At 70.8% G+C, this 54,301-nt stretch carries 56 protein-coding genes and 1 tRNA gene (1 of these 57 cut by a window edge); 38 read left to right on the top strand and 19 right to left on the bottom strand.

The window, feature by feature from the left end; genetic code table 11:
• The 4 genes from NK718_RS08675 to rimP form a co-directional block, all read right to left on the bottom strand.
• A partial coding sequence (locus tag NK718_RS08675) for a translation initiation factor IF-2 associated domain-containing protein (protein ID WP_254740674.1) occupies nucleotides 1–315 on the bottom strand: 315 nt, incomplete at its 3' end.
• Between the two features lie 7 nt (nucleotides 316–322).
• Nucleotides 323–1,036 carry an RNA-binding protein gene (locus tag NK718_RS08680; protein ID WP_254740676.1) on the bottom strand — a complete coding sequence of 238 codons (714 nt, stop codon included), beginning with the start codon at nucleotides 1,034–1,036 and terminating at the stop codon, nucleotides 323–325.
• 31 nt (nucleotides 1,037–1,067) lie between these two features.
• Nucleotides 1,068–2,657, bottom strand: a complete 1,590-nt coding sequence (gene nusA / locus NK718_RS08685) for a transcription termination factor NusA (protein ID WP_254740678.1) — start codon at nucleotides 2,655–2,657, stop codon at nucleotides 1,068–1,070.
• Nucleotides 2,658–2,662: 5 nt separating this feature from the next.
• Nucleotides 2,663–3,388, bottom strand: coding sequence for a ribosome maturation factor RimP (rimP, locus tag NK718_RS08690; protein ID WP_254740680.1), 726 nt, complete (start codon nucleotides 3,386–3,388; stop codon nucleotides 2,663–2,665).
• Between the two features lie 289 nt (nucleotides 3,389–3,677).
• Between rimP and NK718_RS08695 the strand changes: the two genes are divergently transcribed.
• The 5 genes from NK718_RS08695 to cysK all read left to right on the top strand — a co-directional run bounded on the left by NK718_RS08695 (nucleotide 3,678) and on the right by cysK (nucleotide 8,094).
• Nucleotides 3,678–4,766, top strand: coding sequence for a DUF2336 domain-containing protein (locus NK718_RS08695; protein WP_254740682.1), 1,089 nt, complete (start codon nucleotides 3,678–3,680; stop codon nucleotides 4,764–4,766).
• Nucleotides 4,767–4,873: 107 nt separating this feature from the next.
• Nucleotides 4,874–6,097 (top strand): bifunctional phosphopantothenoylcysteine decarboxylase/phosphopantothenate--cysteine ligase CoaBC, encoded by a 1,224-nt coding sequence (gene coaBC, locus NK718_RS08700; RefSeq protein WP_254740685.1) that lies wholly within the window; start codon nucleotides 4,874–4,876, stop codon nucleotides 6,095–6,097.
• Nucleotides 6,088–6,540 carry a dUTP diphosphatase gene (dut, locus tag NK718_RS08705; RefSeq protein WP_254740689.1) on the top strand — a complete coding sequence of 151 codons (453 nt, stop codon included), beginning with the start codon at nucleotides 6,088–6,090 and terminating at the stop codon, nucleotides 6,538–6,540. Before coaBC ends, dut begins: the two co-directional genes overlap by 10 nt.
• Before the next feature lie 27 nt (nucleotides 6,541–6,567).
• The gene (locus NK718_RS08710) at nucleotides 6,568–7,017 is read left to right on the top strand and encodes an RrF2 family transcriptional regulator (RefSeq protein ID WP_254740693.1); all 450 of its coding nucleotides are present in this window, start codon (nucleotides 6,568–6,570) and stop codon (nucleotides 7,015–7,017) included.
• Nucleotides 7,018–7,113: 96 nt separating this feature from the next.
• Nucleotides 7,114–8,094, top strand: a complete 981-nt coding sequence (gene cysK / locus NK718_RS08715; protein WP_254740697.1) for a cysteine synthase A — start codon at nucleotides 7,114–7,116, stop codon at nucleotides 8,092–8,094.
• A gap of 36 nt (nucleotides 8,095–8,130) precedes the next feature.
• On the opposite strand, the gene NK718_RS08720 is transcribed toward cysK, so the two are convergent.
• Together NK718_RS08720 and NK718_RS08725 are read right to left on the bottom strand one after the other, a co-directional pair.
• On the bottom strand, nucleotides 8,131–8,523 hold the full coding sequence (locus NK718_RS08720) for a VOC family protein (RefSeq protein WP_254740701.1): 393 nt from the start codon (nucleotides 8,521–8,523) through the stop codon (nucleotides 8,131–8,133).
• Complete coding sequence (locus NK718_RS08725) at nucleotides 8,523–9,518, bottom strand: 2-hydroxyacid dehydrogenase (RefSeq protein WP_254740704.1); 996 nt, start codon at nucleotides 9,516–9,518, stop codon at nucleotides 8,523–8,525. Before NK718_RS08725 ends, NK718_RS08720 begins: the two co-directional genes overlap by 1 nt.
• A gap of 193 nt (nucleotides 9,519–9,711) precedes the next feature.
• On the opposite strand from NK718_RS08725, the gene NK718_RS08730 reads away from it, so the two are divergent.
• On the top strand, nucleotides 9,712–10,251 hold the full coding sequence (locus NK718_RS08730; RefSeq protein WP_254740706.1) for an SH3 domain-containing protein: 540 nt from the start codon (nucleotides 9,712–9,714) through the stop codon (nucleotides 10,249–10,251).
• A gap of 15 nt (nucleotides 10,252–10,266) precedes the next feature.
• Here the strand turns inward: NK718_RS08730 and irrA are convergent, their stop codons facing one another.
• The gene (gene irrA, locus NK718_RS08735; RefSeq protein ID WP_254741065.1) at nucleotides 10,267–10,725 is read right to left on the bottom strand and encodes an iron response transcriptional regulator IrrA; all 459 of its coding nucleotides are present in this window, start codon (nucleotides 10,723–10,725) and stop codon (nucleotides 10,267–10,269) included.
• A 280-nt stretch (nucleotides 10,726–11,005) separates the two neighbouring features.
• Between irrA and fabA the strand changes: the two genes are divergently transcribed.
• From fabA to fabI, 3 genes are all read left to right on the top strand, one after another.
• Complete coding sequence (fabA, locus tag NK718_RS08740; protein ID WP_254740707.1) at nucleotides 11,006–11,518, top strand: 3-hydroxyacyl-[acyl-carrier-protein] dehydratase FabA; 513 nt, start codon at nucleotides 11,006–11,008, stop codon at nucleotides 11,516–11,518.
• A 79-nt stretch (nucleotides 11,519–11,597) separates the two neighbouring features.
• Entirely contained in the window at nucleotides 11,598–12,821 is a 1,224-nt protein-coding gene (fabB, locus tag NK718_RS08745) for a beta-ketoacyl-ACP synthase I (protein WP_254740708.1), read from the top strand.
• A 102-nt stretch (nucleotides 12,822–12,923) separates the two neighbouring features.
• Complete coding sequence (gene fabI, locus NK718_RS08750; RefSeq protein ID WP_254740709.1) at nucleotides 12,924–13,772, top strand: enoyl-ACP reductase FabI; 849 nt, start codon at nucleotides 12,924–12,926, stop codon at nucleotides 13,770–13,772.
• A gap of 19 nt (nucleotides 13,773–13,791) precedes the next feature.
• Here fabI and NK718_RS08755 read toward each other — a convergent pair whose 3' ends face one another.
• Entirely contained in the window at nucleotides 13,792–14,895 is a 1,104-nt protein-coding gene (locus NK718_RS08755; RefSeq protein WP_254740710.1) for a site-2 protease family protein, read from the bottom strand.
• A 129-nt stretch (nucleotides 14,896–15,024) separates the two neighbouring features.
• Here NK718_RS08755 and NK718_RS21945 point away from each other — a divergent pair, with 129 nt between their 5' ends.
• A complete protein-coding gene (locus NK718_RS21945; protein ID WP_256515512.1) occupies nucleotides 15,025–15,147 on the top strand; it encodes a hypothetical protein in 123 nt (40 codons plus the stop codon).
• An 18-nt stretch (nucleotides 15,148–15,165) separates the two neighbouring features.
• Here NK718_RS21945 and NK718_RS08760 read toward each other — a convergent pair whose 3' ends face one another.
• From NK718_RS08760 to NK718_RS08775, 4 genes are all read right to left on the bottom strand, one after another.
• Complete coding sequence (locus NK718_RS08760; protein WP_254740711.1) at nucleotides 15,166–15,786, bottom strand: LptA/OstA family protein; 621 nt, start codon at nucleotides 15,784–15,786, stop codon at nucleotides 15,166–15,168.
• Entirely contained in the window at nucleotides 15,783–16,490 is a 708-nt protein-coding gene (gene lptC / locus NK718_RS08765; protein ID WP_254740712.1) for an LPS export ABC transporter periplasmic protein LptC, read from the bottom strand. The genes NK718_RS08760 and lptC overlap by 4 nt, the downstream gene beginning before the upstream one ends.
• A gap of 54 nt (nucleotides 16,491–16,544) precedes the next feature.
• Complete coding sequence (locus tag NK718_RS08770) at nucleotides 16,545–17,159, bottom strand: ribonuclease D (protein ID WP_254740713.1); 615 nt, start codon at nucleotides 17,157–17,159, stop codon at nucleotides 16,545–16,547.
• 95 nt (nucleotides 17,160–17,254) lie between these two features.
• A tRNA-Leu gene (locus NK718_RS08775) sits at nucleotides 17,255–17,339 on the bottom strand.
• 220 nt (nucleotides 17,340–17,559) lie between these two features.
• Here NK718_RS08775 and NK718_RS08780 point away from each other — a divergent pair.
• The 17 genes from NK718_RS08780 (at nucleotide 17,560) to trmB (ending at nucleotide 33,356) form a co-directional block, all read left to right on the top strand.
• A complete protein-coding gene (locus tag NK718_RS08780; protein WP_254740714.1) occupies nucleotides 17,560–17,904 on the top strand; it encodes a hypothetical protein in 345 nt (114 codons plus the stop codon).
• 61 nt (nucleotides 17,905–17,965) lie between these two features.
• The gene (murJ, locus tag NK718_RS08785; protein WP_254740715.1) at nucleotides 17,966–19,522 is read left to right on the top strand and encodes a murein biosynthesis integral membrane protein MurJ; all 1,557 of its coding nucleotides are present in this window, start codon (nucleotides 17,966–17,968) and stop codon (nucleotides 19,520–19,522) included.
• Between the two features lie 68 nt (nucleotides 19,523–19,590).
• The gene (gene trpS / locus NK718_RS08790; RefSeq protein WP_254740716.1) at nucleotides 19,591–20,625 is read left to right on the top strand and encodes a tryptophan--tRNA ligase; all 1,035 of its coding nucleotides are present in this window, start codon (nucleotides 19,591–19,593) and stop codon (nucleotides 20,623–20,625) included.
• 123 nt (nucleotides 20,626–20,748) lie between these two features.
• Entirely contained in the window at nucleotides 20,749–21,243 is a 495-nt protein-coding gene (locus NK718_RS08795; protein ID WP_254740717.1) for a universal stress protein, read from the top strand.
• A gap of 126 nt (nucleotides 21,244–21,369) precedes the next feature.
• On the top strand, nucleotides 21,370–21,933 hold the full coding sequence (locus tag NK718_RS08800; protein ID WP_254740718.1) for a NifU family protein: 564 nt from the start codon (nucleotides 21,370–21,372) through the stop codon (nucleotides 21,931–21,933).
• Between the two features lie 90 nt (nucleotides 21,934–22,023).
• A complete protein-coding gene (locus NK718_RS08805) occupies nucleotides 22,024–22,641 on the top strand; it encodes a malonic semialdehyde reductase (protein ID WP_254740719.1) in 618 nt (205 codons plus the stop codon).
• A 28-nt stretch (nucleotides 22,642–22,669) separates the two neighbouring features.
• Nucleotides 22,670–23,368 carry a tRNA (adenosine(37)-N6)-threonylcarbamoyltransferase complex dimerization subunit type 1 TsaB gene (gene tsaB, locus NK718_RS08810; protein ID WP_254740720.1) on the top strand — a complete coding sequence of 233 codons (699 nt, stop codon included), beginning with the start codon at nucleotides 22,670–22,672 and terminating at the stop codon, nucleotides 23,366–23,368.
• A 37-nt stretch (nucleotides 23,369–23,405) separates the two neighbouring features.
• A complete protein-coding gene (locus NK718_RS08815; RefSeq protein WP_254740721.1) occupies nucleotides 23,406–23,882 on the top strand; it encodes a GNAT family N-acetyltransferase in 477 nt (158 codons plus the stop codon).
• A gap of 16 nt (nucleotides 23,883–23,898) precedes the next feature.
• Nucleotides 23,899–24,699, top strand: a complete 801-nt coding sequence (gene olsA / locus NK718_RS08820) for a lyso-ornithine lipid O-acyltransferase (protein WP_254740722.1) — start codon at nucleotides 23,899–23,901, stop codon at nucleotides 24,697–24,699.
• Between the two features lie 123 nt (nucleotides 24,700–24,822).
• Nucleotides 24,823–26,220 (top strand): tRNA (N6-isopentenyl adenosine(37)-C2)-methylthiotransferase MiaB, encoded by a 1,398-nt coding sequence (miaB, locus tag NK718_RS08825; protein WP_254740724.1) that lies wholly within the window; start codon nucleotides 24,823–24,825, stop codon nucleotides 26,218–26,220.
• Nucleotides 26,221–26,266: 46 nt separating this feature from the next.
• Nucleotides 26,267–27,310, top strand: a complete 1,044-nt coding sequence (locus tag NK718_RS08830) for a PhoH family protein (protein ID WP_371877246.1) — start codon at nucleotides 26,267–26,269, stop codon at nucleotides 27,308–27,310.
• Between the two features lie 7 nt (nucleotides 27,311–27,317).
• Nucleotides 27,318–27,845, top strand: a complete 528-nt coding sequence (ybeY, locus tag NK718_RS08835) for an rRNA maturation RNase YbeY (protein ID WP_254740726.1) — start codon at nucleotides 27,318–27,320, stop codon at nucleotides 27,843–27,845.
• Between the two features lie 75 nt (nucleotides 27,846–27,920).
• On the top strand, nucleotides 27,921–29,075 hold the full coding sequence (locus tag NK718_RS08840) for a hemolysin family protein (RefSeq protein WP_254740728.1): 1,155 nt from the start codon (nucleotides 27,921–27,923) through the stop codon (nucleotides 29,073–29,075).
• Nucleotides 29,076–29,084: 9 nt separating this feature from the next.
• Complete coding sequence (lnt, locus tag NK718_RS08845; protein WP_254740730.1) at nucleotides 29,085–30,659, top strand: apolipoprotein N-acyltransferase; 1,575 nt, start codon at nucleotides 29,085–29,087, stop codon at nucleotides 30,657–30,659.
• A gap of 145 nt (nucleotides 30,660–30,804) precedes the next feature.
• A complete protein-coding gene (locus tag NK718_RS08850) occupies nucleotides 30,805–31,257 on the top strand; it encodes a helix-turn-helix domain-containing protein (protein WP_256515513.1) in 453 nt (150 codons plus the stop codon).
• A gap of 130 nt (nucleotides 31,258–31,387) precedes the next feature.
• Nucleotides 31,388–32,578: a methionine adenosyltransferase gene (gene metK, locus NK718_RS08855; RefSeq protein WP_254740734.1), complete on the top strand. Its 1,191-nt coding sequence runs from the start codon at nucleotides 31,388–31,390 to the stop codon at nucleotides 32,576–32,578.
• Between the two features lie 37 nt (nucleotides 32,579–32,615).
• Nucleotides 32,616–33,356 carry a tRNA (guanosine(46)-N7)-methyltransferase TrmB gene (trmB, locus tag NK718_RS08860; RefSeq protein WP_254740736.1) on the top strand — a complete coding sequence of 247 codons (741 nt, stop codon included), beginning with the start codon at nucleotides 32,616–32,618 and terminating at the stop codon, nucleotides 33,354–33,356.
• Nucleotides 33,357–33,371: 15 nt separating this feature from the next.
• Here the strand turns inward: trmB and ubiB are convergent, their stop codons facing one another.
• Nucleotides 33,372–34,946, bottom strand: a complete 1,575-nt coding sequence (gene ubiB / locus NK718_RS08865; RefSeq protein ID WP_254740738.1) for a 2-polyprenylphenol 6-hydroxylase — start codon at nucleotides 34,944–34,946, stop codon at nucleotides 33,372–33,374.
• A gap of 10 nt (nucleotides 34,947–34,956) precedes the next feature.
• Nucleotides 34,957–35,742 (bottom strand): bifunctional demethylmenaquinone methyltransferase/2-methoxy-6-polyprenyl-1,4-benzoquinol methylase UbiE, encoded by a 786-nt coding sequence (gene ubiE / locus NK718_RS08870; RefSeq protein WP_254740740.1) that lies wholly within the window; start codon nucleotides 35,740–35,742, stop codon nucleotides 34,957–34,959.
• 91 nt (nucleotides 35,743–35,833) lie between these two features.
• Here ubiE and mutM point away from each other — a divergent pair, with 91 nt between their 5' ends.
• From mutM to NK718_RS08905, 7 genes are all read left to right on the top strand, one after another.
• Nucleotides 35,834–36,718, top strand: a complete 885-nt coding sequence (gene mutM / locus NK718_RS08875; RefSeq protein WP_254740742.1) for a bifunctional DNA-formamidopyrimidine glycosylase/DNA-(apurinic or apyrimidinic site) lyase — start codon at nucleotides 35,834–35,836, stop codon at nucleotides 36,716–36,718.
• A gap of 81 nt (nucleotides 36,719–36,799) precedes the next feature.
• On the top strand, nucleotides 36,800–37,585 hold the full coding sequence (locus NK718_RS08880; protein ID WP_254740744.1) for an enoyl-CoA hydratase: 786 nt from the start codon (nucleotides 36,800–36,802) through the stop codon (nucleotides 37,583–37,585).
• 36 nt (nucleotides 37,586–37,621) lie between these two features.
• A complete protein-coding gene (locus NK718_RS08885) occupies nucleotides 37,622–38,419 on the top strand; it encodes a TSUP family transporter (RefSeq protein WP_254740746.1) in 798 nt (265 codons plus the stop codon).
• Nucleotides 38,420–38,561: 142 nt separating this feature from the next.
• Nucleotides 38,562–38,828 carry a 30S ribosomal protein S20 gene (rpsT, locus tag NK718_RS08890; protein ID WP_254740748.1) on the top strand — a complete coding sequence of 89 codons (267 nt, stop codon included), beginning with the start codon at nucleotides 38,562–38,564 and terminating at the stop codon, nucleotides 38,826–38,828.
• A gap of 981 nt (nucleotides 38,829–39,809) precedes the next feature.
• Nucleotides 39,810–41,270, top strand: a complete 1,461-nt coding sequence (gene dnaA / locus NK718_RS08895) for a chromosomal replication initiator protein DnaA (RefSeq protein ID WP_254740750.1) — start codon at nucleotides 39,810–39,812, stop codon at nucleotides 41,268–41,270.
• Between the two features lie 177 nt (nucleotides 41,271–41,447).
• Nucleotides 41,448–42,566 carry a DNA polymerase III subunit beta gene (gene dnaN, locus NK718_RS08900; protein WP_254740752.1) on the top strand — a complete coding sequence of 373 codons (1,119 nt, stop codon included), beginning with the start codon at nucleotides 41,448–41,450 and terminating at the stop codon, nucleotides 42,564–42,566.
• Between the two features lie 94 nt (nucleotides 42,567–42,660).
• On the top strand, nucleotides 42,661–44,751 hold the full coding sequence (locus tag NK718_RS08905; protein ID WP_254740754.1) for a M3 family metallopeptidase: 2,091 nt from the start codon (nucleotides 42,661–42,663) through the stop codon (nucleotides 44,749–44,751).
• Between the two features lie 3 nt (nucleotides 44,752–44,754).
• Here NK718_RS08905 and NK718_RS08910 read toward each other — a convergent pair whose 3' ends face one another.
• The 5 genes from NK718_RS08910 to NK718_RS08930 form a co-directional block, all read right to left on the bottom strand.
• The gene (locus tag NK718_RS08910; protein WP_254740756.1) at nucleotides 44,755–45,456 is read right to left on the bottom strand and encodes an ABC transporter ATP-binding protein; all 702 of its coding nucleotides are present in this window, start codon (nucleotides 45,454–45,456) and stop codon (nucleotides 44,755–44,757) included.
• A complete protein-coding gene (locus NK718_RS08915) occupies nucleotides 45,456–46,208 on the bottom strand; it encodes an ABC transporter ATP-binding protein (protein ID WP_254740758.1) in 753 nt (250 codons plus the stop codon). The genes NK718_RS08910 and NK718_RS08915 overlap by 1 nt, the downstream gene beginning before the upstream one ends.
• Complete coding sequence (locus NK718_RS08920; RefSeq protein WP_254740760.1) at nucleotides 46,201–47,220, bottom strand: branched-chain amino acid ABC transporter permease; 1,020 nt, start codon at nucleotides 47,218–47,220, stop codon at nucleotides 46,201–46,203. The genes NK718_RS08915 and NK718_RS08920 overlap by 8 nt, the downstream gene beginning before the upstream one ends.
• On the bottom strand, nucleotides 47,213–48,127 hold the full coding sequence (locus NK718_RS08925; RefSeq protein ID WP_254740762.1) for a branched-chain amino acid ABC transporter permease: 915 nt from the start codon (nucleotides 48,125–48,127) through the stop codon (nucleotides 47,213–47,215). The genes NK718_RS08920 and NK718_RS08925 overlap by 8 nt, the downstream gene beginning before the upstream one ends.
• 94 nt (nucleotides 48,128–48,221) lie before the next feature.
• Nucleotides 48,222–49,385, bottom strand: a complete 1,164-nt coding sequence (locus NK718_RS08930; protein WP_254740764.1) for an ABC transporter substrate-binding protein — start codon at nucleotides 49,383–49,385, stop codon at nucleotides 48,222–48,224.
• A 259-nt stretch (nucleotides 49,386–49,644) separates the two neighbouring features.
• Here NK718_RS08930 and NK718_RS08935 point away from each other — a divergent pair, with 259 nt between their 5' ends.
• The 4 genes from NK718_RS08935 to NK718_RS08950 all read left to right on the top strand — a co-directional run.
• Entirely contained in the window at nucleotides 49,645–51,474 is a 1,830-nt protein-coding gene (locus tag NK718_RS08935; RefSeq protein ID WP_254740766.1) for a PAS domain-containing sensor histidine kinase, read from the top strand.
• Nucleotides 51,474–51,905 carry a response regulator gene (locus NK718_RS08940; protein ID WP_254740768.1) on the top strand — a complete coding sequence of 144 codons (432 nt, stop codon included), beginning with the start codon at nucleotides 51,474–51,476 and terminating at the stop codon, nucleotides 51,903–51,905. The genes NK718_RS08935 and NK718_RS08940 overlap by 1 nt, the downstream gene beginning before the upstream one ends.
• Complete coding sequence (locus NK718_RS08945) at nucleotides 51,905–52,990, top strand: sensor histidine kinase (protein WP_371877252.1); 1,086 nt, start codon at nucleotides 51,905–51,907, stop codon at nucleotides 52,988–52,990. The genes NK718_RS08940 and NK718_RS08945 overlap by 1 nt, the downstream gene beginning before the upstream one ends.
• 82 nt (nucleotides 52,991–53,072) lie before the next feature.
• Nucleotides 53,073–54,301, top strand: the 5' portion of a protein-coding gene (locus NK718_RS08950; protein ID WP_254740770.1) for a glycerate kinase type-2 family protein. 37 nt of this gene lie beyond the right edge of the window; the window shows 1,229 of its 1,266 coding nt (coding positions 1–1,229); its start codon is at nucleotides 53,073–53,075; the stop codon falls past the right edge of the window.

Genomic DNA, 54,301 nt, shown 5'->3' on the forward strand with positions numbered 1-54,301 from the left:
GGCGGCGGCCGGAGCCGCGGCGACGGGAGCCGGGGTCGGTGCCGGGGCGGCGGCGGGCGCGGGAGCAGGCGCGGCCGGGCGGGCGGCGGGGGCCGCCGCCGGCGCGGGCGCGGGCTTTGGCGCGGCGGCGTGCGCGGCCTCGGACTTGTCGCCCGGGCCGATGACGCGCCGCTTCACCTTCTCGACGACGACCGCCTTGGAGCGCCCGTGCGAGAAGCTCTGGCGAACGACGCCCTGCTCCACGGGACGCTTCAGGCTCAGCGTCTTTCCGCTGACGCTGAGAGTCTTGTCGCCGCTGTTCTTCGTATCACTCATTCCGGTCTTATCCTGCGCCTTCCCGGGTCGTCGTCGTATCGGTCGTCATATCGGTCGTAACAGTGTCGGTCGATGCGGCGCCCGCGCCGGCCGCCTGTCGCGGCCCTTCTTCGCGGAAGCGTTCCAACGCGCGAAAGCGTGCGATGGTCGCACGGCTTGCAGGCCCGTTGAGAAGCGCTGCATGTATCACATGTGGCCGCCCCAATGCCAAACCCAAATCCGAGGAATCGAGAGCGGTCGTGACCGCCACCGATTCCGCCTTGTCGCCAAATCGCCGGCGCAGCGCCTGGGCCAGCTTTCGCACCCCGTCCGCCGCCGCGTCGGAGGCGTGAACCACCCCGGCCACGGGATCGCGCCCGCCGATGGCGGCCTCGACCTTCGAGAAGCCCGAGACCACCTGCCCCGCTTTGTTGGCGAGGCTGAAGGAGTCGCGCGCCCAGCGGCGCAGCAGCTCCTCGATGTCGTCGGCCAGCGTCGGCGACACCTTGACGCCCGCCCGCAGCCCGCGCGCGAACGCCTTGCGGCGCACCGCCTCCCGCACGGCCTCGCGCGTGGCGGTGACCCAGACGCCCCGGCCCGGCAGCTTGCGCCGCAGGTCGGGCACGAGCGTGTCGTCCGGGCCGACGACGAAGCGGATCAGCTCCTCGACGGGCCGCGACTGGCGCGTCGCCAGGCACAGCCGTTCCGGACCCTGTTCGCCATCCTGCTCGCGCTTGCCCACGTCCTCGCCACCCGCTCGCGTCGGACGGGGCTCAGACCCCGGCCTCCTCGCCTTCCGCCTCGGCCGGCTCCGCCGGCGCCTCGATCCAGCCCGCCTTGACGCGGGCGTCCATCACCATCGCCTCGGCCTCCTCGCGCGACAGCTCGATGCCGTCGAGGATGCCGGCGTTGCGGACCGTCTCGCCGCCCTTGCGCTCGCTCCAGCCGACCAGGTCGTCGGTGGCGCAGCCGGCGAGGTCCTCGACCGTCTTCACCTCGTTCTCGCCGAACTTCACCAGCATGGCGGAGGTGACGCCCTCGATCTCCTTGAGCTCGTCCTCGACGCCCAGCTCGCGCCGGCGGGCGTCGTTCTCGGCCTCGATGCGGTCGAGATAGGCGGTGGCGCGGTTCTGGATCTCGGCCGCCGTCTCCTCGTCGAAGCCCTCGATCGAGGTCAGCTCGGAGAGGTCGACATAGGCCAGCTCCTCCACGGTGCGGAAGCCTTCGGAGGCGAGCAGCTGGCCGACCACCTCGTCGACGTCGAGCGCCTCCATGAAGGTGGTGGTGCGGCTCAGGAACTCCTTCTGGCGGCGCTCCGACTCCTCGGCCTCGGTCAGGATGTCGATGTCCCAGCCGGTGAGCTGCGAGGCGAGGCGGACGTTCTGGCCGCGGCGGCCGATGGCCAGCGACAGCTGGTCGTCCGGCACCACGACCTCGATCCGCTCCGCGTCCTCGTCGAGCACGACCTTGGCGACTTCGGCCGGCTGCAGCGCGTTGACGATGAAGGTCGCGACGTCCGGCGACCACGGGATGATGTCGATCTTCTCGCCCTGCAGCTCGCCGACCACGGCCTGCACGCGCGAGCCGCGCATGCCGACGCAGGCGCCGACCGGGTCGATCGAGCTGTCGCGCGAGATCACCGCGATCTTGGCGCGCGAGCCGGGGTCGCGGGCCACCGCCTTCACCTCGATGATGCCGTCGTAGATCTCCGGCACTTCCTGGGCGAACAGCTTGGCCATGAACTGCGGGTGCGTGCGCGACAGGAAGATCTGCGGGCCGCGCTGCTCGCGCCGCACGTCGTAGACATAGGCGCGGATGCGGTCGCCGGGGCGGAACGCCTCGCGCGGGATCAGCTCGTCGCGGCGCACGATGCCCTCGCCGCGGCCGAGGTCGACGATGACGTTGCCGTACTCGGCGCGCTTGACGACGCCGTTGACGATCTCGCCGATGCGGTCCTTGAACTCCTCGTACTGCCGGTCGCGCTCGGCCTCGCGCACCTTCTGCACGATGACCTGCTTGGCCGACTGGGCGGCGATGCGGCCGAAGTCGAAGGGCGGCAGCGTGTCGGCGATGGTGTCGCCGACCTGGGCGGCCGGGTTGAAGCGCTGCGCGTCGACAAGCGCGATCTCGATGGCGGGGTTCTCGACCTGCTCGACCACGTGCAGGTAGCGCGACAGGCGCAGCTCGCCGGTGCGCGGATTGATCTCCGCGTGCACCTCGGTCTCGGTGCCGTAGCGCGAGCGCGCGGCCTTGGCGATGGCGTCCTCCATCGCGGCCAGCACGATCTGGCGATCGATCACCTTCTCCCGCGCGACCGCGTCGGCGATCTGCAAGAGCTCGAGCCTGTTGGCGCTCACGGCCATGGGGGTCACTCCTTCGCTGGCTTGTTCCGCGGCCTGTTCTTCGTCTTCGGCGACGTGAACAGCGAGGATCTGGATCTGGACTTGCGCTCGACCCCGCCGGGCTGGCGGCGCGGCCCCTCGGCCGGACCGGCGTCGGGGGCGTTGTCGTCGGGGTTGATGTCTTCGGCGGCGGAGAGCCCGTCCGCCTCCTCGTCCGCGGCCTCGCCGCGCAGGGCGGCCTTGCCGCGGCGCAGGGACTCGCGGATCAGCTCGTCGGTGAGCACGAGGCGGGCCTCGCCGATGTCGCGCAGCGGCAGCGCCACGACGCGCTCCTCGTCCGGCCGCGCGTCGCCGCGCTCGAGGCGCACCGCTTCGCCCTCGACGCCGAGGATGACGCCGCGGAAGCGCTTGCGGCCATAAGCTGGAACCGCCATCTCGACCTTGGCCTCGTGGCCGGCCCAGCGCGGGAAGTCCGAGGCGCGCACCAGCGGCCGGTCGATGCCCGGCGACGAGATCTCGAGGTGATAGGCGCGGTCGACCGGGTCGTCGACGTCGAGCGCCGGGGAGACGGCGCGGCTCACCGCCTCGCAGTCCTCCACCGTCATCGAGCCGTCCGGACGCTCGGCCATGATCTGCACGGTGCAGCCGTTCTGCGCCGTCACGCGCACGCGCACCAGCCGGTAGCCGAGGTCGCGCAGCACCGGTTCGACGATGGCGCCGACGCGGGCGGCGACGCCGCTGTCCGAGATCATTCTGGGTTCGTCGAGTTCCGACACCGGCTGCGGCCCGAGTTGCGCTCCGGGCGGGCGTATGAAGCAAAAAAGAGCGGGTCCCGGCGGGCCCCACTCTCCCAATGCGATACAGCACCGCTCTGAGATAATTGGAATGGCGGCCTTATACGGCCAGCCGCCCGCCATTGCAAGCGGAGTCGGTGGGCCCGAAACCGCGCGGCGGGGGCGATACGAGCGATTCCACGCAATTCAATGAAAGGTTTGGTGACAAAGTTGATGCAGCCTGCGCGCGTATTACGGAGTTCATTGCATGCAGGCCTTTCAATCCCTTGCGCGGGACGTTGAGACCGCCATCGCCTCGGGGGGCGGCGCGAAGCGGGCGGACACGCTGCGCCAGCTGACCACATTGTTCATCGAGCAGGCCCCGCAGCTCGGCGAGGACCACGTCGCCGTGTTCGACCAGGTGATCGCGCGCCTCGCCAGCGAGATCGAGTTCCGCGCCCGTGTGGAGCTGTCGGCGCGCCTCGCCGAGGTGCCGAACGCGCCCCGCCGCGTCATCGGCGAGCTGGCCCGCGACTCCGCCATCGAGGTCGCCCGGCCGGTGCTGGAGCGCTCGCCCCGGCTTGGCGAGGCCGAGCTGGTCGAGATCGCCGGCGCGGGCGGGCAGCTTCACCTGCTCGCCATCTCCGGGCGCGCCGACCTGACCCCCGCCGTCACCGACGTGCTGGTGACGCGTGGCGACGGCGCGGTGGTGCGCAAGGTGGCGGCCAACGATGCGGCGCGCTTCTCCGACCAGGGCTTCGGCACGCTGGTGCGCAGGGCCATCGAGGATCCCGCGCTGGAGGAGCTGCTCGGCCGTCGCACCGACCTGCCGCAACACTCCATGAAGGCGCTGGTGACGCTGGCCGCCGAGCGCGTCCGCCGCGACATGGGCGGGCGCGGCGTGGCCGAGGCGGACTTGCTGGAGGCCGCCGTCGCGGCGGGGGCCGAGTCCGCCGCGCGCGACAGCATCTGCTTCGTGCTGCCTTCCGACATCGAGGCCGCCCTGCCGGGCGTCTTCGCCGCGGCCTCGCGCTTCGGCGAGCGCGAGGTCGCGCAGATGCTGAAGGAGCGCCGGCTCGCCGAGGCGCTGGCCGGGATCGCCTACCTCGCGAGCCTGCCGGCCGAGACGATCAGCCAGGCATGGGCCGCCCCGCACTACGACCCGCTGCTGTTCCTGGCGCGCGGGCTGCGCTTCGGCTGGCCGACCTTCAAGCTGATGCTGGAGGCGCGCATCGGCACGGCCCCGCCCGGCGCGCTGCTGCGCGAGGCCTTCGCCAATTTCGAGGCGCTGACCGTGCCGACGGCGCAGCGCGCCATGCGCTTCGTGGTGGCGCGCGGGCGCATCGGCCCCACCTGATCCAGGATGCCGGGGGGTGTCGGCGCGGCGCGCGGAATGCTAGGACAGCGGTCGCGCCCACGCCCTCCACCGTGGCGATCCCCGTGGGGTTCGAGGAACCGGCCGGCATGTCGACGGGTCAACACCGCATTCTTCTCATCGTCGGCGGCGGCGTCGCCGCCTACAAGGCGCTGGAGCTGATCCGCGCCCTGCGCAAGCGCGGCCTCGCCGTGCGCTGCGTGCTCACCGCCGCCGCGCAACAGTTCGTGACGCCGCTCGCCGCCGCCAGCCTGTCTGGCGACAAGGTCTATACAGACCTGTTCTCGCTGACCGACGAGGCGGAGATGGGCCATATCGAGCTGTCGCGCGACGCCGACCTGCTCGTCGTCGCCCCCGCCACGGCGGACCTGATGGCCAAGATGGACGGCGGGCTCGCCAACGACCTCGCCTCGACGACGCTGCTCGCCACCGACAAGAGGGTGCTCGTCGCCCCCGCCATGAACGTGCGCATGTGGGACCACCCCGCCACGCGCCGCAACGTGGCGAGGCTCGCCGCCGACGGCGTCGCCTTCGTCGGACCCGACGAGGGCGAGATGGCGTGCGGCGAGTACGGGCCGGGCCGCATGGCCGAGCCCGAGGCCATCGCCGACGCCGTCGAGGCGCTGCTGACCCGGCGCGGCGAGCCGAGGCTGGCGGGACGGCGCGTGGTCGTCACCTCCGGCCCCACGCACGAGCCCATCGACCCGGTGCGCTACATCGCCAACCGCTCATCCGGCAAGCAGGGCCACGCCATCGCCCGTGCGCTGGCGGCGCTCGGGGCGGAGGTGACGCTGGTCTCCGGCCCCGTCGCGCTGCCCGACCCGGCCGGGGTGCGCACGGTCCATGTCGAGACCGCGCGCGAGATGCTGGCCGCCGTCGAGGCCGCCATGCCCAGCGACGCCGCCGTGTTCTGCGCCGCCGTGGCCGACTGGCGCACCGACGGCGCGGGCGCGGAGAAGATGAAGAAGGAGGCAGGCGGCGGCCCGCCGGCGCTGCGGCTCGTCGAGAATCCCGACATCCTCGCCACCGTGGCGCGCCGGGCCGAGGGGCGGCCAGCCCTCGTGGTCGGCTTCGCGGCGGAGACGACGAAGGTGCTGGAGCACGCGCGCGCCAAGCTGGCGCGCAAGGGCTGCGACTGGATCGTCGCCAACGACGTCAGCGCCGCGACCGGCGTGATGGGCGGCGACCGCAACACCGTCCACCTCGTCACCGGCGAGGGCGTCGAGTCCTGGCCGACCATGGACAAGGACGCGGTGGCGCGCGCCTTGGCCGAACGCATCGCCGACGCGCTGAAGGACCGGCAATGGGTGTGACCGTCGGCGTCCTGCGCCTGCCGCACGCGGACGGGCTGGAGCTGCCAAAATACGAGACCGAAGGGGCCGCGGGGCTGGACCTCATCGCGGCCATCGGTAAAAATGACAAAATCACGCTGGAAACCGGTAAATGGAGTTTGGTGCCCACCGGCCTCAAGCTCCAGCTGCCGGAAGGCTACGAGGCGCAGGTGCGCCCACGCTCCGGCCTGGCGCTGAGGCACGGCGTCACCGTGCTCAACGCGCCGGGCACCATCGACGCGGACTATCGCGGCGAGGTGAGCGTGCTGTTGGTGAACTGGGGGCCCGTCCCGTTCGAGATCGTCCGGGGCATGCGCATCGCGCAGATGGTTGTGGCGCCGGTGACGCGGGTGACGTTGGAGGAGCGCGGCGCGCTGGCGGAGTCGCGGCGCGGCGCGGGTGGCTACGGCTCGACCGGAGTGTGAGCCGACGCGGCGGAGGAAGGACGGTCCATGATCCTGTTGTCGAGGCGCAGCCTGCTGGCCATCGCCGCGGTGGTGGACATCGCACTCCACGCGCGTCCCGCGCCGGTGGCGGCGAAGAACCTCGCTTCCCGCCACAACCTGCCGCCCCGGCACCTCGAGACCATGCTTCAGGCGCTGGTTCGCGCCGGAATCCTGAAGGGCGTGCGCGGCCCGCGCGGCGGCTACGAAATCGCCCGCGAGCGCCGGCGCATCACCGCCGGCGATATCGTGCGCGCCGCGATGAGCTCGACCGGCGAGGACTCGATGCCGCCGATCCCGGAATCGGCGCTGGTCGACAGCGTGGTGGGACCGATGGTGGCGCATGCCGGCGCGGCCTTCCTGCGCGAGCTCGACGCCGTGACGGTCGACGATCTGTGCCGGCGCGCCGAGACGCAGTCCGTGTTCACCGTGCCGGCCGTGGCCGATTTCACAATTTAGTTCGTGCAAATAGGCAATTGCTCGACATCGGATGTGAAATGATCTAGCGTCCCCCGCGAAACGACGACGCATCGTCGAGAGATCGGGAGTCCTGCCATGTCTGCTTCGCCCTCGGGCCGCGAGCCCGCCCACAACCCCGGCCGGGGCCGCGTCTACAATTCGATCACCGAGACGATCGGCGACACGCCCCTGGTGCGCATCGACCGCATCGCCAGGGAGCGCGGCGCAAACGCGACGATCCTCGCCAAGCTCGAGTTCTTCAACCCCATCGCCAGCGTCAAGGACCGCATCGGCGTCAACATGGTCGACGCCATGGAGGCGGCCGGGGCGATCGCGCCGGGCGGCACGCTGATCGAGCCGACCTCGGGCAACACCGGCATCGCGCTCGCCTTCGTGGCGGCGGCGCGCGGCTATCGGCTGATCCTGGTTATGCCGGAGTCGATGTCGATCGAGCGCCGCAAGATGCTGGCCCTGCTCGGCGCGCAGCTCGAGCTGACGCCCGCCCCCCTCGGCATGAAGGGCGCCATCGCCCGCGCCGAGGAGCTGAAGGCCTCGATCCCCGGCTCGGTGATCCCGCAGCAGTTCCGCAACCCGGCCAACCCGGACATCCACCGCCGCACGACGGCCGAGGAGATCTGGAACGACACGCACGGCGAGGTCGACTATTTCGTCTCCGGCGTCGGCACCGGCGGCACCATCACGGGCGTCGGCCAGGTGCTGAAGCCGCGCCGGCCGGGGCTCAAGGTCGTCGCCGTGGAGCCGGAGGATTCGCCGGTGCTGTCGGGTGGCGCGCCCGGCCCGCACAAGATCCAGGGCATCGGCGCGGGCTTCGTGCCGGACGTGCTCGACCGCAAGGTGATCGACGAGGTCATCACGGTCGGCAACCAGACCGCCTTCGACACGGCCCGCGCGCTGGCGCGGCTGGAGGGCATCCCGGTCGGCATCTCGTCGGGCGCGGCGGTGGCGGCTGCGCTGGAGATCGGCGCGCGGCCCGAGGCGCGCGGCAAGACCATCGTGGTGATTATCCCGTCCTTCGCCGAGCGCTACCTTTCGACGGCCCTGTTCGAGGGGCTGTGACCGCCGCGCCGGCCGGGCCGAATCGGACCGCTTAAGTCAGCCCGCCCGGTGGCACACCGCCTCGACCCGGTTGCCGGCCGGGTCGAGCAGGAAGGCGGCGTAGTAGTCGGCGTGATAATGCGGCCGCGGGCCGGGCGCGCCGTCGTCGGTTCCGCCGGCCGCCAGCCCGGCCCGCCAGAAGGCGTCGACGGCGGCGCGGTCCGCCGCCTTGAAGGCCCAGTGCCGCGCCGGTTCGGGCGTCGCGCCCGCGGCCGCCAGCCGCACCGACAGATAGGTGAGCGCGGGCCGCCGCGCGTCGCAGCGCTCGCCGTAGCCCAGCCAGTCTTTGCTCTCGCCGACCTTGGCGATGCCGAGCGCCGCCATCGTCGCGTCGTAGAAGCGGCGGGCGGCCGCCATGTCGTCGACGGCGATGGAGACGTGGTCCAGCATCACAGCATGGAGGGCAGCACGCGGTCCGGCGGACGGTGGCCGTCCATGAAGGTCTTGATGTTGACGATGACCTTCTCGCCCATGTCGACGCGGCCCTCGATGGTGGCCGAGCCCATGTGCGGCAGCACGACGACGCGGTGCTGGCGCGCCAGCTTGAGCATGCGCGGCGAGATGGCGGGCTCGTGCTCGAACACGTCGAGGCCCGCGCCGGCGATCTCGCCGGCCTCGAGCATGCGCGTCAGCGCCGTCTCGTCGATGATCTCGCCGCGCGCCGTGTTGACGACGATCGCATCCGGCTTGAGCAGCTTGAGGCGGCGGGCGGAGAGCAGGTGATAGGTCGCCGGCGTGTGCGGGCAGTTGACGGACACGATGTCCATGCGCGCCAGCATCTGGTCGAGCGATTCCCAGTACGTCGCCTCAAGCGCCTCCTCGATGGGCGCGGCGACCCGGCGGCGGTTGTGGTAGTGCACCTGCAGCCCGAACGCCTTGGCGCGGCGCGCCAGCGCCTGGCCGATGCGGCCCATGCCGACGATGCCGAGCCGCTTGCCGGTGATGCGGTGGCCCAGCATCCAGGTCGGCGACCAGCCGTTCCACGTCTCGTCGAGGATGACGCGCGCGCCCTCGGCGATGCGCCGGCCCACGGCGAGGATCAGCGCCATCGTCATGTCGGCCGTGTCCTCGGTGAGGACCCCCGGCGTGTTGGTGACGGTGATGCCGCGCGACAGCGCGGTCTGCACGTCGATATTGTCGACGCCGTTGCCGAAATTCGCGATCAGGCGCAGCCGCTCGCCGGCCTGCGCCAGCACGGACGGATCGATCTTGTCGGTCACGGTGGGCACCAGCACGTCGGCCGTCTTCACGGCCTCGACCAGCTCGGCCTGCGACATCGGGTGGTCGTCGTGGTTGAGGCGGGCGTCGAAGAGCTCGCGCATCCGGGTCTCGACCACCTCGGGGAGGCGTCTCGTGACGACGACGAGCGGTTTCTTGTTCGACATGAAGGCGACGACCTCTCTCCCTGTCCGGCGCGCGGCGGCGGATCGCCGCCCGCCTTCACCGGTCGTTAACCCCAACGACTCCAGAACGGAGGACCGGAGGCCCGCTGCGTTCCGCTGAGATTCTGTAGCGAGGCGGTGCCGGAAACACAACGTCCGCCGACCCTACCTTCGGACGAGCCCTGGAGCCGACGACATGACCTCAGCGCCTGCCCGCTTCCTGGCCGCCCTCGTCGTCGCGGGGTTCGCCGCCGGGGCCGGGCCGTCGCGGGCGGCCGGTGCGGCGGACGCCGTCCAGTCGGGCAGCGCCTCGGGCCTGCCGGTGCCACGCTTCGTCAGCCTGAAATCGGACCGCGTCAATCTTCGCGAGGGGCCCTCGAAGGACCACCGGACGAGCTGGGTGTTTCAGCGGGCCGGCCTGCCGGTCGAGATCACCGCCGAATCGGAGACGTGGCGGCGCATTCGCGATTCGGAAGGGGCGGAAGGCTGGGTGCTGCACAGCCTGCTCTCGGGCCGGCGCACCGCGCTGGTCGCGCCGTGGTGGAAGCAGGGCCCGCTGCCGCTCTACGCCAAGCCGGACGCCAAGGCCGACGTCGTCGCGCAGCTGCAGCCGGGCGTGCTCGGCAACGTCAAGACGTGCTCGGGCACGTGGTGCCGCCTGTTCGGAGCGGGCTTCGACGGCTGGATGCAGCAGGACAAGCTGTGGGGCGTCTACCCCAACGAGAAGGTCGACTGAGGCCGGCTCGGACGGTCAGCCCGACTTGCGGCGCAGCCGCACGATCACGTCGACGCGGCTGATCTCCATGCCGGGCGGCGGCTCCGGCAGCGAGCTGACCTCGACGTGCTGGCCGTCGATGTCCTGCAGCACGTTCTCCCCCTCCACGAAGAAATGGTGGTGGTTGGACGTGTTGGTGTCGAAATAGGTCTTGGCGCCGTCCACCGCGACCTCGCGCAGCAGGCCCGCCTGGGTGAACTGGTGGAGCGTGTTGTAGATCGTCGCCAGCGACACCGGCACGCGGGCGCGAGACGCCTCCTCGTGCAGCAGCTCCGCCGTGACGTGCCGGTCGCCCTTGGCGAACAGCAGCCAGCCGAGCCCGACGCGCTGGCGGGTCGGCCGCAGGCCGACCTGACGCAGGCGGCGGCGCAGGTCATGGAACGGGCAGCCGCTCTGGTCAGGCCACCCGCCGGAGCGGGACACGCGGCCGGGCATCCCCTGGGCGGGCTTGGCGGGCGGAAGGGACATCGAGCGTTGAACCTGCGGGATCCGACTTTAAAAACGAGCGCCCGTAACATAGTGGGGCCGGCCGGCGCGGGCAACCCGGTGGAAATCCCGACCGGCCCGGCACCGCCCGGGGCCGTCGCGGCTGCCCCCGCTTCCGGTGCGTGGCGCGCTGTGTTAGGAACGCGCCGCGGATCGGGCGGCGGAACCCTTTCGGGGGTCAGGCCGTCCCACTTGGACGAAGCACGAAGGAACGGAGCCCCGCGGGGTCATGCAGCAGCGGTCGAGCTATGATTACGAGGACCTTCTCGCCTGCGGTCGCGGCGAGATGTTCGGCGCTGGCAACCCGCAGCTTCCCCTGCCTCCGATGCTGATGTTCGACCGCATCGTCGAAATCAGCGAGACGGGCGGGGCCAACGGCAAGGGCGTCATCCGCGCCGAGCTCGACGTGCGCCCCGATCTCTGGTTCTTCCCCTGCCACTTCAAGGGCGACCCGGTGATGCCAGGCTGCCTGGGGCTGGACGCGCTGTGGCAGCTCACAGGCTTCTACCTCGGCTGGCTCGGCCTGCAGGGCCGCGGACGGGCGCTCGGCGTCGGCGAGGTCAAGTTCGCCGACCAGGTGCTGCCGAGCGTTTCCAAGGTGGTGTACGGGGTCGACCTCAAGCGCGTCTTCAAGTCCAAGCTGATCCTCGGCATCGCCGACGGCTGGCTGGAGGCCGACGGGCGGCGCATCTACGAGGCGAAGGATCTTCGCGTCGGCCTGTTCAAAGCGGAAGCCGCCTGAGCCCCCGCAGCGCGCGCACACCCAAGAGGCATTCGAGCCGGCGCGCCGCGCCGGTCAGCAGCGGAAGGAGAGCGAAACCATGAGGCGCGTCGTCGTCACCGGCATGGGCATCGTCTCATCGATCGGAAACAACACGCAGGAAGTGCTCGCTTCGCTGCGCGAGGCGCGCTCCGGCATCGTGCGCGCCGACAAATACGCCGAGCTCGGGTTCCGCTGCCAGGTGCACGGCGCGCCGACGCTCGATCCGGCCGAGCTGGTCGACCGCCGCGCCATGCGCTTCCACGCCACCGGCACGGCGTGGAACCACGTCGCCATGGACCAGGCGATCCGCGACGCGGGGCTGGAGGAGCGCGACGTCTCGAACGACCGCACCGGCATCATCATGGGCTCGGGCGGCCCCTCGGCGCGCACCATCGTCGAGTCGGCCGACATCGCCCGCGAGAAGGGCCCGAAGCGCGTCGGCCCGTTCGCCGTGCCGAAGGCGATGTCCTCCACCGCCTCGGCCACGCTGGCCACGTGGTTCAAGATCCGCGGCGTCAACTATTCGATCTCGTCGGCCTGCGCGACGTCCAACCATTGCGTCGGCAACGCCTACGAGATGATCCGCTACGGCAAGCAGGACGTGATGTTCGCCGGCGGCTGCGAGGAACTGGACTGGACGCTGTCCGTGCTGTTCGACGCCATGGGCGCGATGTCGACGCGCTACAACGAGACCCCGGCCACCGCCTCGCGCGCCTATGACAAGAACCGCGACGGCTTCGTCATCGCCGGCGGCGCCGGCGTGCTGGTGCTCGAGGAGCTGGATCGCGCCAAGGCGCGCGGCGCGCGCATCTACGGCGAAATCGTCGGCTACGGCGCGACCTCGGACGGCTACGACATGGTCGCCCCCTCCGGCGAGGGCGCGATCCGCTGCATGCGCCAGGCGCTGGAAGGCGTCAACACGCCGATCGACTACATCAACCCGCACGCCACCTCGACCCCGGTCGGCGACCAGAAGGAGATCGAGGCGATCCGCGAGGTGTTCGGCGCCGGCGACAAGTGCCCGCCGATCTCGGCGACCAAGTCGCTGACCGGCCACTCGCTGGGCGCTACCGGCGTGCAGGAGGCGATCTACTCGCTGCTGATGATGAACAACGGCTTCATCTGCGAGAGCGCCAACATCGAGGAGCTGGACCCGGCCTTCGCCGACATGCCGATCGTGCGCCGGCGCATCGACGACGCCCGCATCGGCGCGGTTCTGTCCAACAGCTTCGGCTTCGGCGGCACCAACGCGACGCTGGTGATGAAGCGGCTGGACGCCTGAGCCGACGCCACCCGGCATCGGCCCGCGGCCGCGCCGTTTTACGACAGATAGAGCCCGCCGACCTGCCCCGAGGCGGGAGCGCGGCATCGAGGAGCACACGGGATGACCTCCCTCATGCAAGGCAAGCGCGGGCTCGTGATGGGCGTCGCCAACGATCATTCGATCGCCTGGGGCATCGCCCAGACGCTGGCCGCGCACGGCGCCGAGCTGGCGTTTACCTACCAGGGCGACTCGCTGCGCAAGCGCGTCGAGCCGCTGGCCGCCAGCGTCGGCTCGTCGTTCCTGCTGCCTTGCGACGTCGAGGACCTCGCCTCGGTCGATGCGGCGTTCGAGGCCATCCGGACGAGCTGGGGCCGGCTGGACTTCCTCGTCCACGCCATCGCCTTCTCCGACAAGAACGAGCTGAAGGGGCGCTACGCGGACACGACCCGGGAGAATTTCTCCCGGACCATGCTGATCTCGTGCTTCTCGTTCACCGAGGTAGCCAAGCGCGCCGCCGCGCTGATGACCGAGGGCGGCTCCATGGTGACGCTGACCTATGGCGGCTCGACCCGCGTGATGCCCAACTACAACGTGATGGGCGTGGCCAAGGCGGCGCTGGAAGCCTCGATGCGCTATCTGGCGGCCGACTACGGCCCCCAGAACATCCGCGTCAACGCCATCTCGGCGGGCCCGGTGCGCACGCTGGCCGGAGCGGGCATCGCCGACGCGCGGCTGATGTTCAACTACCAGAAGCGCCACGCGCCGCTGCGCCGCACGGTGTCGATCGAGGAGATCGGCGGCTCCGGGCTGTACCTGCTGTCGGACCTCTCCAGCGGCGTGACGGGCGAGATCCACTACGTCGATTCCGGCTACAACATCATCTCGATGCCGAGCCCGGACGCGCTGAAGACGGTCGACGCCGCCGAGACCGAGGCGGAGCGCGCCGCGGCGGGCGAGGCGGCCGAGTGAGCCCCGGCCGCCCTGGCCGTCACGCCGGGCGGCGGCGGAACCGGTAGTCGGGCCGCGCCGCGCGCACCATCATCATCTCCATGACGTTGGCGTTCGACAGCATGCCGGCGACGCGTCCGTCGGCGTCGACCACGCCGATCGCCGGCCGGCCGCTGCGCCGCAGCTTTTCGAGCGCGTCGTGGAGATTGTCCCCCAGGCGGGCCGATTCGCCTGGGTCCGCCATGACGTCCGCGACCGGCGTCGCCTCGCCGGTCTGGCCCAGCGCGGCGATGACGAGGCCGCGCGTCAGCAGGCCCACCGGCCGGCCCCAGCCGTCGACGACCGGAAACTCCTCCTGGCTGGTGCTGAGCAGGGCGTCGACCGCGTCGCGCACCGTCGCGCCGACCGGCAGCGAGGCGAAGCTGGTGACCATGGCGTCGGCCGCCGTGGCGTCGCGGGTCGCCTCGCGGAAGGAGACGCTCTCGTCCTCCGAGCCCGCCGCCATGTAGACGAAGATGCCGATGAACACGAGGATCGGGTTTCCGAGAAAGCCCACGAAGGCGAGGAACACGGCGAAGACCTGCCCGATGCGCGCCGCCAGGTGCGTCGCGCGCGCCGGCCCCATGCGCATGGCGAGCACGGCGCGCAGCACGCGCCCGCCGTCCATCGGAAAGGCCGGGATGAGGTTGAAGGCCGCCAGGAACAAATTGGCCCCGGCCAGCCGCGCCAGCAGATTGCCGCCTGGCTCCTCCAGCCGCGCGAGGTCGGCCTGGTCCAGCGTCGCGCCCAGCACGACGATCAGCACCGCCGCGATGACGAGATTCACCGCCGGGCCGGCGAGCGCGACGACGAGCTCCTGCGCCGGCTTCTCGGGCAGGCGCTCGAGGCTCGCCACGCCGCCGATGGGGTAGAGCGTCACCTCGGGCGTGCGGATGCCGTAACGGCGCGCCGCCAGGATATGGCCGAACTCGTGCAGCACGACGCAGAAGAACAGCAGCGAGATGAAGGCGACCGCGCCCCACGCGGCGGCGGGACCACCGGCGATCGCCTGCGCGACGCCGATCCACACCAGGAAGAGCAGGAACGTCATGTGGATCCGCACCGCGGTCCCGGCGATGGTCCCGACTGTGAACGACCACGGCATTCCCGGTTTCTCCCTGCGGGGCCGCGACACGCCGTCGCGGCCGCGCTTACAAAACGTGACTGGACTCGAAAGGCCCGGCAAGTCACACGGAGCGCTCCGTTTTTTCAGCGCGCCGATTGCCGGGTTCCGATGCTTCCGTTCTACGTTCTCACCGTCTCGATCTTCGCCTTCGTCGGCCTCGGGGTCGGCGCGACCCTCGGCGCCGGCGCGTCGCCGCGCGCCCGCGCGGACGGCTCGTCGCCCGCGGCCTGAGCCACCCCGCCGGTCCGGTCAGGTCTTGGGCTTCTGCGGCGGCGCCGCCGGCTTGGCCGGGGCCGGCTTGCCCTTCTTCTCTTCGTCGCCGGTGACGAACAGTCCGCGCACGCGCCCGCCGCGCGGGCTGCTCTCGATCTGCGCCACGCCGGAGTCGGTGTCGTAGACGAGCCGTTCGCCCTTGGTGACGTTCTCGCCCTGGCTCAGCGCCACGTTGCCGGTGAGGATGATCTTGTTGGCGCCGCGGTCGAACACGCCCTCGTCGCCGGTGGCGACCTGGTCCTTGGACAGCACGGTGACGCCGCCCTTGGCCTCGACGCGGCGCAGCGTCGTGCCCTCGGACTTGCCCTCCGGCTTGGCGTCGCCGCCGCCCGCCGGCTGAGCCGCCGTCTCGGAATTGCGGTCGTAGAAGATGGTCATCGTCGCGGCCTTGATCGTCGTTTCGCCCTGCACGGCGACGACGTTGCCCGAATAGACCGCCTTGTTGTCCTTGCTGAACACTTCCAGCTTGTCGGCGTCGATCTGGATCGGGGCCTTCGAGCTGGGGCCGAAGGCCGGCACGCCGGAGCCGCGCTTCTGCTGCGCCGCCACGGGCGACACCGCCAGCAGGGCGACGAGGAGGGGGACGAGGCGCTTCATGGCGAGGGCTCCTTGGGCGACGCCGGCGCGGCGGTCTTCATAGCGGGGTCCGGCTCCAGCACGGTGCGGACCGGGCCCATGAAGATGATATGCTGGCCATTGTCGAACATGTCCACCGCGGACGCGTCGATGGTGCCGCCGTTGAACCGCACCGTCACCGGATCGGCGCTGCCCACCGTGCCCGCCTTGAACTGAATGAGCGCCGAGCGCATCAGCACGTCGTAGCCGTTCTCGGTGTGCAGGCGCACGTCGCGCTCCAGCGTCAGCTTCTCGGCCTGGCTGTCGTACACGCCCCGGGCCGCCTCCACCGTGGCGAAGCCCCGGTCGGCCAGCGCGATGCGCGACTTGAGCTGCGTCAGCTCGATGATGTTGGGCGCCTTGATGTCCTGCGAGGCCGACTGCGCCGTCACCTCGTAGGGCCGGCTGTCGCGCTTGAAACCGGTGAGGCGCGGCAGCTCCATGGTGATGCGCGAGCCGTTGACGCTGATGCCGCCGATCGACACGTCCGGGACGCCGCGGAACGGGTCGAAGATCGCCACGAACAGAATGCCCGCCACGGTGGCGGCCGCGCCGATCGGAATCGCCCGGCGCAGGAAGCGCACGCGCCGCGAGTGGCGGACCGCGTCGCGGTAGCGCCGATCCCTCGCCGCGTCCTGCCGGACGCGCGCCGCCATCGCGCCGAACTCGGTGTCGCCAGCCGTCATGTCGTCCGTCGCTGCCTTCCCTGCTCCCGCGCCTCTTCCCGGCGCCGAGAGGCGTCAACTATGGGCGAAGATATCGGTTTCCGGCCAGCCGAGCAGGTCGAGCCGCGCCCGCGTCGGCAGGAAGTCGAACGCAGCGGCCGCCAGGTCCGCGCGGCCCTCGCGGGCCAGCATCGCGTCGAGCTTGTCCTTCAGCGCGTGCAGATAGAGCACGTCGGAGGCGGCGTAAGCGAGCTGCGCCTCGGTCAGCGTCTCCGCGCCCCAGTCCGAGGACTGCTGCTGCTTGGACAGATCGACGCCGAGGACCTCGCGCGCGAGGTCTTTCAGCCCGTGCCGGTCGGTATAGGTGCGCACCAGCCGCGACGCGATCTTGGTGCAGTAGACCGGAGACGGCATCACGCCGAGGCGGTGATACAGCACGGCGAGGTCGAAGCGGGCGAAATGGAACAGCTTGAGCACGGCGGGGTCGCCGAGCAGCCGCGCGAGGTTCGGCGCCTCCACCGGCCCGGCGGGCAGCTGCACCAGCTCGGCCGAGCCGTCTCCCGAGGAGAGCTGCACGAGGCAGAGCCGGTCGCGATGCGGATTGAGGCCCAGCGTCTCGGTGTCGATGGCCACCACGGAGCCGAAATCGACGTCGGCGGGCAGGTCGCCCTTGTGCAGCCGGATTGTCATGCGGATGTCCGAGGGGCCTTTCGCGCCAGGGCGTCCCGGCGATGCATCGACGTCCGGCGCCCCGGCGTGAGATGCGGGCGCACCTCGGGAGTCGATGGTGCCCAGGAGAGGACTCGAACCTCCACGGTGTTACCCACTGGTACCTGAAACCAGCGCGTCTACCAATTCCGCCACCTGGGCCCGGCGCGGTGTTTACGGGGGCGGCTTGGCCCTGTCAATCGCCGTCCGGGGCGGCATGGAAAGAATTTTGGGAAAGAATTTTGGCGGCCCGGACCCGCCCCGGCGGACGGGCTTCGCGGCGGCCTCGCTCGACGAGCGAACCGCGGGCGTTGAATTAATCCTTGTCATGACGGCCCGCAGGGCCCACTTTTGGGGTGTATTTCCGCAGGAGGACGACTTCATGCGTCCCGGTTCCCTTTCCGCCGCGTGGTCCCGCAATCCGGCGCTGCGCCTCGTCGTGACGCAGGCCGGTCTCGGAGCGGCGCTCGGGTTCGCCTTCGCGCTGTCGATCGTGGCGCTGGACGTGCACGGGGTGGGCCGGCTGATGCTCCGGTCCGACTCGGGGCTCGTCGCCTTCGCGCTGATGGCGGGCGGATTCATGGTCACCTTCGGCAGCCTCGTGGCGGGCGGGGCGATCATGCTGGTCGGCGCACGGGACGACGAGGGACGACCGCGCCGAGGCCGCGTCGTCGGCCTGATCCCGGCCCGCGTCCACGCCCGGGCGCGGCGCGCGCGCCGGCCTTGAACCCCCCGGCCCGGCGCGAGCCCTCCCCCTCCTCGCGCCGCCGTTTGCTTTTCCTCCGCTGATGGGGCCGTCGCTCCTGGCCCGTTCCGCCCTGGTGGTGGGCGCGTGCGCCGCCCTGTCGCGCGTGCTCGGCTTCGCGCGCGACGTGCTGCTCGCCGCCGTCCTCGGGGCCGGCCCGGCGGCCGACGCTTTCGTGGTCGCCTTCCGCCTGCCCGGCCTGTTCCGGCGCGTCCTCGGCGAGGGCGCGCTGAACGGCGGCCTCGTGCCGGTGGAGAACCGGCTGCGCCGGGAGGAGGGCGACGAGCGGGCGCGCCGTTTCGCCGGCGAGGCGCTGGCCGGCGTGGGGCTCGCCATGCTCGGCGTCGTCGCCCTCGCCGAGCTGGCCGCGCCCCTGCTCGTGCTGGCGCTGGCCGCCGGCTACGCGGACGACCCCACCCGGTTCGGGCTGGCCGTCGACTACACCCGCCTGATGCTGCCGCTGGTTGGCGCGTCGATGCTCACCGCAACCGCCGGGGCGCTGCTCAACGCGCGCGGCCGCGTGCTCGCCGCCGCCCTTGCGCCCGTCGCGGTCAATCTCGTGCTGGTCGCCGTGCTGCTGGCGTTGCGCGCCAGCGACGCCGCGCCGGAACGGCTCGGCTTGTGGCTGGCGGCCGCCACGACACTGGCCGGGATTGTCCACCTCGCGGCGCTCGCCGCCGCCATTCGCACCATGCCGGACCGTCCGCTCTGGAGCCGGCCGCGCTGGTCGCCGGAGCTGCGCCGCGCGCTCGCGATCGGCGCGCCGGGCCTGCTGACGATGGCGGCCGGCCAGCTCGCCATCGTGGTGGCGACGCAAATCGCCTCGCGGACGGACGCCGCCGTGGCGCGGCTCTATTACGCCGACCGGCTCTACCAGCTTCCGCTCGGCTTCGTCGCGGCGGGGGCGGGCGTCGTGCTCCTGCCCGAAATGGTGCGGCTGTGGGCGTCGGGCGGCGGCGCGGCGGTGGCGGGCGCGGTCAACCGCTCGCTCGCCTGGACGCTGCTGCTGGTGTTGCCGGCGGCCGTGGCGCTCGCCACGCTGGCGCAGCCGATCGTCTCGGTGCTGTTCGAGCGCGGCGAATTCGGCCGGGAGGACGCCGTGGCGACGGCGCAAGCGCTGGCGGCGCTCGCCCCGGGCCTGCCACTCGCCGCCGTGGTGCGCGTGCTCGCCCAGCCCTTCCTGGCCCGGGAGTCGGTGCGCGCGCCGCTCGCCGCCGCGCTGGCCGGGGTGGCCGCCACCGCCGCCGCCGCGACGGCGCTCGCGCCGGCATGGGACGTCGCCGGCATCGCCGCCGGCGTCACCGTCGGCGCGGCCGTGCATGCCGCCCTGCTGGCGGCGGCGGCATGGTCGGCCGGCTGGCTGCGGCCTGACCGGGCCACCGCCTCGCGCGTGCTGCGCATGGCGGCGTGCAGCGTCCTGATGGGCGCCGCCGTCGCGGCGGCGGCGGCGGGCGCGGCGCCGGCGCTGTCGCCGGACGGCGGCTCGATGGGACGGGTGGCGGCGCTGCTGGCGCTGTGCGCCGGCGGAGCGGCGCTCTACGGCGCGCTGGCGCTCGCCAGCGGGGCGGCTTCGCTGCGCGACCTGCGCGGCGAGTCCTGAGCCGGGCGGGCCTTGCGCGCCGGCCGCGCGCTTGCCATAACGCGCCTCCCTTGAGGAGATCGACTGCGATGACCGCCTTCCACCAGCGTGTCTTTTCCGGCGTGCAGCCCACCGGCAACCTGCACCTCGGCAATTATCTCGGCGCAATCCGGCGCTTCGTGGCGCTGCAGGATCACTACGAGTGCATCTACTGCGTCGTCGATATGCATGCGATCACCATCTGGCAGGACCCGGCCGAGCTTACCCGCAGCATCCGCGAGGTGACCGCCGCCTTCATCGCCAGCGGCATCGACCCGAAGCGGCACATCGTCTTCAACCAGAGCCAGGTCCACGAGCACGCGGAGCTCGCCTGGGTGTTCAACTGCGTCGCGCGTATCGGCTGGATGAACCGGATGACGCAGTTCAAGGAGAAGGCGGGCAAGGACCGCGAGAACGCGTCGCTGGGCCTCTACGCCTATCCCTCGCTGATGGCCGCCGACATCCTCGTCTACCGGGCGACGCACGTGCCGGTGGGCGAGGACCAGAAGCAGCACCTCGAGCTGGCCCGCGACATCGCGCAGAAGTTCAACAACGACTACGGCCCCAGCATCGCGGCGCACGGCCACGGCGAAGGCTTCTTCCCGCTGCCGGAGCCGCTGATCCAGGGGCCGGCGCCGCGCGTCATGAGCCTGCGCGACGGCACCAAGAAGATGTCGAAGTCGGACCCGTCCGACTATTCGCGCCTGACCTTCGCCGACGACGCCGACACCATCGCCCAGAAGATCCGCAAGGCGAAGACCGACCCCGAGCCGCTGCCGACCGAGGTCGAGGGCCTCGCCGGCCGGCCGGAGGCCGAGAACCTCGTGGTGATCTACGCCGCGCTCGCCGACACCACCCGCGAGAAGGTGCTGGCGGAGTTCGGCGGGGCGCAGTTCTCGTCGTTCAAGGGCGCGCTGGCCGACCTCGCGGTCTCCCGGCTCGGCCCGATCGGCGCCGAGATGAAGCGCCTGCAGGGCGACCCGGCCTATATCGACGGCGTGCTGCGCGACGGCGCCGACCGGGCGCGCGCCATCGCCGCCCCGGTGATGACCGCCGTGAAGGACATCGTCGGCTTCGTGCGCTGAGACCACGACGGCCGGGGCGGCGACGCCCCGGCTTGCCCGCGCCCGGCCGCGCTGTCAGCATGGCGGGGCGGGCCGCGCGCGGGGGCGAGGCCGGCCCGCGCTCACGAGGCCGGAGATGCGGCGATGACCGGCAAGCCGAGGCGATCCTACGAAACGGGGCATCGCCCCAAGTTCCTCGTCGTCGTCGACGAGACCCCCGAATGCGACAAGGCGCTGTACTTCGCGGCGCGCCGCGCCGGCCGCGTCGGCGCGGACCTGCTGATGCTGTGGGTGATCAGCCCGCCCGACTACCAGCACTGGCTCGGCGTCGGCGAGCTGATGAAGGCCGAGGCGGAGGCCGAGGCCAACGCGCACCTGGAGAAGGCGGCGCGCCGCGCCCGGGACGTGGCGGCCATCGAGCCGCAGCGCGCCATCCGCACCGGCCCGCGCGCCGAGGAAATCGTCCGGCTGATCGAGGAAGACGAGGACATCTCCCTGCTCGTGCTCGCGGCGGGGTCGGGCAGCGAGGGCCCGGGGCCGCTGGTCTCCTACACGATGAAGGTGGCGGCCTCCTTCCCGGTGCCCATCGCCATCGTCCCCGGCCAGCTCGGCGACCGCGAGATCGACGCGCTGGCGTGAGCTGCGCCTTGCGTGGCGCGGAGACTTGATTCGCGCCGCGCGCGGCCCAATTTCCAGAAGAATGTGCTAGAACGCACGCATTGCATCCAACCGCCGGCCTTGAACCGGACGCGTGAGGAGATCCCGATGTTCATCCAGACCGAAGCCACTCCGAACCCCGCGACGCTGAAGTTCCTGCCCGGACGCGGCGTCATGAGCGACGGCACCCTCGACATCCGCGACTCGCGGGCGGGCGAACGCTCGCCGCTGGCGCGCCGTCTGTTCGCCATCCCGGGCGTGACGGCGGTGTTCTTCGGCTCCGATTTCGTGACCGTGACCAAGGGCGAGGGCGAGTGGCAACACCTCAAGCCCGCCATTCTCGGCGCGATCATGGAGCATTTCCTCTCCGGCGAGCCGCTGCTCGACGGCGAGTCGCACGCCGACGAGGACGAGGCGGACGGCGAGTTCTTCGACGAGAAGGACGCGCCGACGGTGGCCACAATCAAGGAGCTGCTGGAAAGCCGCGTGCGCCCTGCCGTGGCCGGCGACGGCGGCGATATCACCTTCCGCGGCTTCCGCGACGGCGTCGTCTACCTGGCCATGAAGGGCTCGTGCTCAGGCTGCCCGTCCTCCACGGCGACGCTGAAGCACGGGATCCAGAACCTGCTGCGCCATTTCCTCCCCGACGTGCGGGAAGTCCAGGCCATCTGACCCCTTCCGCGCCGTCGGTTTCCGCCGGTTTTCGCCGCGCGCGCCGGACTGGCGCGACCGCGGCCGTGTTCCCATTCGAAAGACTTCGCCATGAACGCCGTCACACCTTCCAACCCGCGCGCGCCCCTGTCGGACGAGGCGCTGCGCCAGCTGTTCCTCGACGCCCGCACGCACAATGCGTGGCTCGACCGCGACGTCCCGGACGAGCTGCTGCATCGCCTCGCCGACCTGATGAAGCTCGGCCCAACGGCCGCCAATTCCTGCCCGGCGCGCATCGTGTTCGTGCGCTCGCCGGAGGCCAAGGCCAAGCTCGGCCCGCTGATGAGCGAGGGCAACCGCGCCAAGACGCTGGCCGCGCCGGTCAACGCCATCGTCGGCTACGATTTGCGCTTCTACGAGAAGATGGGCGAGCTTTTCCCGCACAACCCGGGCGCGCGCGGCTGGTTCGAGGGCAAGCCCGCCGCGATCGAGGAGAACGGCCTGCGCAACTCGTCGCTGCAGGGCGCGTACATGATCCTGGCGGCCCGCGCGCTGGGGCTCGACTGCGGCCCGATGGGCGGCTTCGACCGCGCCGGCATCGACGCGGCCTTCTTCCCGTCGGGAACAATCCGGTCGAATTTCGTGTGCAATCTCGGCTATGGTGACCCGGCCGGCCTGCGTCCCCGCCTGCCGCGCCTCGATTTCGAGGATTTCTGCAGCATCGTGTGAGGCGGGTCCTCCCGCCGGGAGACCCCGAGTGCGCCTGCTCGCCATCGACACCGCGCTGGAAGCGTGCTCCGCCTGCGTCGTCGAGGCGCGGGAGGGCCACGCCGTCGAGGTGCTGGCGCAGGAAAGCCTGCCGATGACGCGCGGCCACGCCGAGGCGCTTGTGCCGCTGCTCGACCGGGTGGTGGGCGCGACGGAGGGCGGGTTCGAGCGGCTTGGCCGCGTCGCCGTCACCGTCGGGCCGGGCAGCTTCACCGGATTGCGGGTCGGCATCGCGTCGGCCCGCGCCGTCTCGCTGGCCCGCGACATCCCGGCGGTGGGCGTCACCACGCTCGCCGCCTTCGCCGCCCCGGCGATCGCCCGGGGAGGAAGCTCCATCGTGGCGGTGGCCATCGACGCGCGCCACGGCTCCATCTACTTCCAGGCGTTCACGGCGGAAGGGCGCACGATCGCCTCGCCGCGCATCGTCGGCCTTCGCGACGCCGCGCGGCAGCTCGGCTCCGGCCCCGTGCGCGTCATCGGCGGCGGCGCGGAGCTGCTGGCCGCCGAGGCGCGCGCCCTCGGCCTCGACGCGCAGGTCGAGGACGCCACGCCCGCGCCCGACATCGTCTGGGTGGCGCGCCTCGGCGTCTCGGCCTCGCCCGAGCAGGCGCTTCCCAAGCCGTTCTACCTGCGGCCGCCCGACGCCAAGCCGCAGGACCACGTCCACATTCCGCGCCGAGCCTCCTGACCACCCTCACCAGCCCCGAGCCCGACCGAGCCCGAAGATGTGGCCCCGCCTGTTTCCCTCCCGGCCCCCTTCGGTGCGCCCGCTGGGCGGCGGCGACGCGTCCCGCGTGGCGGCCATCCACGCCCAAGGGTTCGCGCACGCCTGGAGCGCGGCCGAGCTCGAGGCCATGCTCCTCGACCCCGCCGTGGTGGCGCAGGGCATCGGCGCCGGCCAGGCGCTGGACGGCTTCGTGCTGTCGCGCCGCGCCGCCGACGAAGCGGAGATCCTGACCGTCGCCGTGACAAAGAGCGCACGGGGGCGCGGGCTGGCGGGCGAGCTGCTGCGCCACCATCTCGGCCGGCTCGCCACGCTGGGCGTGCGCGCCCTGTTCCTCGAGGTCGACGAGGGCAACGCCCCGGCGCGCCGCCTCTACGACCGGCTCGGCTTCGCCGAGGTCGGTCGCCGCGCCGCCTATTACCGCAAACCGGACGGCGGCGCGGCGACCGCCCTGGTGCTGCGCCGGGACGTGCCGTGACAATGGGCCGACCGTGATGGCCCGGCTGCGGATCGCCCTGTTCCTGCTGGCGCTGGTTCCCGCCACGCTGGCCCTGCTGCCGCTCCAGGCGCTTGCCGTGCGCTTCGGCTGGCGGATCGGCCAGCGCATCCCGATGCTGTTCCACCGCCTCGTCTGCCGTCTGCTCGGCGTGCGCATCGCGCAACACGGCGAGCCATCGCCGGACCGGCCGCTGCTGATCGTCGCCAACCACCTGAGCTGGCTCGACATTTCCGTCATCAGCACGCTCGCGCCGCTGTCCTTCGTGGCGAAGTCGGAGGTGGCGAGCTGGCCGCTGTTCGGGCTGTTCGCCAGGCTGCAGCGCTCGGTGTTCATCGACCGCACGCGGCGCAAGGGTGCGGCCGAGGCCAATCGCGAGATCGCCGAGCGCCTCGCCGGCGGCGACGCCATCGTGCTGTTCGCCGAGGGCACCACCAGCGACGGCAACCGCGTGCTCGCATTCCGCTCGGCCGTGGTCGGCGCGGCCCGCGACGCCATCTCGGAGGCCGGCCACACCGGTCACGTCATCGTGCAGCCTCTGACGGTCGCGTATCCGAGGCGCGGCGGCCTACCGGTGTCGCGCTGCCAGCGGCCGTCCATCGCCTGGCACGGCGACATGGAGCTGCTGCCGCATCTGGCGGCGATGATCGCCGGGCCGCCGCTCGACGCCGTGGTCGCCTGGGGCCGGCCGATCGCCTTCGACGCCGGCTCCGACCGCAAGAGCGTGACGCGCCGCGTCGAACACGAGGTGCGCGCCACCTATGCGCGCATTGCGACCGGCCGCGAACCGCAGGTCTGAGCCCGGCCCCGCCGTGCTTTCCTGTTCTCTTGCGGCCCGGAAGCGTCTAAACAGCGGGGCGGGAACAGGGCCGGCGCGCGCGGCGCGCGGCGATTCGACAGGGCGCGACGCGCCGAGTGGACCATGAGCGGCGAACGCAAGACGGTATTCGTCAAATCCTACGGCTGCCAGATGAACGCCTATGACGCGCAGCGCATGGCCGACGCGCTGGCGCCCGCAGGCTATGACGAAGCCGCCGCGATGGAAGACGCCGACCTGGTGGTGCTCAACACCTGCCATATCCGCGAGAAGGCCGCCGAGAAGGTCTACTCGGAGCTGGGCCGCGTGCGCGAGCTGCGCAAGGAGCGCGCGCTTCGGGGCCTCGATACCGGCATCGTGGTGGCCGGCTGCGTGGCGCAGGCCGAGGGCGCGGAGATCCTGCGCCGGGCGCGCGGCGTCGATCTCGTGGTCGGCCCGCAGAGCTATCACCGCCTGCCCGAACTGCTCGAGCAGGCGCGAAGCCGGCCGGGCGTGGTCGACACCGACTTCCCAGCCGAGAGCAAGTTCGACGCGCTGCCCGCCGCCAGCCGCGATCGCACCCGGGCCCGTGGCGTCAGCGCCTTCGTGACGGTGCAGGAAGGCTGCGACAAGTTCTGCACCTTCTGCGTTGTGCCCTACACGCGAGGCGCGGAGACCTCGCGGCCGGCTTCCGCCATCCTCGCCGAAGTGCGCCGGCTGGCCGAAGCCGGGGTGCGCGAGGTGACGCTGCTGGGACAGAACGTCAATGCCTACCACGGCGAGGGAACCGACGGCGGCGACTGGTCGCTCGCCCGGCTGATTCGCGCGGTCGCCGCGACGCCCGGCATCGCGCGCGTCCGCTACACGACCAGCCACCCGCTGGACATGGCCGGGCCGAACGGCGACTGGGAGCTCGTGGCCGCCCATCGCGACGTTCCGGAGCTGATGCCGTTCCTGCACCTGCCGGTCCAGTCGGGGTCCGACCGCATCCTGGCCGCCATGAACCGCCGGCACACGCGCGACGATTACCGCCGGATCGTGGAGCGGGTGCGCGAGGCGCGGCCCGACGTCGCGCTCTCGTCGGACTTCATCGTCGGCTTCCCGGGCGAGAGCGACGGCGATTTCGACGACACGATGCGGCTGGTCGAGGAAATCGGCTTCGCCTCCGCCTACTCCTTCAAGTACAGCGAGCGGCCGGGCACCCCGGCGGCGGAGATGGACGCCAAAATCCCGGAAGCGGTGAAGACCGAGCGCCTGGCCGCCTTGCAGGCGCTGATCGAGCGCCAGTTCCAAGACTTCAACGCGGCGACGGTGGGGCGCACGGTGGACGTGCTCGTGGAAAAGCCGGGCCGCCACCCCGGGCAGGTCTCGGGCAAGTCGCCCTGGCTGCAGGCGGTGGCGCTGGAGGCCGGCGACGCGCGCTTCGGCGACATCGTCAGCGTCAGGATCACGGGGACAGGCGGGCACAGCCTGCTCGGCGAGCGCGAAGCGGCCTTGCGCGAACGCCGCGCTCTGACAGGATGAGTTGGCAGGTCGCCCGGCCGGGCGGACCGACGAGGGAGAGGCTCCATTGAGACCAGAAGGGCTGAGCCGTTTCACGAGACAGTCATCCCAGCAGGGAGTGGCGGAGCAGGCTGAAATCAAGCTCACCTTCGAGGACAACCGCCTCGCCAGCCTCGTCTTCGGGCAATACGACCAGAACATCGCGCATCTGGAGCGCCGGCTGAACGTGGTCGCCAACGCCAACGGCAACCACGTGATCCTCAAGGGCGCGCCGGAGCGCACGGACCAGGCCCGCAAGGTGCTGGAAAAGCTTTATCTGCGCGTCCAGGCTAACGAGACGCTGACGCCCGGCGACGTCGACGGGGTGATCCAGGAGACGGCCATGCAGGGAACCCTGTTCCCGGTCGCCGAGGGAGGCGGGGCCTCGTCCTCGTTTCAGGAAATCGGCACGCGCAAGAAGCGCGTGCGCGCCCGCAACGCCGCCCAGCACGCCTATCTCGGCCTGCTCAAGAGCCGGGAGCTGGTGTTCGCCGAGGGACCGGCCGGCACCGGCAAGACCTGGCTGGCGGTCGGCCACGCCGTTCAGCTGCTGGAGCAGGGCGCGGTGGAGCGGCTTGTGCTGTCGCGCCCGGCCGTCGAGGCGGGCGAACGGCTCGGCTTCCTGCCCGGCGACATGAAGGAGAAGGTCGATCCCTATCTGCGGCCGATCTACGACGCGCTGTACGACTTCATGGAGGCGCGGCACGTCGAGCGCGGGCTGCAGACCGGGATGATCGAGATCGCGCCGCTCGCCTTCATGCGCGGGCGCACGCTGACCAACGCCGTCGTGCTGCTCGACGAGGCGCAGAACACCACGACCATGCAGATGAAGATGTTCCTCACCCGTCTCGGCGAGGGCTCGCGCATGATCGTGACGGGCGACCCGACGCAGATCGACCTGCCGCCGGGCCAGAAATCCGGGCTCATCGAGGCGGTGCGCATCCTCGACGGGGTGGAGGGAATCGGCCGCGTCACCTTCGCCGACGCCGACGTGGTGCGCCACGACCTGGTGCGCCGCATCGTCACCGCCTACGAGGACGATTTGCGCGCCAGCCTCGAACCGAGGACGTGAGGGCGACGTGACACGCAGGAGCGCGGCCGCGCCCGCCATTCCGGTCCCCGACGTCGAGGCCGAAAGCCCGCTCTGGGACCGCCTGCCCGACGCCGAATCGCTCGCCGCCCGCGCGCTGGAGGCGGCGACGCGCACCGCGGGCGCGCGGCTGGCGGCGGGGGCCCAGGTCTCCGTGATGCTGACCGATGACGCCCGCATGCGCGAGATCAACCGGCAATGGCGGGGCCAGGACAAGCCGACCAACGTGCTCTCCTTCCCGGCCGTCCAGCCGGGCGCGCTGACATCCGCGCCCTTTCTCGGCGACATCGCCATCGCCTTCGAGACCGTCGCCCGGGAGGCGGAAGAGGAAGGCAAGTCGCTCGCCGACCACTACACCCACCTCGTCGTCCACGGCTTCCTGCACCTGCTCGGCCACGACCACGAGACGGAAGCCGAAGCCGAGGCGATGGAGGAGCTGGAGCGCCGCGCGCTCGCGTCGCTCGGCATCGCCGACCCCTACGCGGAGGAGACCGGCTCCGGACGGCTTGCGTCCTGAACCTCGAATTCCGATGATTGCAACATGAAGCCGGCGCAGGCTCGCCATCGCGCCCGGCAGGATCAACCACCCGCAATGAGTTCCGACGACTCCAGTACGTCCAGGCCCGCCCCGAGACCCGCGCCCGATCCGGATCGATCGCGGGAGGCCGCAGGAGACGGTTTCCTTGAAAGGATCCTCGTCAAGCTCGGCCTGAAATCCCCCGCCTCCATCCGCGACGACCTCGAGGACGCACTCTCCGAGAACGCCACGGCCACGGAGTTCTCGCCCCAGGAGCGGGCGATGCTCCAGAACGTGCTGACGCTGCGCAGCCACCGGGTCGACGACATCATGGTGCCGCGCGCCGACATCGTCGCCGTGCCGATCGAGTCGACGCTGGGCGACCTGCTGCGCGTGTTCCGCACCGCCGGCCATTCGCGCCTGCCGGTGTACGCCGAGACGCTCGACGACCCGCGCGGCATGGTCCACATCCGTGATTTTCTCGATTACCTCGCCAGCCGCGCCGAAACGACCCGCACCGGGCGGCGGCGGCGGCTGCCCCCCGACGCGCCCGACCTCGGCAAGGTCGACCTCTCGATCCCGCTCTCGGCCGCCAAGATCCTGCGGCCCGTGCTGTTCGTGCCGCCGTCCATGCCGGCGCTCGACCTGCTGGTGAAGATGCAGAGCCTGCGCACTCACATGGCGCTGGTGATCGACGAATATGGCGGCACGGACGGCATCGTCTCGATCGAGGACATTGTCGAGATTGTCGTCGGCGACATCGAGGACGAGCACGACCTCGACGAGGCCCCCTCGGTGGCCAAGGCCGCCGACGGCACCTGGCTCGCCGACGCGCGCGCCGGCCTGGAGGAGGCGTCCGAGGCCATCGGCGTCGATTTCGAGCACGGCGAATCCGCCGAGGACGTCGACACGCTGGGCGGGCTGATCGCCACGCTCGCGGGCCGCGTGCCGGTGCGCGGCGAGATCATCGCCCACCAGAGCGGGTGGGAGTTCGAGGTGCTGGACGCCGACCCGCGCAAGATCAAGCGGTTGCGCATCCACCCGCCCGCCGTGCCCGCCCCGCTGCCGGCGGGTCCGCGCGGCAATGGCGGCGAGGCCGGGCGGACCGCCAAGGGCGAGGCGAAGGCCGACGACAAGGGCGCTGCCGCTCCGGCCTCCGCCGACGAGGCGCGGCCCGCCGCAGCTTCGACGTCCTCTTCGGCCGACGGTGACACCGGCCGTGACGGCTGACCCGGCGCGATGACGACCCTGGCGCGGCGCGTGACGCTGGCCTGGGGCTGGCGACGGCTGGCGCTCGCCTTCGCGGCCGGCGCGGCGGGGGCGCTGGCCATGGCCCCGCTGGACCTGCTGCCGGCGCTCGCCGTGTCGCTGACCGTGGCCGTGTGGCTGCTGGACGGCGCGGTGGCGGGGTCGGGCGGGCGCTCCCCGCGCACGCTGGGCGTCGCTGCCTTGATCGGCTGGGCGTTCGGCTTCGGCTATTTCACCGCCGGCCTGTGGTGGCTCGGTTCGGCGTTCCTCGTCGAGCCGGACCAGTTCGCGCTGCTGATGCCGCTGGGCGTGCTGGGCCTGCCCGCCGGTCTCGGCCTGTTCACCGCGCTGGGTTTCGCCCTGGCGCGCCTGATGTGGACGCGCGGCGCGGTCCGCGTGCTGGCTCTCGCCGCCGGGCTCGGCGTCTCGGAATGGCTGCGCGGCAACGTGCTGACCGGCTTCCCGTGGAACGCCTACGGCATGGCGCTCGGCGACCATCTCTGGCTCGCGCAGGCGGCCAGCCTCGTCGGGCTGAACGGATTGACGCTGGCGGCGGTGGCGATCTGCGCCGCGCCGGCCACCATCGCCACCGGTGACACGCGCCGCGCCCGCTGGCAGGCCCCCGCGCTCGCCGCGCTGGCGCTCGCCGCGCTCGCCGCGTTCGGGGCGGCGCGCCTTGCTTCCGGGCCGCCGCCGGACGTGGCGGGGGTGCGGCTGCGCATCATGCAGCCCAACATTCCCCAGGACGACAAGTTCAGGCCGGAGAACGCCGCCGCGATCATGCGCCATTATTTGCGGCTCAGCGGCCAGCCCGGCCTGGAGCGCGCGACGCACCTGATCTGGCCCGAATCCTCGTTCCCGTTCCTGCTGGCCCGCGAACCGGCGGCGCTGGCGCAGATCGCCGCGCTGCTGGACCATCGCGTCGTGCTGGTGACCGGCGCCGTGCGCGCCAGCGATCCGCTGCCCGGCGAGTCGGGCCGCCGTTTCTACAACGCCATCCAGGTGGTCGGACCCGACGGCACGGTGCTCGACAGCGCCGACAAGGTCCACCTCGTGCCGTTCGGCGAGTATCTGCCGTTCTCCGACGCGCTGACCGCGCTCGGTCTGCGTCAGTTCGTCAACGCGCCCGGCGGGTTCGAGGCCGGGACGCACCGGCGGCTGCTGCGCGCGCCGGGCCTCCCGCCGGTAGCTCCGCTGGTCTGCTACGAGGCGATCTTCCCCGGCGAGGTGCGGCCCGACGCCCCCGTCGGCGTGATGCTGAACGTCACCAACGACGCCTGGTTCGGGCTCACTCCCGGGCCTCACCAGCACTTCGCGCAGGCGCGTCTTCGCGCCATCGAGGAAGGCCTGCCGCTGGTGCGCGCCGCCAATTCGGGCATTTCGGCGGTGGTCGATCCGTATGGGCGGGTCGTCGCGTCGCTCGGCCTCGGCGAGGAAGGCGTTCTCGACGCCAATCTGCCGAGCGCCATCGACCCGCCGCCGTTCGCGCGCTGGGGCGGGCGCGCATGGATGGCGCTATTATTTGTTTTCATTACAACGGTGCTCAATCGTTTACGCAGGAATTGACTTTTCTTCATCGCTTTGGGAGAGTGCGACGCAACCGGGGGTCGTCTTCCCGGGTGTCCTCTGGCGCCCATTTCAGCCCGTGGATTCTTTTTCGAGACCGTTTTTTTGCCGCGGTGCGCCGCGGACCATTGATTGGGGGACGTCTATGAAAAAAGCGCCGAATCCTGTCGACAAACATGTTGGCAGCCGCGTGCGCATGCGTCGGGTCCTGGTCGGCATGAGCCAGGAACGCCTCGGTGAGGCGCTTGGCCTGACGTTCCAGCAGGTTCAGAAATACGAGAAAGGTACGAACCGGATCGGCGCGAGCCGCCTCCAGCAGATCTCGCGCATCCTGGGCATGCCCGTGGAGTTCTTCTTCGAGGGCGCGCCGGCGACCGGGCCGGAGACGCAGGCGAACGGCTTCCAGGAAGTGGCGGATACCCCCTACGTCGCCGACTTCCTCGCCTCCAACGAGGGCGTGCAGCTCAACCGCGCCTTCCTGCGCATCCGCGACCCGAAGGTCCGCCGTCGTCTCGTCGACCTCGTCAACGCGGTCGCCGGCGAGGACGGGATCGTCCCGATGACGGAATCGACCGGCGATTCGGCCCTGACGAACTGACCGGCGCGTTCTTCATTCCGAACGATTCCCCCAATTTGGCTTGACCTGACGAACAGAGGCTGTCACCTAGCCAATCGCCCACTGTCCCCCGGTACAACCCGGGGGACTTATTAACCTGGAGCGAATGGTCGTGGCCCGGTCAAACTATCTGTTCACCAGCGAGTCGGTTTCGGAAGGTCATCCCGACAAGGTCTGCGACCGCATCTCGGACGAAGTGGTCGACGCGTTTTTCCGCGCCGCGGAAGCCGAGGGCTGGCAGGCCAAGGACGTCCGCGTCGCCTGCGAAACGCTGGCGACGACCAACCGCGTCGTCATCGCGGGTGAGACCCGCGGCCCCGCCACGCTGACGCGCGATCTCCTTTCCCACGCCGCCCGGCTCGCCATCCGCGACATCGGCTACGAGCAGGAGGGCTTCCACTGGGAGACCGCCCGCATCGAGGTGCTGCTGCACGCCCAGTCCGCCGATATCGCGCAGGGCGTCGACGAGGCGGGCAACAAGGACGAAGGCGCGGGCGATCAGGGCATCATGTTCGGCTATGCCTGCCGCGAGACGCCGGAGCTGATGCCGGCGCCGCTCTACTACGCCCACGGCATCCTGAAGCGCCTCTCCACGGCCCGCCGCACCGGCGAGACGCACGTGCTCGGCCCGGACGCCAAGAGCCAGGTGACGGTGCGCTACGAGAACGGCAAGCCGGTCGGCGTGACGCAGATCGTGCTGTCCACCCAGCACACCGACAACGACCTGACGTCGCATGACGTGCGCGCCATCGTCGAGCCCTATATCCGCCAGTCGCTGCCCGAGGGCTGGATCGACGCCTCCACCGTGTGGCACGTCAACCCGACCGGCAAGTTCGTCATCGGCGGCCCCGACGGCGATTGCGGCCTCACCGGGCGCAAGATCATCGTCGACACCTATGGCGGCGCGGCCCCGCACGGCGGCGGCGCGTTTTCGGGCAAGGACCCGACCAAGGTGGACCGTTCCGCCGCCTACGCCGCCCGCTACCTCGCCAAGAACGTCGTCGCCGCGGGCCTCGCCGAGCGCTGCACGATCCAGCTGTCCTACGCCATCGGCGTCGCGCGCCCGCTGTCGATCTACGCCGACCTGCACGGGACCGGCCAGGTCGACGAGGGCAAGCTCGAGACGGTGCTGATGCAGGCGATGGACCTGACGCCGCGCGGCATCCGGGAGCATCTCGGGCTCAACCGGCCGATCTACGCCCGCACCGCCGCCTACGGCCATTTCGGCCGCGCGCCGGAGGCGGACGGCGGCTTCAGCTGGGAGCGCACCGACCTCGCCGACGCGCTGCGCAAGCAGTTCTGACCCCCGGCGCGCGGCGGCGTCGCGCGGTTCAGCGTCGATGACGAACCGAAATCAGGACGATCCGGCCGGCGACGGCGCGCCCGAGGCGGGCGTCGCCGCGCGCGGCGCGTTCTTCGGCCGGCGCAAGGGCAAGAAGCTGCGGGCCGGGCAGGCGAGCCTGTTCGAGACGCTGCTGCCGCGCTTGCGCGTCGACCCGGCGCGCGACCTCGCGCGACCGGCTGCGTTGTTTCCCCGTGAGGTCTCCGAAATCTGGCTGGAGATCGGCTTCGGCGGCGGCGAGCACCTGCTCGCCCGCGCCCGGGCGAACCCCTCCGTGGGGATCATCGGCTGCGAGCCCTTCGTCAACGGCATGGCGAAGATGCTCGCGGCCATCGACGCCGAGGGGCTGGACAACGTCCGGCTCTACGACGCCGACGCCACGGCGGTGGTGGAGGCGCTGCCCGAGGCCTCCCTCGATCGCATCTACCTGCTCTATCCGGACCCCTGGCCGAAGCGCCGGCACAACAAGCGACGCTTCGTCTCCGACGCCATGCTGGCCCGGTTCGCGCGAATCCTGCGGCCGGGCGGGACGTTCTGCTTCGCCAGCGACATCGACCATTATGTCGGGTGGACCCTGGCGCGCGTGCTGCGCTCGCCGGATTTCAGCTGGACGGCCCGCCGGCCCGACGATTGGCGAAAGCCGTTCCCCGGCTGGCCGGGCACGCGCTACGAGGCGAAGGCCGTTCGCGAGGGCCGCACGCCGAGCTACCTGGAATTCCGCCGCGAAGCGTCGCGCTGAGCCCGACGCCCCGGATCAGTGGAACAGCCGCGCGGCGATGACGACCAGCGCCGCCGCGCCGATCCACAGGGCGACATGTCCCCAGCGCGCCCGCCTCGCCTCGGCCCTGCCGATGCCCGCGAGGCTCTCGGGCGCGAGCGGAAACCCGCGCCGCGTCGCGATTTCGAGGCTTTCGACGAGGCGGTCGGCGCGACCGACCAGGCGCGGAAGGTCGCCGAACAGGCCGGCCAGCGAAGCGGCGCCGCGGCCGACATCCTCCAGTTTTCCAACCGGACCGAGATTGCGCTCGATCCAGGCGCGCACGACGGGCTCGGACGTCGTCCACATGTCGAGCCGGGGGTCGAGATTGCGGGCGACGCCCTCGACCACGACCATGGTCTTCTGCAGCATGACGAGCTCGGTGCGCGTCGCCATGTCGAACAGGCCCGTCACCTCGAAGAGCAGCGTCAGCAGCTTCGCCATCGAGATCTGGTCGGCGGTGCGGTTGTGGATCGGCTCGCCGATGGCGCGGATGGCCTGCGCGAAATCCGCCACCGAATGGTGCGACGGCACGTAGCCCGCCTCGAAATGCACTTCGGCGACGCGGCGATAGTCGCGCGTGATGAAGCCGAGCAGGATTTCGGCCAGGAAGCGCCGCTCCTTGGGGCCGAGCCGGCCCATAATGCCGAAATCTACCGCGCAGATGCGCCCGGACGCGTCCACGAACAGATTGCCGGGGTGCATGTCGGCGTGGAAGAAGCCGTCGCGCAGCGCGTGGCGTAGGAAGGACTGGATGAGCACGCGCCCGAGCGCGACCCTGTCGTGGCCCGCCGCCTCGATCGCCGCGATGTTGTTGAGCGGAATGCCGTCGATCCACTCCAGCGTCAGCACGTCGCGCGCGGTGCGCTCCCAGTCGACCGCGGGCACCCGGAATTCTCCATCGTCGCGGGTGTTCTCGGCCATCTCGGACAGAGCGGCCGCCTCCAGCCGCAGGTCCATCTCCATCGTGACGGAGCGCGCCAGCGTCTCGACCACCCCGACCGGGCGCAAACGTCGCAGGTCGGGCTGCAGCGTCTCCGCCGTCCGGGCGGCGTAGGCCATCGCCGCGAGGTCGCGGCGGAAGCGGGCGCGCACGCCTGGCCGCAGCACCTTCACCGCGACCACGCGGTCACCCTCCGGCGTCGAAACCGTCCCCTTGTGCACCTGCGCGATGGAGGCGGCGGCCAGCGGTTCGGAAAATTCCGCGAACACGGCGCCGATCGGGGCCCCGAACGACGCCTCGACGGCGTTGACCGCCTCGGCGCGCGGGAACGGCGGCATCCGGTCCTGCAACGCCTCGAGGTCGCGCGCCACGCGCACGCCGACGACGTCCGGCCTTGTCGCGAGGAACTGCCCGAACTTGACGTAGGACGGACCCAGGCGCGTCAGCGCGGCGGCGAGGCGCTGCGCCCCGTCGCCCGCGCCGCGCCGCTCGATGCGGCGCGCGAGCCACAGGCCCATGCGCGCGGAGGGCGGAAGCTCGCTCGGATCGACGAGCGCGAACGCGCCCTCGCGCGCGAGCACGAACCCGACATGGCCCAGGCGGGCCCAATGAAATAGGGCGTTCAGCACGAAAATGGGCTCACAGCTTCCAGCCGGAATGCAGGCGGACGATGCCGCCGGTCATGGGCCGGTGCGTCACGCGCCCGAAGCCGGCCGCCCGGATCATTCCGGCGAACGCCTCGGGGCGGGGGAACTTGCGGATCGATTCAACCAGGTAGCGATAGGGCTCGGCGTCGCCCGCCACCAGCTTGCCGAGCGCCGGAACGGCGTTGAACGAATAGGCGTCGTAGATCCTGTCGAACCCCGGCACGTCCACCTGCGAGAACTCCAGGCAGAGGAACCGGCCGCCGCGCTTGAGCACGCGATGGGCCTCGGCCAGCGCCAGCGGAATGCGCGGCACGTTGCGGATGCCGAAAGCGATGGTGTAGGCGTCGAACGTGCGGTCCGGCAGCGGCAGCGTCTCGGCGTTGCCCTGCACGAACTCGACCTGCCCGACAAGCCGCACCGGCGTGCGGTCGCGCCCCACGGCCAGCATGTCGCCGTTGATGTCGAGCACGGTCGCGCTGGCGTCCGGCCCGGCCGCCTCCAGCACGCGGAAGGCGATGTCGCCGGTGCCGCCGGCAACGTCGAGCAGGGCGAAGGGCTTGTCGCGCGGCGGGCGCAGCGCCGAGACGAGCGCGTCCTTCCAGGCGCGGTGCAGGCCGGCCGACATCAAATCGTTCATGATGTCGTAGCGGCGGGCCACCTTGTGGAACACGTCGTCGACGAGGGTCTGCTTCTCCTCGAGCCGCACGGTCGAAAAGCCGAAATGCGTCTCGCCGGAACGCTCCGTCCCGGGTCCGCCGCCTTGTCCACCGTCGCGCATCGAACTGTCCCGCTTTACCTACGGGCGCGGACCATAGCGAATGACGCCGCGCTGCGCTATGTGGCGGATGCACAGCGTTCGGAAGGGCCGCATGCCAGAGCTTCCCGAGGTCGAGACGGTCCGGCGCGGCCTCGAGCCCGCCATGGTGGGCGCGCGGATCGAGCGCCTGGAGCAGCGGCGGGCCGACCTGCGCTTTCCGCTTCCCGAACGCTTCGCCGAGCGCGTCGAAGGCCGCACGGTCGAGGCGCTGGGCCGCCGGGCGAAGTACCTGCTGGCCGACCTCTCGGGCGGCGACGTGCTGATCATGCATCTCGGCATGACGGGACGGTTCACCGTGGAATGGCCGGGCCGAGAGGCCGTCACGCCGGGCGAATTCCGCCACGAGGCCGGCGGCGTGGCGGCGCACGACCACGTGGTGTTCCACCTCTCGAACGGCGCGCGGGTGACCTACAACGACGCGCGCCGGTTCGGCTTCATGGCGCTGACGACGCGAGCCGGGCTCTACGCGCACAAGCTGTTCAAGGATCTCGGGATCGAGCCGCTCGGCAACGAGCTCGACGCCGGGTCGCTGGCCCGGCTGTTCCGGGGCAAGGCCGCGCCGCTGAAGGCCGCCCTGCTCGACCAGTCGCTCGTGGCCGGACTCGGCAATATCTATGTGTGCGAGGCGCTGCACCGGGCCCGCCTGTCGCCGCGCCGGCGGGCCGGCACGCTGGCGCGCGCCGACGGATCGGCCGGCGAGCCGGCGCGACGCCTCGCGCCGGCGATCCGCGACGTGCTGGAGGAGGCCGTCGCGGCCGGCGGATCGACACTGCGCGACTACGCGCACACGGACGGGTCGCTCGGCTATTTCCAGCACCGTTTTCGGGTCTACGGCCGCGAGGGCGAGCCCTGCCCGACGCCGGGCTGCCGGGGCGTCGTGTCGCGCATCGTCCAGTCGGGCCGCTCCACCTTCTTCTGCGGAACTTGCCAGCGATGAGGGTGCGCTGATCCGCGCGGGCGATTGCTCTCGCGCGCGGGAGAGGGTAGCCCTGCACCGGGCGCAACGGGGACACGGACCATGACCGAGGCACAAGGCTACGAGACGATTCTCACCGAGACGCGCGGCAGGGTGGCGCTGATCACGCTCAACCGGCCGCAGGCGCTCAACGCCCTGTGCGCCCAGCTGATGACCGAGCTTAACGACGCGTTGGCCCGCTTCGACGCCGATCCGGCGATCGGTTGCATCGTTCTCACCGGCTCGGAAAAGGCCTTCGCCGCCGGCGCCGACATCAAGGAACTGCAGCCGACGACCTATCCCCAGAGCTACACGGGCGACCTCATCACGCCGTGGGACGGCGTCGCCAACCGCCGCAAGCCGATCATCGCCGCCGTGGCGGGCTTCGCGCTCGGCGGCGGCTGCGAAGTGGCCATGATGTGCGACTTCATCATCGCGGCCGACACCGCCAAATTCGGCCAGCCGGAAATCCGGCTCGGCGTCATGCCTGGCGCGGGCGGCACGCAGCGCCTGACGCGGCTGGTCGGCAAGTCCAAGGCGATGGAGATGTGCCTGACGGGGCGCATGATGGACGCCGCCGAGGCCGAGCGGGCCGGCCTCGTGTCGCGCGTGGTGCCGGCGGCCGAGCTGATCGCCGAGGCGATGAAGGCGGCCGAGACCATCGCCTCGATGTCGCTGCCAATCGTCATGATGACGAAGGAGAGCGTCAACCGCTCCTACGAGACCACGCTGGCCGAAGGCATCCGCTTCGAGCGGCGCGTGTTCCAGGCGATGTTCGCGACCGCCGACCAGAAGGAGGGCATGAGCGCGTTCGTCGACAAGCGCAAGCCCGCCTTCCGGAACGGCTGAGCCCGGTCGCCCAAACGGACGGCCCGGAGCCCCCGCATGGAATTCGGTATCGAGACTGTCGCGGCGCTGGGCCTCGTGGCGCTGGTGGCGGGGTTCTTTGACTCCATCGCCGGCGGCGGCGGGCTGCTCACCGTGCCGGCGCTGCTGCTGGCCGGGTTCGACCCGGTGTCGGCCATCGCCACGAACAAGCTGCAGGGCAGCTTCGGCACCGCTTCGGCGACGTTCTCCTTCGCCCGCGCCGGAAGGATCGCCTGGGCCGAGGCGCTGCCCATGGCAGCCGTCTCCGGAGCCGCCTCCGTGGCGGGCGCGCTGGCGGTGCAGGCGATCCCGGCCGCGGCGCTGGCCGCCATCGTGCCGTTCCTGATGCTCGGCATGGCGCTCTATTTCGGCCTGTCGAAGGGCATGGGCGACGCCGACGCGCGAAGCCGCGTCGGCCCCACGGCCTTCACGCTCACGCTGGCCCCGATTATCGGCTTCTACGACGGCTTCTTCGGCCCCGGCGCCGGCTCATTCTATATGGTGGGGTTCGTGACCCTGCTGGGCTTCGGCCTGCTGCGCGCCACCGCGCACACCAAGGCGCTGAACCTGGCGAGCAATGTCGGCTCGCTGGCGCTCTACGCCGCCTCGGGGCTCATCGTCTGGCCGGTGGGGCTGGTGATGGGCGTCGCGGCGCTGACGGGCGCGCAGATCGGATCGCGCCTGGCGCTGCGCATGGGCGCGCGGCTGATCCGGCCGCTGATCGTGGTGGTGTGCTGCGCCGTGGCGCTCCGCCTCCTGATGGACCCCGCCAACCCGGCGCGCGCCTGGCTCTCAAAAGCGCTGGCCGGGGGCTGACGAGCGTTGACGCTGCATCCCGCCTCCGCTATAAGCCCGCCCCTATGAGCAGCCGGTCGGCTTCGTCCGCACCGGCTCTATCCTTTCAGACGCATGACATGGGCGCGGCTCGTCCGGAGCCGCCTCGCAACGAGGACGACCGATGGCCAATACGACTTCGGCGAAAAAGGCGACCCGCAAGATCGCGCGCCGCACCGCCATCAACCGCAGCCGCCGCTCGGCGATGCGCACCTACGTGAAGAAGGTCGAGGAAGCGATCAAGGCCGGCGACAAGGCCGCCGCCGCCGCCGCGTTCAAGGCGGCCGAGCCCGTCATGATGCGCTCGGCGCAGAAGGGCATCGTCCATCGCAACACGGCGTCGCGCAAGGTTTCGCGGCTGGCCAGCGCCATCAAGGCCCTCCAGGCCTGACGCGCCTCTCACATCTCCGACGGTTACGAAACCCGGCCTCGCGGCCGGGTTTTTTCATTGCGCAAAGCGGTGGCCGGAAGCGCTAAATGCGAGCGTGACGAAGTTGCCGCGCGGCCCGGATTTCCGGCGTGAGCTTCGCCCGGCGAGCAGATTCCCGCTTGACAATCCTTCCCCTCTGGGGCTCGGCCGAGACCCAGCTCGGAGCCTTCCGTCGCGCAGGAAATGACAAGCAAGATCATGAACTTACGGCACAAGACACATTGATGACGTGGATTCCTGAGCCGCCGCCGACGCGCCGTCCGGGGGCTCGAAAATTTTTCTGCCCGGCCCGGCTCGCGCCGCCCGCCGGACGGGGCTTAAGGAATTATGAACTGAGTCAAGGCGTTGGGGTCCGGGTCCGGAAGCAGCTCCGCCGGACCGGCCGGGAATCGGGACCCTCCGCGCCGGCCCGTCTGTTGCGCCGTCCTTGGCCGCTGTGTAAGGTCAAATCACTCCGGGGCGACGCCTTGGGGCTCTCACCAAATGAAACCGGACTACAATAACCCGGCGACAGGGTTCTTTATATTTGCGCTTAAATATAGGGAGGCACTTTCGAACCTGTTTACTTTCAAGCCCGTCACAACGAACGGGCAGCGATCGCCAAAACAAACGCCGCCATTTGCAAAGCGGCACAACGTCACCGGATAAGGTGGCACAGTTCAGCTAAAAAGCTGTCGAGGGGCATATCATGACGAGCATGACACGACACCAGGGCTGCCATCGCGTTTTCCAGCGTCCCGGAGTGGTTGTCGGAATCGTCACGACCGTCCTGACCACGTCCTGACGGGTCAGGCTTCCGGCCCGCGGGGCCGCACTCTTCATCATCATGTTTCATCGATACCCGTCAGCGCCCGCCAGCGGCGATGCGGATCATTTTGCAGGACCGGTCACATGCTTCACGCGGCAGGAAAAGGGGTTTCGGATCATGGCTACGGCGAGCCGATGACGTCCGGGATCGAAGCCGACCGCGACGACGAGGCCTGGGAGCGCGTGCGCCGACGCCTGCGCGCCGAGCTGGGCGAGGACGTGTTTTCGAGCTGGTTCGGCCGGCTGGAGCTGGTCGGCGTCGCTGAAGGCGTGGGCCACCTCTCCGTGCCGACGCGCTTCCTGAAGAGCTGGATCCAGTCGCACTACATGGACCGTGTCCGCGCCCTCGTCGCCGAGGAATGCGCCGGCGTGGGCGACATCAGCCTCAGCGTGCGCAGCGCCGTGCAGCGCGGCCCGGTGCGCATCCCCGGCCCCATCGAGACGGTGTCCCACCAGGGCGCGGCGGCGATCGCCGGCCGGCCGGTCAGCGTCGAGAAGGCGATGACGCCCGCGCCCGAGCAGGACCGGCACGCCCATCACGACGTCGACGGGCTGCAGGGCTCGCCGCTGGACCGCCGTCTGACCTTCGCCAGCTTCCTGCTCGGCCGCTCCAATGCTCTCGCCCATGCGGCGGCCGAGCGCGTGTCGCGCATCGACTCCGGGGCCGCTCCGCTCTACAACCCTCTCTACATCCACGCCGCCGTCGGGCTGGGCAAGACGCACCTGCTCCAGGCCGTGGCGCACGAGGTGCTGGCCGGCGGCAAGCGCGTCATCTACCTCACCGCCGACCGGTTCATGTACGGCTTCGTCGCCGCGCTGAAGGCGCAGACGGCGCTCGCCTTCAAGGAAAGGCTGCGCGGCATCGACCTTCTGGTCATCGACGACGTGCAGTTCCTGCAGGGCAAGTCGATCCAGCAGGAGTTCTGCCACACCATCAACGCGCTGATCGACGCGGGCCGGCAGGTGGTGATCGCCGCCGACAGGCCGCCGGGCGACCTGGAGACGCTGGACGAGCGCGTGCGCTCGCGGCTGGCGGGCGGGCTCGTCGTCGAGATGGGCGCGCTCGACGAGGCGCTGCGCGTCAAAATTTTGGAGGCGCGCGTCGCCGCCGCAAGGCAGCACCAGCCCGGCTTCGAGGTGAGCCCGGCCGTGGTGTCGTTCGTCGCCCGCTCGATCACCACCAACGGGCGCGACCTCGACGGGGCGGTCAACCGCCTGCTGGCCCACAGCACGCTCTCCGGCGCGCCGCTGACGGTCGAAGCCGCCGAGGCGGCCATCCGCGACCTAGTGCGGTCGCGCGAGCCCAAGAAAGTCCGCATCGAGGACATCCAGAAGCTGGTCGCCACCCACTATAATGTCAGCCGCGCCGACATCCTGTCGTCCCGCCGCTCGGCGGGGGTGGTGAAGCCGCGCCAGATCGCCATGTACCTCGCCAAGCAGCTCACCTTGCGCTCGCTGCCGGAGATCGGCCGGCGCTTCGGCGGGCGCGACCACACCACGGTGCTGCACGCCGTGCGCAAGATCGACGGCGTGGTGGCGCAGGATCCCGTGCTGCGCGAGGAGATCGAACTCCTCAAGCGCATGTTGCAGGAATAGCCGCAAGGCCGGCCCCGGCCCGCCGAATCCGCCCTTTTTTGTGATTACCCGCGCCAACCCGTCCCGCGCGCAAGCTCGGCGCTTGCGCTTGGCCGGGGGGCTTGCGAATGTGCTTGCCCCGCCGCTCAGGCGCGGCGGGCGCAGTCCGTGGATAACGAAAAGGTTCGCAGGTCGGCCATGAAGGTCACAGTCGAGCGCTCCGCGCTCCTCAAGTCCCTGGGGCACGTGCACCGCGTCGTGGAGCGCCGCAACACGATCCCGATCCTGTCCAACGTGCTGATCCGCGCCGAGGCCGGCCAGCTCAGCCTCAAGGCGACCGACCTCGACCTCGAGGTCACCGAGAGCTTCGCCGCGGATGTCGGCCAGCCGGGCGCGACCACCGTCCCCGCCCATGTCATCTACGAGATCGTGCGCAAGCTGCCGGACGGCTCGCAGGTATCGCTCGAGACCACCGGCGACGTCGGCCAGGTGCTGATCCGGTCGGGCCGGTCGCGCTTCAACCTCCAGTCGCTGCCCGAGACCGACTTCCCGGACCTCGCCACGGGCGACATGAGCCACCGCTTCAGCCTCTCCTCGGTCGAGCTGAAGCGCCTCATCGAGAAGACGCAGTTCGCCATCTCCACCGAGGAGACGCGCTATTACCTCAACGGCATCTATTTCCACGTAATGGATGTCGGCGGCCGCGCTGTGCTGCGCGCCGTGGCCACGGACGGCCACCGCCTCGCCCGCGTCGAGTCGGAGGCGCCGGCCGCGGCGGTCGGCATGCCGGGCGTCATCATCCCGCGCAAGGCGGTGGCGGAAATCATCAAGCTCGTCGACGACGCCGGCGATGAGGTCGAGATCGAGCTGTCGTCCACCAAGATCCGGCTGACGCTGGGCGCGGTGGTGCTCACCTCCAAGCTGATCGACGGGACCTTCCCCGACTACCAGCGCGTCATCCCGGTCGGCAACGACAAGCAGCTCGTCGTCGACAAGGCCGAGTTCTCGAACGCGGTCGATCGCGTGTCGACGATCTCGTCCGAGCGCGGGCGCGCCGTGAAGCTGTCGCTGGCCGAGCGCCGCCTGACTCTTTCCGTGACCAACCCGGATTCGGGGTCGGCGACGGAGGAGATCGAGGTCGACTACGACGCCGCGGCGCTCGATATCGGCTTCAACGCGCGCTATCTGCTCGACATCGCCGGGCAGCTCGAAGGCGACACGGCCCTGTTCCGGCTCGCCGACCCGGGCTCGCCGACGCTGATCCAGGACCGCGAGGGCGCGCCGGCGCTCTACGTCCTGATGCCGATGCGCGTCTGACGCCCCTGTTTTCACGCAAAGCCTGCGCCGGCCGCCGCCAAACGGCCGGGAATCCCGGCGCATGCTGCGCCGAATTCCCGACCGGAGACCGGCCATGACCGCACCCGACACCCCCGAAAGCAACCCGCTGCTCGCCGCCTGGGACACGCCGTTCGAGACGCCGCCCTTCGCCGCGATCCGCCCCGAGCACTTCCGGCCGGCCTTCGAGGCGGCCTTCGCGGCGCACCGGGCCGAAATCGACGCCATCGCCGCCGATCCGTCGCCCGCCACCTTCGCCAACACAATCGACGCGCTGGAGCTCTCCGGCGAGACGCTGTCGCGGGTCGGGGGCGTGTTCTGGAACCTCGCGGGAGCGCACACGAGCCCGGAGCTCCAGGCCATCGAGAGGGAGATTTCTCCCATCGCCGCCAAGCACTTCAGCGACATCGGCATGAACGCGGGCCTGTTCGCCCGCATCGACGCGCTGTGGAGCCGTGTCGACGAGCTGGGGCTCGACGACGAGCAGAAACGCGTGCTGGAGCTGACCCACAAGCGGTTCGTGCGCTCCGGCGCCAAGCTTGCGCTGCAGGCGAAGCAGCGCCTGTCCCAGATCGTCGAACGACTGGCGACGCTGGGCACGCAGTTCAGCCAGAACGTGCTCGCCGACGAGGCGGACACCCTCGTGGAGCTGGAGGGTGAGGCAGGACTCGCCGGTCTTCCGGACTGGCTGGTCGCCGCCACCGCGCAGGCGGCCGAGGACCACGGCCTGAAGGGCCGACACATCGTCACGCTGTCGCGCTCGCTGATCGAGCCGTTTTTGCAGTTCTCGTCCAACCGGGCGCTTCGCGAGAAGGCCTACGGGCTGTGGATTCGGCGCGGCGAGATGGGCGGCGCGTCCGACAACCGCGCCATCGTCGCGGAAATGGTAGCGCTGCGCGTCGAGCGCGCCCGGCTGCTCGGCTATCGCACCTTCGCCGCCTACAAGCTCGACACCAGCATGGCCAAGACGCCGGAGGCGGTGCGCGGCCTGCTCGACCGCGTCTGGCCGATGGCGCGGGCGCGGGCGCTGGAGGAGCGCGACGCCCTTCAGGCCATGGCGCAACAGGATGATGCGAGCATCGTCATCGCCGCGCATGACTGGCGCTACTACGCCGCCAAGGTGCGCGCGGCGCGCCACAACCTCGACGAAGGCGAAATCAAGCCCTACCTGCAGCTCGACCGCGTGATCCAGGCGGCGTTCGACACGGCCACGCGCCTGTTCGGCGTCCGCTTCTCGGAGCGGCGCGACCTGCCGACCTACCATCCCGACGTGCGGACCTGGGAGGTGACGGACGCGGCCGGCCGTCACCTCGCCCTGTTCTACGGCGACTATTTCGCCCGGTCCTCGAAGCGCAGCGGCGCGTGGATGAGCTCGTTCCGCGGCCAGCGCAAGCTGGGGCGCGACGTGCGCCCGATCGTCGTCAACGTGCTGAACTTCGCGCGCGCGCCGGAAGGCCAGCCCACCCTGCTCAGCTTCGACGACGCGCGCACCGTCTTCCACGAGTTCGGCCATGCCCTGCACGGCATGCTGTCGGACGTGACCTACCCCTCGATCGCCGGCACCGCGGTGCCGCGCGACTTCGTCGAGTTCCCCTCGCAGGTCTACGAGCACTGGCTAATGCGCCCGGAAGTTCTGCGGACCTGCGCGCTGCACGCGCGGACGGGGGAGCCGATGCCGCAGGCGCTGCTCGACCGCATCCAGGCGGCGCGCAACTTCAACCAGGGCTTCGCCACGGTGGAGTACGTCGCCTCCGCCATCGTCGACATGGAGTTCCACGCGCTGGAGAGCGCGACCGACATCGACCCCGTCGCCTTCGAGCGGCGCGTGCTCGACGGGATCGGCATGCCGGCCGAAATCGCCATGCGCCACCGCACGCCGCATTTCACGCACGTGTTCTCGGGCGACGGCTACTCGGCCGGATACTACTCCTATCTGTGGTCGGAAGTGCTGGACGCGGACGGCTTCGCGGCGTTCGAGGAGGCGGGCGACATCTTCGACCCGGAGCTTGCGGGCCGGCTGAAGCGCCACGTCTACGCGGCGGGATCGAGCCGCGATCCGGAGCTCGCCTACCGCGCCTTCCGCGGCCGCGACCCCGATGTCGACGCCTTGCTGCGCAAGCGCGGCTTCCTCGGCGAAGTCGCCGAGGCGGGCGGCGAGGAGCGGTAAGGGTCACACGCCGACGTAGCGGCGGACGAGCTCGGCATCGCGTTCGAGGTCGCCGCTGTCGCCCGACCAGACCGTGCGGCCTTTCTCGATGACGACGTGCCGGTCGGCGAGCCGCTTGAGCACGCTCAGGTTCTTGTCGACGATGAGGATGGCCTGGCCCTCCTGCTTCAGCAGGGCCAGGCAGCGCCAGATCTCGGCGCGGATGACGGGGGCGAGGCCTTCCGTCGCCTCGTCGAGGATCAGCAGGCGGGGGTTGGTCATCAGGGCGCGCCCCACCGCCAGCATTTGCTGCTCGCCGCCCGAGAGCGTGCGCGCGAACTGCGCGTGTCGCTCCTCCAGCCTCGGAAACAGGGCGTAGACGCGCGCGAGCGTCCAGGGATCGCGCCGGTTCAGCCGGTTCGCGGCGGTCGCGACCAGGTTTTCCCGCACGGTGAGCGTCGGAAACACCTGCCGTCCTTCCGGCACGAGGCCGATGCCGCGCCGCGCCATCGCGTCGGGCGACGCGCCGACCACCGCCGCGCCCTCGAAGGCGATGTCGCCGCCGATCGCCGGCGTGAGGCCCATGATGGCGCGGATCGTCGTCGTCTTGCCCATGCCGTTGCGGCCCAGCAGGGTCACCACCTGCCCCGCCTCGACCGCGAGCGACACGTCGAACAGCACCTGGCTGGCGCCGTAGGCCGCTTGAAGCCCCCGCACGGACAGCATCAGACGTCCCCCTCGCCCAGATAGGCCACCCGGACCTCGGGGCTGGCCTGGATGGCGGCGGCGTCGCCGCTGGCGATGACGCGGCCGTGGACGAGCACCGAGATCCGGTCGGCGAGCGCGAACACGGTCTCCATGTCGTGTTCGACGAGAAGCATGCCGATCCGGCCCTTGAGGCCGGCCAGCAGGTCTTGCATCTGGCGGCTTTCGCTCGGCCCCAGGCCGGCCATGGGCTCGTCGAGCAGCAGCAGGCGCGGCTCGCCGGCGAGCGCCACGGCGAGCTCCAGCTGCTTCTGCTCACCGTGAGACAAAGCCGAGACCGGCACGTCCGCCCGGGCGGCGAGGCCGGCCATGGCGAGATAGTCGCGCGCAGGATCGCGCAGGGAGGCGTCGCGGCGCGCGGCGCGCCAGAAGCGGAAGCTGTGTCCGTGGCGGACCTGCACCGCGAGCGCCACGTTGTCGAGCGCGGTTTCGTCGGGCAGCAATTGCACGATCTGGAACGTCCGGCCCAGGCCCATGCGGACGCGGGCGGCCGTCCCGAGACGCCCGATCTCCACTCCGGAGAGGCGGATCGCGCCCTCGCTCGGGCGAAGCTCGCCCATCAGCTGGGCGATGAACGTCGTCTTGCCCGCGCCGTTGGGCCCGATCAGCGCGTGCAGTTCGCCTTCGCGCACGTCGAGCGACAGGTGGTCGGTGGCGACGAGGCCGCCGAACCGCTTGACCAGGCCCTCGACGGCGAGCAGCGGTTCAGCCATGGCGGCCGCCCGCCTTGCGCGAGACGAGGCTTCCGAGCCCGCGCGGGAGGTAGAGCACGATGAGGACGAGGAGCGGTCCCATCACCACTTGCCAGTGCTCGGTCCAGCCCGCCAGCACGGTCTCGAGCCCGATCAGCGCAGCAGCGCCCAGCACCGGGCCCATCAGCGTGCCGACCCCGCCGAGGATGACCATGATCATCAGTTCGCCCGACTGGGTCCAATGCATCATGTCCGGGCTGACGAAGCGGGAGAAATTGCCGAGCAGCGCGCCCGCCAGGCCTGTGCCCATCCCCGAGATGACGAAGGCCGCGAGCTTGTAGCGGTAGATCGGCACGCCCAGCGCCGCCATCCGGCGCTCGCTCTGCCGGATTCCGCCGAGCACCAGCCCGAAGCGCGAGCCCACGATGCGGCTCAACAGGCCAAGCCAGGCGGCCGCGAGGACGAGGCAGACGAAATAGAACGTCGTGTCGTTGCGCGTGTCGAGGAACGGCAGGGCGTTGCGCCGCCGCACGATCATCCCGTCGTCGCCGCCATAGGCCTTCAGCGACACGAACAGGAAGAACAGCATCTGGGCGAAGGCCAGCGTGATCATGATGAACTGCACGCCGCCGGTGCGCAGCGAGAGCGCGCCGATGGCGGCGGCGGCGAGGCCGGAGGCGATCATCGCCGCCGGCAGGGTGAGGAGCATCTGGTCCGTGCCCGGCACGAAGCCCAGGAACGGCGCGCCCGCGACGAAGTGGCTGTAGAGCATCCCGACCGTATAGCCGCCGACGCCCAGGAACGCGGCGTGGCCGAAGCTGACCATGCCGCCATAGCCCAGCGCGAGGTTGAGGCTCGCGGCGGCGATGCACAGGATGACGATGCGCGTCGCCAGCGTGGTGATCGAGGCGTCGCCGAGCGCGTCCGCCACGAAGGGCAGCGCCGCCAGCACGACCGGCGCGACGAGCCAGAGCGCGCGCCCCGGGCGGAGATCGACGCCGAGCGCGCCGCGCTGGAGGGCCGATCTATCCATGGGCGACGAACAGTCCCTTCGGCCGCGCGAGCAGCACCGCGGCCATCAGGAAATAGACGCCCATCGACGACAGGCCCGCGCCGAGCGCGTCCGCCTCCGACCCCGCCATCACGTTCCGCAGCAGCCCCGGCAGGAAGGCGCGCAGCAATGTGTCCACCATCCCCACGATCATCGCCCCGAAGAACGCGCCGCGCACCGAGCCGACGCCGCCGATGACGACCACGACGAAGGCGAGAATGAGGATGCGCTCGCCCATGCCGACCTGCACCGAGGTGAGCGGGCCGGAGAGCAGCCCGGCGAGCCCGGCGAGCAGCGCGCCGAGCCCGAACACGGCGGTGTAGATGAGGCGGATGTCGACGCCCAGCGCGCGCACCATCTCGCGATTAGTCGCGCCGGCGCGCACCAGCATGCCGAGGCGCGTGCGGTTGATGAGCAGGTAGAGCCCGCCGGCCACCGCCAGGCCGAGGCCGATCAGCAGCAGCCGGTACACCGGATAAAGCACGCCGGGCGCGACCGGGACCGAGACGTTCAGGGCCGCCGGCAGCTGCACGAAGAGCGGCTGGCGGCCGAACAGGATCACCGTCATCTCGTTGAAGAACAGAATGAGCCCGAACGTGGCCAGCACCTGGTCGAGATGGTCGCGCGCGTAGAGCCGTCGCATCACGAGGAGCTCGACCGCAACTCCCGCGCAGGCCGCCGCGCCCAGCCCGGCGGGCACGGCCAATGCGAACGAGCCGGTCTTCGAGGCGGTCAGCGCGGCGGCGTAGGCGCCCACCATGAAGAGCGATCCGTGCGCGAGGTTGATGATGCCCATGATCCCGAAGATCAGGGTCAAACCCGCCGCGAGCAGGAAGAGCATCGCGCCGAACTGAACGCCATTCAGCAACTGCTCGACGACGAGGGACATCGGCCGGTGGTTCCACGAACGGGCGCGCGGACGCGGCAAGCCGCGCTGGCGGGACGGACCCCGCCGCGCCGGGCGGCAGGGTCCGCTCGGGTGCTCAGAGCTTGCAGTCCTTGTCGTAGAAATCGCCGTGGTTCGTCATCACCTTGCCCTTGGTGACGATGGCCGGCTTGCCGTCCGCGCCCTTCTCGACGCGCAGCGCGTACCAGTCCTGGATCGGGTGCTGGTTCGGGCCGAACTTGAACGAGCCCCGGATCGACTTGAAGTCCGCCTTCAGCATGGCGGTGCGGAAGGCCTCGGTGTCGTCGACCTTGCCGCCGGTTCCCTTCAGCGCCGCGCCGATGGCGAGCGCCGTGTCGTAGCCCTGCTGGGCGTAGTAGGTCGGCACGCGGTTGAACTTCTGCTGGAAGGCCGCCACGAACGCCTTGCTCTCCGGAATGTCGAGGTCGGTGTTCCACTGCGCCGTCAGGTTGACGCCCAGCGCGGCGTCGCCGACGGCGGCGAGCGTCGTCGAGTCCATCGAGGGCGAGGCGACCACCATCGGCACGGTCAGGCCCGATTGCGCGTACTGGCGCATGAAGGCGATGCCGAGTCCGCCGGGATGGAACTGGAACACCACGTCCGGATTGGCCGCGCGGATCTGCGCCAGCTCGGCCGCGAAGTCGGTCTGGTCCAGCTTGGTGTAGACCTCGCCGGCGATCTGCCCCTTGAAGTAGCGCTTGAAACCGTCCAGGGCGTCCTTGCCGGCCTGGTAGTTGGGCGCGAGGATGAAGGCCTTCTTGTACCCAAGATTGGTCGCGTTCTGGCCGGCGCTCTCGTGGAGGGAGTCGTTCTGCCAGGACACGACGTAGTAGTTGCGGTGGCATTCCTTGCCGGCGAAGTTGGACGGGCCGGCGTTGGGGCTCACATAGATCGCCCCGCCGTCGAGCACGTCCGGCACCACCGCCCCCGCGACGTTGGAGAATACGATCCCGGTGAGGAGCTTGACCTTCTCGCCCTTCATGAACTTGTCGGCGATCTGCTTGCCCTGGCCGGGCTTGAGGGCGTCGTCTTCCACCATGAGCTGGACGGGAACGCCGCCGAGCTTTCCGCCCTGCTGGTCGATGGCGAGCTGGAACGCGTCGCGGATGTCCTGGCCGAGATAGCCGCCGGGGCCCGACAGCGTCGTGATCATGCCGATCTTGACCGGCGACTGCGCCAGGGCCGGCGAGGCGGCGAGCAGGGCGATGCCGGCGGCGGCGAGCGTCGTCTTCAACCTCATTCTGTCCTCCCTTTGGCGGAACGGCCGGCGGCGCCCTTGATCGGGAGTCCTGTCCGGGACGCGTTTCGCGAATTGGTTAACATCTAAAAGACTTCGGCGGCTATTCGTCAATCCCCGCCCCTCGCCGGCGACCATAGCAGGAAAAGCCGCCCCGGCGAGCCTCGGGGGCCGCGGCTCTTTCGGTACGGAACCATGCGCCGCGCTGGCGCGTTGACTGCCGACCACGCGCCCGAAGGCGCGCTTTTTTTGGGCCTGTTCAATGCAAGCGAAGACGGGAACAGCCGGTCTGAAGGACCGGCCTTCCCCCGGTCCGGGCGCGCTCGACTATCGGATCCTGTTCGATGCCGCCCCGAGCCCGTACGTCGTCCTGACTCCGGACTTCACCATTGTCGACGCCAACGCGGCCTATTGCGCGGCGACGCTTCGCGCGCGCGAGGACGTCTTGGGACGCAACCTGTTCACCGCCTTTCCGAGCGGGCCGGACGACCCCAACGGCGAGAGCGTGGCGCAGGTGCGCGGATCGCTGGAAAGGGCGCTGCACGAGAAGCGGGTCGACCACCTGCCTCTGGTCAAGTACGACATCCCCGCCGCCGACGGCTCCGGCTTCGAGCAGCGCTACTGGAGCGCGACGCATACCCCCATCCTCGCCGAGGACGGCTCGGTCGCGTTCCTGCTTCAGCTCACCGTCAACGTCACCGATTTGCACCGGCAGCGCGGCGGCGACGCCAAGGGTGACGATTCCCGCGCGGCGGACCTGATGCGGCGGGCCAACGCCGTGCAGCAGCGCAACACGATGCTGGAGGCCGATCGCGACCGGCTGCGCCGGCTGTTCGAGCAGGCGCCCGGCTTCATGGCGCTGCTGACCGGCCCGGACCACGTGTTCGAGATGGCCAACGCGGCCTACGGCCAGATCATCGGCCACCGCGAGGTGGTTGGGCTGAGCGTGCGCGAGGCGCTGCCGGAGGTGGTCGACCAGGGCCTCGTGGACCTGCTCGATCAGGTGCTCGCGAGCGGCGAGCCGTTCATCGGCAACGCCATGAGGGTGATGCTGCAGCAATCCCCCGACGGGCCGCTGACCGAATCCTTTCTCGATTTCATCTACCAGCCGATCCTCGACGCCGAAGGCCAGCCGGCCGGCATCTTCGTCCAGGGCCAGGACGTTACGCAGCGCAAGCAGGCCGAGGACGCGCTGCTGCGCCTCACCGAGCATCTCGAACAGCGCGTCATGGACCGGACCGGGGAGCTGCAGCAGGCGCGAAACGCCTTGCAGGCGATCAACCGCAACCTCGAAGGCATCGTGAAGGCCCGCATGGCCGACCTGCACGCCGCCAACGAGGAGATCCAGCGATTCGCCTACATCATCAGCCACGATTTGCGCTCGCCCCTCGTCAACATCATGGGCTTTACGGCGGAGCTCGAGGCGGTGCGCGACAGCGTGGCCCGCGTGCTGGAGCTGGCGGCGCGCCATGCCCCCGGCGAGGTGACGGCCGAGCTGCGGCAGGCGGTGGAGGAAGACCTGCCCGAGGCGATCGGCTTCATTCGCAGCTCCAGCGAGCGCATGGACCGGCTGATCAAGGCGATCCTGCGCCTGTCGCGCGAGGGCCGCCGTGTGCTCACGCCGGAACTGATCAATCTGCGGAACCTGCTCAGCTCGTCTATCGACGCCATCGCCCACCAACTCGACGAGAGCGGCGCCACGCTGCTCATCGGCGACATGCCGGAGCTGACCAGCGACCGGCTGGCGCTGGAGCAGGTGTTCGGCAACCTGATCGAGAACGCGCTGAAATATCTCGATCCGTCCCGGCCCGGCGTCATCCGCGTCCATGGCCGTGAGGACGGCCCCAATGTGGTCATCTCGGTCGAGGACAACGGGCGGGGCATCGAGGAGCGGGACTTCGAGCGCATCTTCGACCTGTTCCGGCGGGCCGGCGCGCAGGACCGTCCCGGCGAAGGCATCGGCCTGGCCCATGTCCGCGCCCTCGTGCGCCGCCTCGGCGGCTCCATTTCCGTCACCTCCGCCATCGGCGCGGGGTCCACCTTCGAGGTCACGCTGCCCAAGGTCCTCGCCACGAGTTCGGAGTTCGCGTAATGCCGCGCCAGCAGCCCGTCACCATCGTCATGGTCGAGGACGATATCGGCCACGCCAGGCTGATCGAGAAGAACATCCGCCGCGCGGGGGTTTGCAACGAGATCCGCCACTTCACCGACGGCACGACCGCCCTCGACCACCTGATGGCGACGGGAGACGCCGACAACGGCCCCTTCCTCATCCTGCTGGACCTGAACCTTCCGGACATGAGCGGCACGGACATCCTGGCCCGGCTCAAGGCCGACGAGTCGCGCCGCCGCACGCCCATCGTCGTGCTGACCACCACCGACGACCAGCGCGAGGTGCAGCGCTGCTACGATCTGGGCTGCAACGTCTACATCACCAAGCCGGTGGAATACGAAACCTTCGCCCAGGCCATTCGCCAGCTCGGCCTGTTCTTGTCCGTCATGCAGGTGCCGGAGACGCCGTGATCGCCTCTTCCCTTTCTGCTCCGCCGGCGCAGGCCGAGGCGGTCGGGCCCCCTTCGGGTCCGGTCCGGGTGCTCTACATCGACGACGATATCGCGCTCGGGCGGCTGATGACGCGCGCGCTGGCGCGCCAGGGCTTCGAGGTGGTCCACGCGCCGACCGGCGCCGAGGGACTGGCCCGCCTGAAGGACGGGCGCTTCGACGTCGTGGGCCTCGACCATTTCATGCCCGACCGCGATGGTGTCGACGTGCTGGCGGACATCCGCGCGCTGCCGGACCCTCCGCCGGTCATCTACGTGACCGGAGCCGACGAGGGGCGGATCGCCGTGGCGGCGCTGAAAGCGGGCGCGGCCGACTACGTCATCAAGGACATCGGCAACGTGTTCATCGACCTGTTCCGGACCGCCGTCAGCCAGGCGCTGGAACAGGCGATCCTGCGCCGCGAGAAGGAGCGCGCGGAACGGGAAATGCGGGAGGCGCGCGAACGGGCGGAAATGCTGCTGCAGGAGGTCAATCACCGCGTCGCCAACAGCCTGCAGCTGGTGGCGTCGCTCGTGACCATGCAGCAGAAGGCCCAAGGGCTGGACGACCGCGCGCGCGAGGCGCTCGCCGAGGCCCATAACCGCATTCACGCCATCGCGCAGGTTCACCGGCGCCTCTACACCTCGGCCGACGTGCGCCATGTCGCCATGGACGCCTATCTCGACGGGCTGATGGAAGAGCTGGAGACGGCCATGAAGGCGGCCGGGCGGGAGCACACGATCCGGCTCGCCGCCGAGCCGATCACCATCGACACGGATCGCGCCGTCTCGGTGGGCGTCATCGTCACCGAGCTCGTCACCAACGCCTTCAAATACGCCTATCCGCGCGACGTACTGGGCGACATCCGGGTCATGCTGCAACGGCAGGGCGACGAGGCGCGGCTGGTGGTGGAGGACGACGGCGTCGGCTGGCGCGGCGGCGGCGCGGCGCAGGGCAGCGGGCTGGGCACGCGCATCATCCGCGCCATGACCGTGACGCTGCAATCCGCCGTCACCTACGAGCCGAACGCCGGGGGCACGCGCGCCGTCCTCTCCTTCAAGCTCTGACGCCCGGACTCTCGCGCGACAACGGCTTGACGCCGGTCCGGTGGCCGCGCACATCTGCCGGCTCTTCCCGTGCGAGAGCGTCATGATCCCGGATCCGGCCCAGCTCCTCCGCCAAATGTTCGACGCCGCGGTGGCGGCCGCCTCCCCGATGCTGCGCGTGCCGCCGGCTTTGCCGCCAGTGCCGAAGGGGCGCACGCTGGTGATCGGGGCGGGCAAGGCATCGGCCGAGATGGCGCGGGCCGTCGACGAGCATTGGCCCGCTCCCCTGGAAGGGCTGGTCGTCACCCGCTACGGCCACGCCGCGCCTTGCAGGCGCATCGAGATCGTCGAGGCGGCCCATCCGGTGCCCGACGAGGCCGGCCGCGCGGCGGCCGAGCGCATGCTGAACCTCGTCTCCGGCCTGAGCGAGGACGACCTGGTGATCGCGCTGATCTCGGGCGGAGGCTCGTCGCTGCTCAGCCTGCCGGCCCCGGGCCTGACGCTCGCCGACAAGCAGGCGGTCAACCGCGCTCTGCTGCGCTCCGGCGCGCGCATCGACGAGATGAACTGCGTGCGCAAGCACCTGTCCGCCATCAAGGGCGGGCGTCTCGCCGCAGCGGCCTTTCCGGCCCAGCTCGTGACGCTGCTGATTTCCGACGTCCCCGGCGACGACCCGTCCGCCATCGCCTCGGGGCCGACGGTTCCCGACCCGACGACGTTCGCCGAGGCTCGCGCCATCCTGGCGCGCTACGGCATTTCCGAGCCGGCCGCCGCCATCCGGCATCTCGAGGCGGCGGTGGACGAGACGCCCAAGCCCGGCGACAGGCGGCTCGCCGGGACGCGCACCGTGATGATCGCGTCCCCGCAGATGTCGCTGGAAGCGGCGGCGGAGGTGGCGCGCCGCGCCGGCGTGACGCCGCTCATCCTCGGCGACGCGCTCGAAGGGGAATCCCGCGAGGTCGGCATCGTGCTGGCCGGGATGGCGCGCCAGGCCAGGCTGCGCGGCCAGCCGGCCCCTGCCCCCTGCGTGCTGATCTCGGGCGGCGAGACCACCGTCACCGTGCGCGGCCACGGCCGGGGCGGACGGAATGTCGAGTTCTTGCTGTCGCTCGCGGTGAAGCTCGACGGACTCGCCGGCGTGCACGCGCTGGCCGGGGATACGGACGGCGTCGACGGCGCGGAGGAGGTGGCCGGCGCGGTGATCGGGCCCGACACGCTGGCGCGGGCGCGCACCGCCGGCCTGGACCCGCTGGCCTGCCTCGACGCCAACGACGCCCACCGCTTCTTCGAGACGCTGGGCGACCAGGTGATCACCGGCCCGACGCTGACCAA

The sequence above is a fragment of the Alsobacter ponti genome, assembly GCF_024294805.1.
Lineage (GTDB): Bacteria > Pseudomonadota > Alphaproteobacteria > Rhizobiales > Beijerinckiaceae > Alsobacter > Alsobacter ponti.

What these genes read in the sequence shown, in the direction of transcription:
- NK718_RS08755 (WP_254740710.1), bottom strand. Translation starts at nt 14,895, where the DNA reads ATGCCGTGGTCGTTCACAGTCGGGACCATCGCCGGGACCGCGGTGCGG.
- murJ (WP_254740715.1), top strand. Translation starts at nt 17,966, where the DNA reads ATGGGGCCGTCGCTCCTGGCCCGTTCCGCCCTGGTGGTGGGCGCGTGC.
- ubiE (WP_254740740.1), bottom strand. Translation starts at nt 35,742, where the DNA reads ATGCGCGACGGTGGACAAGGCGGCGGACCCGGGACGGAGCGTTCCGGC.
- NK718_RS08905 (WP_254740754.1), top strand. Translation starts at nt 42,661, where the DNA reads ATGACCGCACCCGACACCCCCGAAAGCAACCCGCTGCTCGCCGCCTGG.
- mutM (WP_254740742.1), top strand. Translation starts at nt 35,834, where the DNA reads ATGCCAGAGCTTCCCGAGGTCGAGACGGTCCGGCGCGGCCTCGAGCCC.
- dnaA (WP_254740750.1), top strand. Translation starts at nt 39,810, where the DNA reads ATGACGTCCGGGATCGAAGCCGACCGCGACGACGAGGCCTGGGAGCGC.
- NK718_RS08800 (WP_254740718.1), top strand. Translation starts at nt 21,370, where the DNA reads ATGTTCATCCAGACCGAAGCCACTCCGAACCCCGCGACGCTGAAGTTC.
- cysK (WP_254740697.1), top strand. Translation starts at nt 7,114, where the DNA reads ATGTCTGCTTCGCCCTCGGGCCGCGAGCCCGCCCACAACCCCGGCCGG.
- NK718_RS08760 (WP_254740711.1), bottom strand. Translation starts at nt 15,786, where the DNA reads ATGAAGCGCCTCGTCCCCCTCCTCGTCGCCCTGCTGGCGGTGTCGCCC.
- fabA (WP_254740707.1), top strand. Translation starts at nt 11,006, where the DNA reads ATGCAGCAGCGGTCGAGCTATGATTACGAGGACCTTCTCGCCTGCGGT.
- NK718_RS08910 (WP_254740756.1), bottom strand. Translation starts at nt 45,456, where the DNA reads ATGCTGTCCGTGCGGGGGCTTCAAGCGGCCTACGGCGCCAGCCAGGTG.
- lptC (WP_254740712.1), bottom strand. Translation starts at nt 16,490, where the DNA reads ATGACGGCTGGCGACACCGAGTTCGGCGCGATGGCGGCGCGCGTCCGG.
- nusA (WP_254740678.1), bottom strand. Translation starts at nt 2,657, where the DNA reads ATGGCCGTGAGCGCCAACAGGCTCGAGCTCTTGCAGATCGCCGACGCG.
- NK718_RS08780 (WP_254740714.1), top strand. Translation starts at nt 17,560, where the DNA reads ATGCGTCCCGGTTCCCTTTCCGCCGCGTGGTCCCGCAATCCGGCGCTG.
- NK718_RS08925 (WP_254740762.1), bottom strand. Translation starts at nt 48,127, where the DNA reads ATGTCCCTCGTCGTCGAGCAGTTGCTGAATGGCGTTCAGTTCGGCGCG.
- fabI (WP_254740709.1), top strand. Translation starts at nt 12,924, where the DNA reads ATGACCTCCCTCATGCAAGGCAAGCGCGGGCTCGTGATGGGCGTCGCC.
- NK718_RS08880 (WP_254740744.1), top strand. Translation starts at nt 36,800, where the DNA reads ATGACCGAGGCACAAGGCTACGAGACGATTCTCACCGAGACGCGCGGC.
- NK718_RS08730 (WP_254740706.1), top strand. Translation starts at nt 9,712, where the DNA reads ATGACCTCAGCGCCTGCCCGCTTCCTGGCCGCCCTCGTCGTCGCGGGG.
- olsA (WP_254740722.1), top strand. Translation starts at nt 23,899, where the DNA reads ATGGCCCGGCTGCGGATCGCCCTGTTCCTGCTGGCGCTGGTTCCCGCC.
- dut (WP_254740689.1), top strand. Translation starts at nt 6,088, where the DNA reads ATGGGTGTGACCGTCGGCGTCCTGCGCCTGCCGCACGCGGACGGGCTG.
- NK718_RS08930 (WP_254740764.1), bottom strand. Translation starts at nt 49,385, where the DNA reads ATGAGGTTGAAGACGACGCTCGCCGCCGCCGGCATCGCCCTGCTCGCC.
- lnt (WP_254740730.1), top strand. Translation starts at nt 29,085, where the DNA reads ATGACGACCCTGGCGCGGCGCGTGACGCTGGCCTGGGGCTGGCGACGG.
- NK718_RS08920 (WP_254740760.1), bottom strand. Translation starts at nt 47,220, where the DNA reads ATGGATAGATCGGCCCTCCAGCGCGGCGCGCTCGGCGTCGATCTCCGC.
- trpS (WP_254740716.1), top strand. Translation starts at nt 19,591, where the DNA reads ATGACCGCCTTCCACCAGCGTGTCTTTTCCGGCGTGCAGCCCACCGGC.
- NK718_RS08885 (WP_254740746.1), top strand. Translation starts at nt 37,622, where the DNA reads ATGGAATTCGGTATCGAGACTGTCGCGGCGCTGGGCCTCGTGGCGCTG.
- irrA (WP_254741065.1), bottom strand. Translation starts at nt 10,725, where the DNA reads ATGCCCGGCCGCGTGTCCCGCTCCGGCGGGTGGCCTGACCAGAGCGGC.
- NK718_RS08795 (WP_254740717.1), top strand. Translation starts at nt 20,749, where the DNA reads ATGACCGGCAAGCCGAGGCGATCCTACGAAACGGGGCATCGCCCCAAG.
- NK718_RS08770 (WP_254740713.1), bottom strand. Translation starts at nt 17,159, where the DNA reads ATGACAATCCGGCTGCACAAGGGCGACCTGCCCGCCGACGTCGATTTC.
- NK718_RS08850 (WP_256515513.1), top strand. Translation starts at nt 30,805, where the DNA reads ATGAAAAAAGCGCCGAATCCTGTCGACAAACATGTTGGCAGCCGCGTG.
- NK718_RS08940 (WP_254740768.1), top strand. Translation starts at nt 51,474, where the DNA reads ATGCCGCGCCAGCAGCCCGTCACCATCGTCATGGTCGAGGACGATATC.
- coaBC (WP_254740685.1), top strand. Translation starts at nt 4,874, where the DNA reads ATGTCGACGGGTCAACACCGCATTCTTCTCATCGTCGGCGGCGGCGTC.
- miaB (WP_254740724.1), top strand. Translation starts at nt 24,823, where the DNA reads ATGAGCGGCGAACGCAAGACGGTATTCGTCAAATCCTACGGCTGCCAG.
- NK718_RS08840 (WP_254740728.1), top strand. Translation starts at nt 27,921, where the DNA reads ATGAGTTCCGACGACTCCAGTACGTCCAGGCCCGCCCCGAGACCCGCG.
- NK718_RS21945 (WP_256515512.1), top strand. Translation starts at nt 15,025, where the DNA reads ATGCTTCCGTTCTACGTTCTCACCGTCTCGATCTTCGCCTTCGTCGGC.
- trmB (WP_254740736.1), top strand. Translation starts at nt 32,616, where the DNA reads ATGACGAACCGAAATCAGGACGATCCGGCCGGCGACGGCGCGCCCGAG.
- NK718_RS08935 (WP_254740766.1), top strand. Translation starts at nt 49,645, where the DNA reads ATGCAAGCGAAGACGGGAACAGCCGGTCTGAAGGACCGGCCTTCCCCC.
- rpsT (WP_254740748.1), top strand. Translation starts at nt 38,562, where the DNA reads ATGGCCAATACGACTTCGGCGAAAAAGGCGACCCGCAAGATCGCGCGC.
- NK718_RS08710 (WP_254740693.1), top strand. Translation starts at nt 6,568, where the DNA reads ATGATCCTGTTGTCGAGGCGCAGCCTGCTGGCCATCGCCGCGGTGGTG.
- NK718_RS08720 (WP_254740701.1), bottom strand. Translation starts at nt 8,523, where the DNA reads ATGCTGGACCACGTCTCCATCGCCGTCGACGACATGGCGGCCGCCCGC.
- NK718_RS08725 (WP_254740704.1), bottom strand. Translation starts at nt 9,518, where the DNA reads ATGTCGAACAAGAAACCGCTCGTCGTCGTCACGAGACGCCTCCCCGAG.
- dnaN (WP_254740752.1), top strand. Translation starts at nt 41,448, where the DNA reads ATGAAGGTCACAGTCGAGCGCTCCGCGCTCCTCAAGTCCCTGGGGCAC.
- NK718_RS08915 (WP_254740758.1), bottom strand. Translation starts at nt 46,208, where the DNA reads ATGGCTGAACCGCTGCTCGCCGTCGAGGGCCTGGTCAAGCGGTTCGGC.
- NK718_RS08805 (WP_254740719.1), top strand. Translation starts at nt 22,024, where the DNA reads ATGAACGCCGTCACACCTTCCAACCCGCGCGCGCCCCTGTCGGACGAG.
- fabB (WP_254740708.1), top strand. Translation starts at nt 11,598, where the DNA reads ATGAGGCGCGTCGTCGTCACCGGCATGGGCATCGTCTCATCGATCGGA.
- rimP (WP_254740680.1), bottom strand. Translation starts at nt 3,388, where the DNA reads ATGATCTCGGACAGCGGCGTCGCCGCCCGCGTCGGCGCCATCGTCGAA.
- NK718_RS08695 (WP_254740682.1), top strand. Translation starts at nt 3,678, where the DNA reads ATGCAGGCCTTTCAATCCCTTGCGCGGGACGTTGAGACCGCCATCGCC.
- NK718_RS08815 (WP_254740721.1), top strand. Translation starts at nt 23,406, where the DNA reads ATGTGGCCCCGCCTGTTTCCCTCCCGGCCCCCTTCGGTGCGCCCGCTG.